A 56,602-nucleotide genomic window follows, 5' to 3' on the forward strand; every position below is an offset into this window, starting at 1 on the left:
GGCTCCCACCCGCCGGCGGCGGCGACGCCGGAACCGACCATGCCGACGCCGCCGACCACGGCGGCCACGACGGCAGCTTCGCGAAGCATGCGCATGTCTTTTCCTTTTCGGTGGAGGCTCGAGCGCGATCCATTAGGTGATCGCCTGTAGCAGTGAGAGACGATATTGCCGTTATGGCTGATTTCATCTGCAACACGCCGTTTTATTTCTGTTTGATGCTGGCGGCGCATCTGTGTGTCTCGCCAAGCGGTGGCGGTGCGTGGTCGCACAGGTCGGGACCCGCCTGGTGGCCGGACCGGACAGGCAGGCGACCTGGCAGCCCGAGGCACCCCCGACCGTCTCCTGGTCGCTCAACCGACAGGCGCAACAGTCGTGTCGGGCCCGGAGGCGCGGTGATCCTCTGGCAGGACCGCAAAGAAGATGACGGGCCGTCGGGGTTGGGTCACCGGTCCTGTGCGGTGACCCGGTGTCACATGGTTCAGGGACCGAGCCCCGAGGGCTCGGTCCCTGAATGTGTACCGAAGAGGTCGGTCTCAGGCGCCGAGGAGGCCTGTTGATCCGCCGGTGGCGTCGCCGGACTCCTGGTCGTTGCCGATGATGCCGAGGCCGCAGTTGTTCTGCTGGTTGCGGGCGTCGGCGCTGCCGGCGCCGGGGGTGATGGTGGTGAGGAGGGGGAGGGAGACGTCCCCGGTCTCGATGGTGTCGCCGTTCGTCTGGGCGCAGTTGATGGTCGGGGGCTGCGAGTGTCCCCAGCCGCCGGCGGAGGCGACGCCGGCACCGACCATGCCGACGCTGCCGATCGTGGCGGCTACGACAGCAGCTTCGCGAAGCATGCGCATGTCTTTTCCTTTTCGGTGGTGGCTCGAGCGCGATCTGTAGCTGATCGCATCTATACGGTGACGAACCATATGGGTGTGCTGGGAATCTGGGCTGGAAACACGCCGATTGTCCTGAATAGGCGTAAGAAATGGGATGGATCTGCCGGGTGGTCACAGCTTTGGACGGGGCTGCGCCCCGGCCGAACGGCGCTGCGGCTCACGGAAGTTGAGGACGGCGCGTCAACCGGGGGCCGTCTCCCCGTCCTGGGCCTTGGCATGGGCAACTGTGTGAACGGAGCCCGGACGGTCTTGTCGTTCCTTCGGGCGGCTGACATCAGCGATTGACGTCGGCTCGTCGCCGGCGGCAGCCGGATCGCCGGGCCCGACCCGGAACGGAGACCGACGTGCCCTCCGGGCCGACGTCCGCTGGGCCGGCGAGCCGTTCAACTGCACCCGCCGGCTGGGCTCTTCGTAGCGCACGGAGGCGGCCCCGACCGCCGGCCCGGCTCCTCGCGGGCGCTCAGCGCAGTGACCGGGGCGCCACGTCGTGGACGTAGCCCGGGTAGGGGTCGTCGCCGGCTTCGGCGAGGCGGGTGCCGATGCTGCGGGCGGCGGTGAGGACGGGCGGGGCCAGGCGGTCGAGGTCGAGGTGGCTGGAGCGGACCACCACGCCGACCGCCGCGACCGGTTCGCCGTCCACGAGGAGGGGGCTCGCTACCGAACAGCTTCCCAGCGTCATCTCCTCGCGGGTGGTGGAGAATCCGCGCCGTCGCGTGCGCTGGAGGTCGCGCCGCAGGCGGCCCGGCTCGCGGATCGAATGCCTTGTCGGGCGGGCCAGCGGGCGGGCGAGGTGGTCGTCGATGTCGGCGGGCGGAGCCCAGGCCAGCAGCGCCTTGCCGACGCCGGTCGTGTGCAGGGGGAGACGTCCGCCGGTGCGGGAGATGATCGGCACCGACTGGTGGCCGGTGAGCTTCTCGACGTACAGGGCCTTGTCCCCGTCGCGGACGGCCAGATGGACGTTCTCGCGCGTGGCCTCGTAGAGCTCCTGCATGAACGGCATGGCGACGTCGCGCAGCCGCGTGTGCAGTCCGCTCAGCAACCCCAGCTCCAGCAGGCGCAGACCGACGCGGTAGGTGCCGTCGTCCTCCCGTTCGAGACCGCGCCAGAGGGTCAGTTCGCCGACGAGCCGGTGGGCGGTCGCCAGGCTCAGATCCGCACGCCGGGCGAGGTCGGTGAGGGTCAGCCGCGGGTGCTCGAAGTCGAACGCGTCCAGGATCGCCAGCATGCGCGAAGCCACGGTGCGGCCCGGCTGGCTGCTGTTTCCGGCCATGTGTTTCCGCTCAGTGAAAGGCAGCGCTGTGCCTGGAGTGTGCCACGCCTCACGATGTCGGTCACCCCGACAAGGAGAAACACCATGTCGTCAACGTCCCCGAAGGTCCCGGCGTCCGCCGCCGGCGCGAACACGCAGCGCCCCGCCCGGGGCGGATTCTGGCCGGTTCTGCTCTGCTGGCTCGCGGTCGCGCTCGACGGGTTCGACCTCGTCGTGCTCGGAGCGGTCATCCCCACGCTCACCAAGACACAGGCACTCGGCTTCGACCCCGGTTCGCTCACCACCGCGGCCACCCTCGGGCTGGTCGGCGTCGGCATCGGCGCGGTCGTGATCGGCCCGCTCACTGACCGGTTCGGGCGCCGCGCAAGCCTGATGACCTGCATAGCGGTCTTCTCCGTACTGACGCTCGCGATCGCGTGGGCGCCGAACATCGCCACGTTCGTGGCACTGCGCTTCCTCAGCGGCCTCGGTCTGGGCGCCTGCCTGCCGACGGCGCTGGCGTACATGACCGAGTACGCGCGGCCCGGGCGCCGCGGCTCCGCCGTCACGCAGATGATGACCGGCTACCACGCGGGCGCGGTGCTCACGGCGGTGCTGGCGCTCGTCGTCATCCCGGAGTTCGGGTGGGAGGCGATGTTCGTCGTCGGCGGGGTGGCCGGACTGCTGACGCTGCCCGTGATGTGGGTGAAGCTGCCCGAGTCGCAGGCGTTCCTCGACGCCCGCGAGCAGGCCGGCAAGATCAGCAAGGCGGGCGGGACCGGCCCGGCCGGCAAGTCCGCCTCCGCGGACGGCGAGCCGGTGCGTCCCTCCGCGCTCGTGCGCGGCCGGCTGCTGCGCGTCAGCCTCGGAATCTGGATCGCCTCGTTCATGGGGCTGCTCCTCGTGTACGGGCTCAACACCTGGCTTCCGCAGATCATGGGCGCGGCCGGCTACTCGCTCGGTGACTCGCTGGGGCTGCTGCTCGCACTCAACCTCGGCGCCGTCGCGGGTCTGTTGCTCGCCGGACGCGTCTCGGACGCACGCGGCAACAAGCGGACCGTGCTGCTCTGGTTCGGTGTCTCGGCGGTCTTCCTGGCGTTGCTGTCGGTCAAGCTGGAGTCGACGGCGCTGGTGTACGCCGCGGTCTTCATGGCCGGTGTGTTCGTCTTCAGCGCACAGGTGCTCGTGTACGCGTTCGTCGGCCACCTGTTCGCCGCGGAGGTGCGCGGCACCGCGCTGGGTCTCGCCGCCGGAGTGGGCCGGCTCGGCGCGATCGTCGGCCCGTTCCTCGGCGGGCTGATGGTCAGCGCGGGAGTCGCCTACCCCTGGGGCTTCTACGCCTTCTCCGTCGCAGCGGTGCTCGCCGTCCTCGCCCTGCTGTTCGTGCCCGCGAACCTGCGGGAGGGAGACGCGTGACGACGACACGGACCCAGGTGGTGATCGTCGGGGCGGGTCCGGCGGGACTGCTGCTGTCCCATCTGCTGGACCTGGAGGGCGTCGAGTCGGTCCTGCTGGAGAACCGCAGCCCCGAATACGTGAGCGGCCGCATCCGTGCCGGGATGCTGGAGCACTCGACCGTCGAACTGCTCAGCGAGGCAGGCGTGGGCGACCGGCTCAGGCACGAGGGCATGGAACACCGGGGGATATACCTCCAGTTCCCGAACGAGCGCCACCACATCGACTTCCGGTCCCTCGTGGACCGGTCGGTGTGGGTGTACGGGCAGACCGAGGTCACCCGCGATCTGATGGAGGCGCGCGCCGCCGCAGGTCAGCACTCCTATTACGAGGTCGGCGACGTCGCCCTGCACGACCTCGACGGTGAGAGGCCTTCGGTGACCTTCGTCGACGCGGAGGGCCGTGCGCACCGCATCGACTGCGACGTCGTCGCGGGCTGCGACGGCTTCCACGGCCCCTCCCGCCGGAGCATCCCCGACGAGGCGCGACGCTCCTTCGGGCGGGACTATCCGTACGCGTGGCTCGGTGTCCTGGCCGACGTCGCTCCGTCGACGGACGAGCTCATCTACGCATGGCATCCCGAGGGATTCGCCATGCACTCCATGCGCTCGCACTCCGTCAGCCGGCTCTACCTCCAGGTCGACCCGTCCGAGGACGTGGCCGAATGGCCGGACGACCGGATCTGGGACGCCCTGGCCCGGCGGCTCGGCCACGGGCAGGACGGCTGGCAGCTGCAACCCGGGCCGATCACCGACAAGTCGGTTCTGCCGATGCGCAGCTTCGTCTCGACGCCGATGCGGTACGGACGGCTGTTCCTTGCGGGCGACGCCGCGCACATCGTTCCGCCGACCGGAGCCAAGGGGCTGAACCTCGCCGTGGCCGACGTGGCGCTGCTCTCCCGCGCGCTGGCGGCCCTGCTGCGCGACGGAGACCCGCGTCCGGCCGACGAGTACTCGGACACGGCGCTGCGGCGGGTCTGGCGGTGCACCCACTTCTCGTGGTGGATGACCAGCATGCTGCACGTCACCGGCGACCCCTTCGACGCTCAGCTGCAACGCTCGCAGCTGGAGTGGGTCGTGAGCTCCGGAAGAGCCGCGGGTGGCCTGGCGGAGAACTACGCCGGGCTTCCCATCGGCTACTGAGAACCGTCTTCCCCCGGCCGGCTTCTGGCAGCGGGGAAGTCCGGCGGCGCGAAATCGATGCGGCCCCTGCCGGCATCACCGTGAGCCGGCAGCGGGCAGCATCGAGGAGGGCGAGACCGGGGGCGGGATCAACAGGGGCGGGATCGAGGGGGAGGTGAACATGCGATGCGGGTTTCCTTCCATGATGTTCACCACCTCGCGCCCGGGTGGAATCCGGAAGTGATCCGTTTACCCCCGGCGGATCTTCGCGGCGATTCCGTGGCCGATGAAGAGGTAAACAACAGCGGGCAGGCCGTAGTTGAGCGCGAAGCGTACGTGTTCGTTCTCCATGGTGAAGATGTCCTGCGACCAGCCGGCGAGCAGGTTGGCCATGCCCTCGACGAACTGGACGAAGACATTCGCCTGGTTGGCCTGGAGAAGGTGGAGCAGGATCCACAGGCCGAGGAACGCGGCGGCCACGTCGGCGATCGTGTGGACGATCAGGGCTGTCCGGCTCGATGCCGGCTCTCCACGGGTGCCGGAGTTCCCGGTGGCCGGCGACTGGTGAATGTGACTCATTGACGGTCCGATCTTCGGGTGCAATTCCTGACGGGCAGGCCGGGCGGGAGGAATTCGGCCTCCGCCTGGGAGCCGCCGTCCCGTCCGTGACGGAACGGGTGTTGCGTCCTTTCCGCACGCCACTCTGCGGGGAAAGCCGTGAATGCGTTACGGGGTGATCCACGCGTTTCATCACGCGTAGTTTCGAGATTTCCACAACTGGTTCACGGACGCGGCGTAAAGGGCCCGGCAAGAAGGACGCGGAGAAGCCGCAGGAGCGGCGAGCGGTGAGCCTCTGGGCCGTGACCGTGAGCCGTGACCGTGAGCCGTGACCGTGAGCCGGTCCGGTCGGCGACTGCCGTGTCGCTGACTTCCGATGCGAGCCGCTCGGTCCCCGGTGGCTGACAGCGGGCGCCTGCGCCGCGACCCTCTGTTGCGGGTTGCGGGTTGCGGGTTGCGGGTTGCGGGTTGCGGCGAGGGCGGTGGTGGGCTGTTCGTCTCCCCGGCAGCACCCCTGGCGCCTTCGTCGAAGAGGGCGCGGCCTCTGAACACGAGGAACGGTGGTTCTCCGGGGCGGCAGACCCGTGGCAGCGCGGAGGTGCAGCCGCCCTCGTCGCTCCCTACGGTGGACACGGGGGACTCGCCGGCCGGCGGCCTGCCGGCGGGCGCAGCGATGTGGAGTCCGCGATGACCACACCACGGGACCTGATGATCACCGCCATCGACGTGGCGCCGAACCGGCCCGCTGAGCAGGGCGAACTGTCGCTGGCACTCGCGGGGGCCGAGTTGGTCGACCTCCTGGCCGCCGACGCCGTCACGCTGGAAGGCGACCGGATCGTGCCCGGCCTTCGGACGGGCATGGATGATCCGCTGCTGGAGCAGGCCGCGGCGTCGCTGGTTCGGGAGGCGCCGTACGAGTCGGTCGGCGACTGGCTGTGGCGCAGGGGACGCGGCCTGTCGACGGACTACGCGACCGCCCTGGAGAAGGACGGGCAACTCACACGCGGACGTCGCGGTCTGCTGCCGTTCCGCAGAGGGCGGCCGGAGCCGGCCGACTCGGTCGACCGCCGCCTGGCAGCGGAACGCTGGGCTTCGGACGAGCCCGTCCTGGCGGCCCTCGGGACGGCCGTCGGAATCCGCGGCGAGGGAACCCCTGACGGTCCGGGCACGGGCGACGACGCCGTGGACACCGTGCTCGCCGCCGTCGATCACGCGACCGTGGAACTGGCAGCGGAGCGGCAGCGGCGAACCATCGAACGGGAGGCGTTCGACAACATCTGGCGCGGGGACTGACGAGGAGCCGACGGGCGGCCGGGCGACGGCCTGGCGACGGCCGGGCGACGGCCGGCGTCAACTGGCGGACTTCTGGCGGACTGCTGGCGGACTTCTGACGGGCTACGACGGACGCAGCGGGCAAGGGCCCCTCGCCCGCTGCCCCGCATCGGCGAGCGCGAGCGCCTGCTGCCCGCTGCCCGCTGCCCGCAACACCGGGGGAGCGCCCGGTGCGCGCCCCGCACCCGCCCCGCCCCCCGCCCGGGTGCGCACCCGTGACCGGGCGTGGCCGCAGGCGTGGATCAACTGCCGCCGCGGGCCCCGTGGATGTCCTGGAACAGTTCGAGTGCCGCGTGGTCCAGCGCCCTGCACACGGCGCCGGTCACGACGACGTGGTCGCCGAGGGCGGAGTTCTTGATTTCCGGCGGGTCCGGGACCAGTTCGCCGACGGCGCGCCTCAACGGTTCGAGGAGCACGTCGCCGGCCTGTGCGACCGCGCCGCCGATGACGACGAGTTCGGGGTTCAGCAGGGTGTGGAGCAGGGCGATGACCCGGCCGATCCGGGCCGTGACTTCGTCCACGACGGCGAGGGCCGACGGGTCGCCGTCCCGTGCCGCGGCGAAGACGAGCTTGGCGGTCATCCGCCGGGGGTCGCCGCCGACGGCGTCGGCCAGCGACGGCGAAGCGGCCGACGCGACGACCGCTTCCGCGCCGAGTGTGCGGGCGAGCAGGGCGATGCCGTCCGTGTTCCCGACCCCGTCCACCATGCTGAGGAACTTCAGCTCTCCGGCGGCGCCGCGGCTGCCCTGGATCAGCCGGCCGCCGAAGTACAGCCCGGACCCGAGCCGCTCGCCGGCCAGCAACTCCACGACGTTGTCGGCGCCCTGGGCGCAGCCCCGCCAGCGCTCGGCGAGCACCGCGAGGTTCGCGTCGTTCTCGACGAGGACCGGTGCGTCGAACCCCTCGCCGGCCGCCTTCCTCAGGTCGATCCTGGCCAGGCCGGGCAAGTAGTCCTCTTCGGCGACGACGTGGCCGCCCTCGTCCACGGGGCCCGGAACGGCGAGGGCGATGGCGAGCACCGCGGACTTGTCCAAGCCGGCATCGCCGAGGGTGGTTTCGACCGCGCGGTGCATCTGGTTGAGCCGGGCCCGTGCCCCGATGCCGCCGGCGCGGAAGGTGCGGGTGTGCTCTGCGAGCGAGTCGCCGCGCAGGTCGGCGACGACGGAGGTCACCTTGTTCTGCCCGAGGTCGATGCCGAGGACGTACCCCGCGGCGGCGTTGAACTCGTACTGGCGCGCGCGGCGGCCCGGGCCCGAACCGCGCTGGGGCGGGCGCTGCTCGATCTCGTGGACCCATCCCCTGCTGATCAGGTGGTCGCAGACCGTGTGCACCGTCGGACGCGACAGGCCTGTGATCTCCATGAGTTCGGTGCCCGTGGCGGGACCTGTGGCTCGCAGCGCGTCCAGGACGGCACCGGCGTTGAGCCGGCGCAGCAGGGGTGAGGTCGCCGTCGGTTCGCGGTCGCTCAACTTGTCCCCCCTCTTGACTCCGTGCGGTTCCGCAAGCATGCTCCAGAAAACCATTTAATAAACGTCGCTCATCAATAGCAAGTCGGACCCGTGCAGCACGGGCTCACAGGTCGCAGGGCAGCTGAGTTCAAGGAGGACGGCCCATGAAACGAACGCGTGCACTGACGGTGGTCACTGCCTTGATGCTCGGCGCGGCCGGGTGCGGCACCGGCGGTGCGGGCGGCGGGGCGTCGAAGGACGCCGCGGAGAAGCTGCCCCCCGGAGAGAAGGTCTCCGGAGAGATCACCTTCTGGCACGCGTACGGCGCCGACGGCAACGAGGTGAAACAGCTGGAGAAGAAGGTCATACCTGCCTTCGAGAAGGAGCACCCCGGCACAAAGGTCAAGCCTGTCACCATCCAGTACGACAAGCTGCACCAGAAGCTTGTCACCTCCGCCGCCGGCCAGTCCCTGCCGGACGTCGTGCGCTCCGACGTCGTCTGGGTGCCCGAACTGGCCGAGCTCGGTGTGCTGGTGCCGCTCAGCGACGCGCTCCCGGACTTCAGGAAGCTGAGCGACCAGGTCTACGAGGCGGCGCTGGAGACCAACGCCCACAAGGGCAAGCACTACGGACTGCCGCTGGATACCAACACCAAAGTGATGCTCTACAACGAGCAGGCCCTCGAGAAGGCCGGCGTCAAGAGCCCGCCCAGGACTTTCGACGACCTGCGTGCCGCCGCACCCAAGCTCGCCGCCCGCAAGACCTTCGCGCTCGCCGAGGCCGACGCCGCGGGATGGAACGTACTGCCGTACATCTGGTCCAACGGCGGCGAGATGATGAACAAGGCCAAGACGAAGACCGACGGCCACCTCAACGGAAAGAAGTCGGTCGAGGCCGTGCAGCTCCTGGTCGACCTGTACAAGGACAAGGCCCTGCCGAAGCTCGTGCTGGGCAAGGGCGGCGCGCTCCCGGCCCCCGAGGGCCTCGCCAAGGGCAAGTACGCGACCACCCCCGACGGCCCGTGGACGTACCCGCCCATCGAGAAGCAGTACCCGGACTTCGAGATGAAGGCCGCACCCATGCCCAGCAGCGACGCGGGCAGCATCAGCGTGGTCGGGGGCGAGAACGTCGTCGTCACCTCGTCGTCGAAGAACAAGAAGCTCGCCGCGGAGTTCACCCGGTTCCTGGTCTCGCCGAAGGCGCAGATGATGATGGCCGAGACGGGACAGCTCTCGGTTCTCAAGTCCCTCAGCGACGACATGGCCGAGCTCAAGCCCTACTACGGGCCGTACATGAAGCAGCTGAAGACCGCACGGCCCCGCCCCGCGACGCCGTCCTGGACGAAGATCGACGACATCCTGCGCAAGCAGGTCCAGTTGGCCGTACGCGGCGACGTGCCTGTGCAGAAGGCGCTCGACGACGCCGTCGAGAAGATCGACCCGCTGCTGGCCCGGGACTGAACCGGTGGCGGTACCGACAGCACCGACCGCGGGCCCGGCCGGGAACACATCGCGCAAGGCCGGCCTGCTGCGCCGCGCCGTCCCCCGCGGCGCACCGCCGAGGGGGACGGCGCGCAGGCGGACCGATCTCACGCCGTACGCCTTCCTGCTGCCCGGCTTCGCGCTCTTCTGCCTGATAGTCGCCTACCCGCTCGGCCGGGCACTGCAGATCAGCTTCTACGACTGGGCCGTCGTGCCCACGCAGGTCAGTCAGTTCGTCGGCTTCGACAACTATGTACGGGGCCTGCAGGACGGCCACTTCTGGCTGAGCCTCGCCAACGTCGGCGTGTACCTGGTGGTCACCGTGCCAGGCCAGATCGTGATCGGGATGTTCCTGGCGGTCCTGCTGGACGCCCGGCTGCCCGCCCGCGGTCTGTTCCGGGTGCTGTTCTACATCCCGGTGGTCACGAGCTGGGTGGTCGTGGCCCTGCTCTTCAAGTACCTGTTCACCACCGACGGCGGAGCCGTGAACTGGCTGCTCCACGATGTGCTGGGCCTGGTCGACCACAACGTCCCCTGGTTGCAGGAGCGTTGGACGGGCCTGCTCGCGGTGTGCGTGCTCGGGGTCTGGAAGGGGGTCGGCTGGGCGATGGTCATCTTCCTCGCCGCCCTCACCGGCGTCAGCTCCGAACTCAAGGACGCCGCAGCCATCGACGGCGCCAACGCCTGGCAGCGGTTCATGAACGTGTCGCTGCCGGCGATACGCAGAACGCTGCTGTTCGTGATCGTGATGCTGATCATCGGCGGCTTCAACGTCTTCATCTCGATCCTGCTGATGACGGACGGCGGACCGGCGGGCAGCACCGAAGTGCCGCTCACCTACATGTACAAGCAGGCCTTCGAATTCCTCGACTTCGGTTACGCCTCGGCGCTGTCGTTCCTGCTCGCCGTCGCGATCGCCGTCGTCTCCTTCGTCCAGTTCCACCTGTTCCGCGACGACGGCACCGGAGCCCCCCGATGACAGTCCCACTGCGCGCACCGCGCTCGTCCAGTGCTCCGCGCTCCGTGCGCCACCGGCCGCACTCGCGGGAGCGGGTCTCGAAAGTGCTGCGCCTCGCGGTGCTCTCGGCCGGTGCCCTCGTGCTGATCGCCCCGTTCCTCTACATGGCCGGCACGTCGTTCAAGCCGCATGCGTACCTGCTCGAGGTCCCGCCGCGGCTGATCCCCGAGGACCCGACCACCGCGAACTACTCGACGGCACTGAGCAGCAACAACTTCGGGCGCTACTTCCTCAACTCGATGTATGTCGCCGCGTCCACCACGTTCGCGGTGCTGGTGCTCGCGTCGACGATGGCGTACGCCTTCGCCCGGTTCGACTTCCGCGGCAAGCGCATCCTGTTCGCGGCGCTGCTCGGGGGGCTGATGATCCCGGGCATCGTCACGATCGTCCCGCAGTTCGTCCTCGCATCGAGCCTCGGCCTGCTGAACTCGCTGAACGGGCTGGTCCTGTTCTACTCCGGCAGCGCCGTCGCCTTCATCACGTTCCTGCTCCGCGCGTTCTTCGAACGGGTCCCACAGGCCCTGGACGACGCCATGACGGTCGACGGCGCCGGGCCCGTACGCAAGTTCGTCAGCCTCTACCTGCCGATGGTGCGCCCTGCCCTCGCCACGGCGGCGATCTTCGCGTTCCTCGGCGCCTGGGACGAGTTCGTCTGGGCGCTGACCGTCATCGACGACCCCGACAAGCGCACGCTGCCCATCGCGATCGCCGCCTTCCAGGGGCAGCACGCCACCCAGTGGGGGCTGGTCTTCGCGGCGTCCGTGATCGCGATCCTGCCCGTCCTCGCCGTCTACGTCGTCGGGCAGCGGCAGTTCATCGCCGGCATCGCTTCGGGGGCCGTGAAGGACTGACGGGCTGACTCCGAAGGACCGACACCGGCACCCGGCCGAACCGTACGTACGACTGAAAGATCACCCGTGACTTCGAGCCTCATCGCCTCCGCCGACGACCGGGACGACGCCACCGCCGAGCGCGAGTGGTGGAAGACCGCCGTCGTCTACCAGATCTATCCGCGCAGCTTCGCCGACAGCGACGGCGACGGCATCGGGGACATCCCCGGCATCACCTCCCGGCTCGACCACCTCGCCCGCCTGGGCGTCGACGTGCTGTGGCTGTCCCCGGTCTACCCCTCGCCGCAGGACGACAACGGCTACGACATCAGCGACTACTGCGGCATCGACCCGGTCTTCGGCACCCTCGCCGACTTCGACGAACTGCTGGCGGCCGTGCACGAGCGCGGCATGAAGCTCGTCATGGACCTCGTGGTCAACCACACCTCCGACCAGCACCCGTGGTTCGCCGAATCCCGGTCCTCGCCGGACTCCCCCAAGCGCGACTGGTACTGGTGGCGGCCGGCCCGCGAGGGCACGGCCCCGGGCGCTCCGGGCGCCGAACCGAACAACTGGCGGTCGTTCTTCTCGGGCTCCGCATGGCAGTTCGACGAGGCGACGGGCGAGTACTACCTGCATCTCTTCTCGCGCACGCAGCCCGACCTCAACTGGGAGAACCCCCAAGTGCGCGCCGCCATACACGAGATGATGCGCTGGTGGCTCGACCGCGGCGTCGACGGCTTCCGGATGGACGTCATCAACATGATCTCGAAGGACCCCGAACTGCCGGACGGGCCCGTCGGCGAGGACGGCGCCTACGGTGACGGCGGACCCTTCTACCTGTCCGGGCCGCGCATCCACGAATACCTTCAGGAGATGCACCGCGAAGTCTTCGCGGGCCGCGACCGCCGGCTCCTCAACGTGGGCGAGATGCCCGGCGTCACCGTGGACGACGCCGTGCTGTTCACGGACCCGGAGCGCCGCGAGCTCGACATGGTCTTCCAGTTCGAGCACGTCGGACTCGACCACGGGACCGGCAAATGGGACCACCGCGAGCTTCGTCTCCGCGACCTCAAGGAGTCGATGGGGCGCTGGCAGCAGGGCCTCGCCCGAACCGGCTGGAACAGCCTCTACTGGAACAACCACGACCAGCCGCGGATCGTCTCCCGGTTCGGCGACGACGGCGAACACCGGGTCCGGTCGGCGACGATGCTGGCCACCGTGCTCCACCTGCACCGCGGAACCCCGTACATCTACCAGGGCGAGGAGCTCGGCATGACCAACGCCCCGCTCCGCACCATCGACGACTTCCGCGACATCGAGTCCCTGAACCACCACACCGAGGCGGTCGCCGCCGGTGCCGCGTCGGCCGACGTGGTGGCCGCGATGCGGCCGATGGCCCGCGACAACAGCCGCACACCCATGCACTGGGACAGCTCGCCGAACGCGGGCTTCACGACCGGAACTCCCTGGATCGCCGTCAACCCGAACCACACCGAGATCAACGCGGCGGCCCAACTCGACGACCCCGACTCCGTCTTCCACCACTACCGGCGGCTCATCGCGCTGCGCCACACCGAACCGGCCGTCGCCCACGGGGACTTCACGATGCTGCTCCCGGACGACGACCGGGTGTACGCGTTCACGCGGCGGCTGGGTGAGACCGAGTTGCTCGTGCTCGCCAACTTCACCGGCGCTCCGGTCGTCACGGAACCGGACGACGGCGCCGGCCGGACGGACCGGACAGGCGCCGAAGTCCTCCTCACGAACGTCGGCACGCCCTCGGAACGCATCGGCGAACTCGCCCCGTGGGAGGCGACCGTCTACCGCCGCAGCGCCGGCGGGTGAGCGCCGCTCAGTCGGTGAACAGCCCTCAGAGGTGAGCCGGTGGGTGTGACGGCGCGTTCGTCCCAGTCCGGGGGCCGGTGTGAGCCCGCTGCGAGCCCGGTGCGAGCCCGGCGCGGAAGCCTCTTCGCGGCCCGACTCGGCCGCTGCGCCGGGCGCGTCAGGACGTGCAGGAGGAACGAGGAAACGAGGAACGAGGAACGGCGAACACGAAGGGTCGCGTGGTCAGCCCGTGGTCAGCCCGCCCCGCCGGGACGCGGGGCGCCCTGGAAGACCTGCCGGGTGTGCCAGGTCCGGTGGGAGGCGGCGACCGGGCGGGTGCCCGGCTGCGGGCCGATGACCGGGCGGTACGCGAGCGCCACCACATGCTCGCGGGCCGCCGCGCTGTGCCCCGCGAAGCGCTGGGAGACGAGTATGCGGTGGCCCTCTCCGATGCCGAGAACGCCCTTGTCGAACAGCTTGTGGTGCAGCGTGCACAGGCACAGACCGTTCTCGACGTCGTCCGGTCCGTCGAACGCCCACCAGCGCACATGCGCGGCCTCCAGCCCGACCGGCACCGCCCCGATCCGCCCGTCATAGCCGCAGAAGGCACAGCGGTACTCGTACGCGGTCAGCACCGACTCCCGCATCCGCCGGTCCCGTTGCCGCCGCCCGGGCACCATCGGCCGGAGCTCGGACGGCTCCGGCTCCGGCTCCAGAGCGACGGCCTCGCACAACTCGGCGTGCAGAGACGGCGGGAAGTGCCGGTCGAGCAACATCCGCGCCATCCGGTGCAGAAGCGACGGCTCGCGCCGCAGCGCGTCCCTCAACTCCGGGGCGAGCCGCCCCGTCGCACCCGTGGCCCGCAGCTCCCGGACGCCGCTCCCGGGACTGCCGGGCCCGCGGTCGGTACGCACCTCCCACACCCCGTCGCTGACGAGATGGTGGAAGGGATAGGCGGGCGTCGTCCTGTGGGCCGGGCCGTACTCGGTCAGCAGCCGCTGCAGATCCGACTCCACCGCGCTGTACCGCAGTTCACCCTGGGCATCGTCCTGGAACCGGCCGAGCGCGTACAGAAGCAGCAGAGGCTTGTGGGGCGCGCGCGTACCGTTCCCCGACCACTGCCTCAGCTTCGCGGTGCGCTCCAGCCAGTCCATGACGGGTGATCATAATTCTGCATCCAGCCCCATGTGAGGGCGAGATGGCGGCAGAAGACCGGGCGGCCGCGATCGAGGGCGATGCGGTACCGCTCTTCGTGCGCCGCGTCCCGGCACGCACAGGGGCTTCTTCCGTCCAAGGTTTTCGAGAGCTTCGCCTCAGCGCCCGCACACCGACACCCTGGACCGCTTCCCGCATCTCGGCGATCCGCACCCGGCGGCCGTCTCCTGAGAGAAGACGCCGACCCGGACGCGGGCCACGCAGGCATCCGCAGGAGCAGGCGCCGTGCGAAGTGCGCGCACGATTGCGGTGGTTCGGGCCTGTCCAACGAATCTCTGACTCAGGTCACTAGCTGGTGCCGGCGACGGTGGCGCCCACGGCCGCGGCGCCCACGATGGCGACGATTTCGTACTGCATTGCCTCCAGGGCCCTGCGTACCGCGGGAGCGGCCCAGTTTTCATGCGCCAGCTTCGCCGTTCGCCGTTCGACGTCCCGGGCCGGGACCCCGGGGAAGGCGCACTCGTACAAACCGGCAGCACTCAGTACAACCGCCAAGCCGACGGTGCGTTCATCCGGTGTCTCGCCCCGTAGCACCACACCGGCCAACCGATCGCGGAGCGCGACCTCCACGGAGCTGTCGAGCGTGGGATAGCGACGTGTGGTGAACAGCCCCAGCGTCCTGCTCACCTCCTCGCGCACCGTCCCCCTCTCCCGAAGCCGGTCCAGTGCCTTGCCGCGAGCGTTCTTACGGAGCTCACGCACCCAGCTCTGCGCGGTGGCCGGCTTCTCGCGTGCGGCCATCACCGCAAGCACGTCGTCCAGTACGGCAGAACCCACAGGTGTCCGGTCGGCTACGACGACCTTGTGGTGGTCCACGTCGAGCCGCCCTGCCAAGGCCAGTTCAAGGAGGACAGCTCCGGCGGCGGCGCAATCTGTCCGCCACGGCTCCGGAAAGCGCCCCCGAGCGTCAATGGAGAGCAGAACTGCCTGCTCATCGAGTGTCATTTGCATACCCACAACACTCCCATACGGTCGGCGGCCTGATAGAGGCCTGATGCTGCCGCATGAGAGGCAGCAAGATGACACCAAAACCCCTTCGTTCGGAGATTGACGCATGCCATTGTTTGTGATGCCGGAAGCGAGCAGCCGAGGAATTCAATCACCATCCTGGTGACGGGATTCCAGGTCGCGATTCCGCGCACTCGGCTCCCGAGACCGGTGCCAAAAGAGAAACCACGAAAGCACGAGAAAGAAGGAGACACACTCATGTTGCTTGAGAAGGTCAACAACAGTCACCTGCTCGAGGCCGTACCGATGGACGCCGCGAACGTGGAGGACCTGTCGTCGGCCGAGCCCGTCCTGTCCACCCCGGCTGCCGCTGCCGGCGGAGCCCTGGTCACCGCGGGCGCGTTCGGAGCCGGCGTCGGGCTCGGGGTCACCCAGGCCCAGGCTGACGGCTGACAACCGCCACATCAGCGCCCCCAAGCAGAATCAAACCGTCGCTCAAGGAGTGAACGTGACTGCAATATCCACCAAGGTCAACGCTAGCCAGGAACTCGACGGCGTCTCGATCCACGCCGGCGAGAACGAGTGGAACGGCCGGATGTCTCCGGTCCTCGCCACCCCTGCCGCGGTCGGCGCCGGGCTGGCCGGCGCAGCCGCCGTCGCCGGTGCGGGAGCTGCCGGCATCGCGGTCGGAAACGCCGCCGGGCAGGCCGCGGGCGGCTGACCCACGCCGCGCGATGCCGCCTCTCGATAACCACGTGCCACCCACGCCGGTGAGAGGCGGCGCATAACTCCTATGACCGGGGAAGGGAAAGGGAAAAGTGAAAATGAACATCTCCTCTGCGGCACGGAGATTGATCTCCTCCCCGGTCATAGGCCGGGAGCGCGCACTGACCACCGCGGAACAGCTCAGCGCGACCGCATATCTCATGAGCAGCCTGGAGATACTGGCAGCCGAACGCGACCGCCAGAAAGGCGGTTTGAACAACTGGGATCTGGCCCGCGACAATTACACGTGGGCACCGCCGAAGGTGCGCGAATCGCTCGACTTCCTCGCCAGGCCGGACGTGACCCGGTGGATCCACGGGGCCCGCGCACTTGCCGGCGCCTCGCTGCTCGTACCGGGCACCAGTCGGCACCACCGCGCTGCCGCCAACGGCTTCCTCGCCCTCACCTCGGTCGCCATCTACCCGAGGCACCACTACGGCACCGACGGATCGGACCAGCTCTCCTTCCTCGTGCAGTCCGCGGCCATGATCGCCCGATTCGGCCAGCGGCAGCCGGCACTCGTCGACAGCTGCCTGTGGTACGTGGCGCTCCAGGCCACTCTCTCGTACGCAACATCGGGCTATGTGAAGCTCGTCAGCCCCATCTGGCGCTCGGGCGAGGCCCTGCCGGGCATCATGCGCACCGAGACCTACGGGGACCGCAAGGTCTACGACCTGATGAAGCGCTATCCCAGGACATCCCGGAAGCTGGCGCACGCGGTACTCGCCATGGAGTGCGCCTTCCCCGCGGTATTCCTCGCCAAGGGACGGCTCGCCCCGGCAATGCTTGCCGGACTCGGCTCGTTCCACGTGGTCAACGCCCGGGTGATGGGTCTGAGCCGTTTCGTGTGGGCCTTCCTGGCGACCTACCCCGCGATCCTCTACGTCACCCGGAGCCGCGAGTCCACGAAGCCCGGCGGAGGCAGCCGATGACCGCAACCACGACGATCACGATGCACCCCGTACGCAACGACGCGCTCCCTCGCATCGCCGGCGGCCTGCTGAGCGCCGTCGTCGCGACCGGGCTGACCGTCCAGCAGCTTCGCCACCGCAGGGTGCTGCGCGGTCAGGGCGACGAGTCGTTCTTCGAGACGTCCACGGGCAACGTGCTCGCCTATCAGCTCACCGAGGCCGAAGGACCGGATTCGTCGCCGGTTCTGGTCTGCGAGACCGGCCTGTGCTCCACCATGGAGCACTGGACCTGGCTACGCCGCATGCTCGGCCGCGACCACCCGGTTCTGGCGTACAACCGGGCCGGGTACGGACGAAGCGAGTACCGGCTGCGGGAGCCCTTCTCCCTTGCCGCGGCCGTCGCCGACCTGCGCGACCTGGTCCGTGAGGTCTGCCCCTCCAGGCCGGTGGTACTCATCGGACACTCGCTCGGCGGCCATCTCACGCTGCGGGCGGTCGAGCCGCTGCGCGATCTTGTGACCGGCGTTGTGCTGCTGGACCCCAGCCACCCCGCTGAGCTGCTGCGGTCGCGCATACAGGCCGACGGCGCCAACGTGCTGACCTCCGCTCTGGCGCTCATGCCGGAGTCCGCCCGGCTCGGTCTGGGAAGCCTGCTCGCCTCGCCTCCCTGGCTGCGGTGGCTGCCTGAGGACATGCGGCCGCTGATTCTGGACCAGTTCCGCGACTGGAAGCTGTGGAAGGCCACCGTTCGTGAATGGCGCGCGGCCCACACCGAGTTCCTCAACCACGACGGCGTGCTGCCGAAGGTCGGTGTACCGCTCCGGCTGGTGGCCGCGGCCACCACGCACGCCAGGGACCCGATCCACGCCGAGCTGCACCGGGAACTCGTCGGCACGTCGCCCGATGGCGACCTCTGCCTGATCGAGGACGCCAGGCACGACGAGCTCGTGATGAACGAACAGCCCGCGGCCCAGGTGGCAGAGCTGATCCGGGAGTTCACCGTCGGACTCCGCACCAGTGGGCTCTGCACGAGCGGGCTCCGCCCGACACCCGATGCGCCGGAGGTGCGCTGATGTTGCTGCCCAGGACCAGGACCAGGACCAGGACCAGGACCAAGACCGAAGTGATGAGGCGGGCGGTGGAGCTCGGCTTCGCGAGCTGGCTGACGATCACGATACTGAGCCAGCACCCGAACACCACCTTCGACCGGCTTCGGACAGGCGACAAGGTCGGGCTGCTCATACCCAACTGGCGGTTCTTCGCCCCGACCCCCGCCCAGCACGACTACCACCTGCTGTACCGGACGCTGGACACCGACGGCGAGCAGTCCGCCTGGCGGTCCGCATCACAGATCAACAAACGGAAGTGGGCGCACGCCGTCTGGTTCCCCGGACGCCGTCAGGAGAAGGCCGTCTTCGACGTGTGCGGCGAACTGGGCCGGTTGACCGTCCGTAAGGACGTGAAGGTCACCGACAGCGCGGCGTACCGGCTGCTTCGCGACTTCGTCACCCGGCACCTCGACGAGTCCGACCCGCGACGGGGCTCGCTCACCGGCTTCCAGTTCCTGGTGGTGCTCTACAGCGGGCACGACGACTCCGAGGACCCGCAGTACTCCTTCATCTCTCCCTTCATCCGGCTGCCCGAGCCAGACCCCACGGACCGCGCCGACGACGCCGATCCCACCGGTCACGTGGACCAATTGGAGCCCGCAGCATGACGAAGAGCGAGGCCGCGCCGCAGGTCGACGACCCCGGCTACGGCCGCAGGTTCGCGGACTTCTACGACAAGCTCTTCCCCAAGAACGCCGGTGCGGAGGGCACTGCCGAGGCTCTGGCGGCCATGGCCGGTGGCGGTCCCGCCCTGGAACTGGGCGTGGGCACCGGGCGGATCGCCATACCGCTCGCCGAACGCATCGGCGCTGTCGTCGGCGTCGACTCCTCCCCGGAGATGCTCGGGGAACTGCGCCGCGACGTGGCACGCGCCGGCGCTCCGGTCCAGGCCGTCCACGGTGACCTGCGCACATACGAGGACGAGTTCAGCTATCCCCTCGTCTACATGGTGTGCGGGACCCTCTCGCTGGTGCTCGACCCCGAGCAGCAGCGGCAGGCGGTCGCCAGGGCCGCACACCGCGTCGCACCGGGCGGCCGCCTGGTGATCGAGAACTTCAACCCCCCGGGGATCCTCGCCATGAGCCAGGACAACGGGCACTTCACCTCCTTCGCTCCTTACCCCGACCCCGACACCGGGCTGCTCACCTCCTGGTCGGTCGAGAAGGAAACGGGTCTGTGGCAGTCGTCCCACGTCTGGTTCGAGGACAACAGCTTCCGCATCGCCTCCGACGTCAACCGGCTCATCCCGCCGGAGGAGGTCGACCGCTGCGCCACCGTGTGCGGGCTGGAACCGGTTCACCGCTGGTCGGACTGGCAGGGCACGGCATACGACGAGCGCGGCGCGATGTACATCGCCGTCTACGAGATGCCCTGACGGGCTGGTGAGACGGGCCGGCGAGCCCGGCGCGGTACCCAGCAGCCACCGAGGTACGACCCACCAACTCCGGGAGGAGCCCGCAATGACAGCCACGCGGTACACCGATCGTCGGCGGGGCCGCGGACGGCACAGCCGCAAGACCGACCGCACCAGCTGGGAGGCGACCTGCGGCAAGCCGGAATCAGTCTGGACCGTATCTCTCCAGCACCGGGCGCTGCTGATCACGGGCATGCTGCTGGGACTGCTCGGTGTGGTCGCCTCGCTCGCCCAGCCCTACGCCATCGGCAGGCTGATCCGGACCGCCGAGCTGGACCAGTCGCTCGCCGGGCCGATCGCTCTGCTCGTCGTACTCTTCTGCGCGGACGCGGCCTTCTCCTCACTCCAGGCCTACACCATCGGACGAACCGGGGAGAACATCGTCTTCGACGTCCGCCGGATCCTGATCGAACGGCTGCTGCGGGCCAAACTGCCGTCGGTCGACAAGCAGCCACAGGGCGACATCCTCACCCGGACGGTGACCGACACCTCCCTGGTGAAGATCGCGCTTTCGCAGAGCCTGGCGCAGCTCGTCATCAACGGGGCGACGATCATCGGCGGTGTCGCCCTGATGTTCGCCATCGACATCTGGCTCATGCTGATCACAGTGGCCTGCCTGGGAGTGGCCAGCCTGGTGTCCGTCGGCCTCGCCCGCAAACTCCGGCAGGTAGCCGTGCAGAACCGCGAGGACACCGGTGCGTTCGGCACCGATGTGCAGCGGGTGCTCTCGGCGCTGCCCACGGTCAAGGCATCCCGTGCGGAGGACCGGGAGTTGCTGCGGATCGGCCGGCAGGCCCACCTCGCACGTACGTCGGGAATCCGGGTCAACGCGTTCAACGCGCTGCTGATGCCGTCCATGAACGTCGGTACCCAGGCGGCGCTGGCCGTCGTGGTCGGCGTCGGGATGACCCGCGTGGCCGGCGGAGCGATGTCGATCGCCGACCTGACCGCCTTTGTGATGTACCTCTTCCACCTTGTGTCGCCGCTGGTGCTGTTCTTCATGGCGATCGGCCAGTTCGTACAGGGGCGCGCCGCGGTACAGCGGGTGGACGGACTGGCCGTACTGCCCCAGGAGGGCCAGGAGGAACGGGTCCAGCAGCAGCCCGCCCTCGTCGGGTCGCTGATCCAGGACCGGGGCGCGATCGAGTTCCACAACGTCCGGTTCGGGTACGCCGGGCAGGGTGCGGAGGCGAACGCGCTGGCGGGCGTGTCCTTCCACGTACCGACGCGCGGGCTGACCGCGATCGTCGGCCCGTCCGGAGCGGGCAAGACGACCCTGTTCCAGCTCATCGAGCGCTTCTACCGGCTGGACGGCGGCAGGATCCTGCTCGGCGGCCAGAACATCGAAGCACTGCCCCTGGACACCGTCCGCGGACTGGTGGGCTACGTACAGCAGGACAGCGCGACGATGCGCGGCACCATCCGGGAGAACCTCACCTACGCCAACCCGGAGGCCGCAGAGGACGACATCCGCGAGGCCGTGGAGATGGCCGGTCTCTCGGATGTCGTCCAAGGTCTGCCGAACGGACTCGACACCGATCTGGGCGATCAGGGCAGCGGGCTCTCCGGCGGTCAGCGGCAGCGGCTGTGCATCGCCCGCACGCTGCTGCAGAAGCCCGCGATCATGCTTTTGGACGAGGCCACCTCCCATCTGGACTCCGACTCGGAGCGGGACTTCCGGCATGTGCTCCAGCGGGTCTCCCGGCACTGTGCGGTCATCGCGATCGCGCACCGCATCTCCACGGTGATCGACGCGGACCAGATCGTCGTGCTGGAGAACGGCAGGGTCCGTGCCACCGGAGTCCACGACGAACTGATGGAGCGGGACGATCTCTACCGTCGTCTCGCCGGCTCCCAGCTCCACGCCGAGTCGGGGCTCGTGGGCGAGGCGGTCATTCCGCGACTGGAGCATCAGCACCCGGCCTACGAGGCGTTCGAGCACCCGCCGCAGCAACTCGGGTTGGATGCGGACGCGTTCCAGCCGCAGAGCGCCGAGGGCACCTCGGACGTCCAGGCCGGTCGGCAGTTCCCCGAACCGGTGGGCGGCACCGTATGACGTCCGCCGACGTGGCCGTTGTGGGGACCGGACCCAACGGGTTGGCGGCGGGGGTGACTCTGGCCCGGGCGGGTCTGAAGGTGGAGCTGTACGAGGCGGCCGACACCATCGGCGGCGGACTGCGCACCCAGCCGCTCTTCGAGCAGGACGTGGACCACGACATCTGCGCCGCCGTCCACCCCATGGCCGCCGCCTCCCGCTTCTTCCGCGAGTTCGACCTCGCCACCCGCGGCGTGGAACTCCTGCACCCGGAGATCTCCTACGCCCACCCGCTGGAAGGCGGCCGGGCCGGACTCGCCCACCACGACCTGACCGCCACCTGCACGGGACTCGGTCCGGACGGCGAACGCTGGCGGACACTGATGCAGCCGCTGCTGGACCACAGCCAGGGCGTGGTGGATTTGATCCTCTCCGGCCAGCGCGCCCTGCCCCACGACCCGGCCGCCGCACTGGCACTGGCCACCCGGATACCGGTGCACGCCGGCCGTCTCGGCGCCGCCCGCTTCGCCACCGAAGAAGCGGCCGCCCTGCTCACCGGCGTCGCCGCACACGCCATGGGCAGACTCCCCAGCCTCGCCTCCGCAGCCGTCGCGATGCTGCTGGGCCACCTCGCCCACGGCACCGGCTGGCCACTGCCGCGCGGCGGCAGCGCCCGCATCGCCCGGGCCATGGCCGCCGACATCACCGCACACGGCGGCACCTTCCACACCACCTGCCCGATCACCAGCCTGGACCAACTCACCGGCGCCCACACGATCCTGCTGGACACCAGCGTCAAAGGACTACTGGCCCTCGCCGAGGACAGACTGCCACCGCGCTACACCCGCCGCCTCAAGCGATACCGCTACGGCCCGGCTGCCGCGAAGGTCGACTTTCTGGTCACCGAACCCATCCCCTGGGCCAACCCCACCGTCGGGAGAGCCGGAACCGTGCATCTGGGCGGCACCCACGCCCGGATGACCCACCAGGAGACCCTGACCGCCCGCGGCATACCCACCGAGGAACCCTTCGTGCTGCTGGTCGACCCGGCCGTCACCGACCCCGGCCGCGCACGCCCCGGCAAACGCCCGGTGTGGGCCTACGCCCACGTCCCCAACGGCGACCTCAGAGACCCCGCAGAACTCGTGCGCTCCCGCGTCGAGCACTACGCCCCCGGCTTCACCGACACCATCCTCGCCCACCGCTCCATCACCGGCGCCGGCTACGAGACCTACAACCCCAACTACGTCGGCGGCGATATCGGCTGCGGCGCCATGACCCTGACCCAGTCCTTCGCCCGCCCCACCGCCGGCATCGACCCCTACCGCACTCCTCTACCGGGCCTCTTCCTGTGCTCCGCCGCAACCCCGCCGGGACCCAGCGTCCACGGCATGTCCGGCTACCTGGCCGCACAATCCGCGCTACGCACCCGCTTCGGCATTACCACCACCCCCTCACTGGCACCCGAGCCGACTGTGGCGGAGGGCATGGGCTGACCCGGGTTCAGATCCAGCCCCGCTCGCGGGCCAGCAGTGCCGCCTGTGCCCTGTTGTCAGCCCCCAGATGCTTCATCACGGCTGCGACTTTGCGCCGGAACGTACGCACCGATACGCCGATGCTCCGTGCGGCGGCCTCGTCCTTCTCGCCCGAACACATCGCCAGGAGCACCTCCCGCTTGGTCTCGGAGGTCAGCGTTCCGTGCGCTGACTCCTCGTCCCTGGCCGGGAGTTCCTCGGCCTGTTTCCAGATCCGCCAGAAGAGGGCGACGATGCTGGAGACCAACCCGCTCTCGTGGGCGATCAACGCTCCGCGTGACGTTTCCGCGGGATCCACGGGTACCACGGCAACGGCCCGGTCGTAGACGAGAATGCGGTCCGTGGTCTCGTCGACGACCCGGATCTGTGCTCCTTGGTCCGCCAGTTCGCGCAGATAGGCCGCTGTGGGGGGATGATCGAGCGCGGCGCGCAGCACGATGCTGTGCAGCCGGATTCCCCTGCGCAGACAGCGCAGGTCCAGGCGGCGGGCGTACTCGATGCTCTCCGGCTGCAACTCCTCGTAAGGTTCGACGGAGAGCACTTCCTCCCGCGCGAAGAAGGAGAGGTCGTCTATCCGGTTGCGCATCTCCGCCAGATCCGTGACCTGTTCGACGTCACACGAGGCGGTAGTCCGTGAACTCTGCTCGGTACGCAGCGAATCGGCGATCTGCCGGCACCCGGTGACCTGCTGGAGTTCGCTGTGCAACTCTCCCAGCCGCTGATCCGCGAGCCGCGCGACGGCGGTGTCCGGATCGGTAGGGATCATGCGGCACCCGTCGATGATGCGCAGCATGCCCAGGTCCAGCAACCTGTCAACACAGTCCGGTACTGATTCCCTTTCGAGGTTCAGCTCCGCGTGGACCTCCTCAACGGCGATGTCGGGATTGCGGAGGAAGTACCGGTAGACCTTCTCTTCGGCCGCGCTCACACCGAGCACCGCCATCGCATTGGTATCCGGCCCGCGCCCACGTTGCTCGTGGGCCGGCTGGGGGAGACGACCTGCTCTGATGCGCGACGGACGACGCGGCGGCGTGGGAGCAGGGACACTGAGAAGCAGATCACGCATGGGAGTTGGACTCAGAGCTCCTCATTCAGGGGCAAGTTCACGTGGCCGGGCCGCACCGCTCACCGGTGTCGGCTGAGCGTGAACTCTTGTGGCAGTCGGTGAGTGACCCCGGCGGTCTTGGTGGATGGCGCACTGCTCGCACTGCTTGTGCGCCCGCGCGTCGGGTACTGCCCGACGCGACCGGCCCGGTCGATATCGGAGGTTCACAGAATCCGTGGCAGCGATTCAGGCGGGCTGTCTTCGGCATCTGGAGGTCTGCCCCCAGTCCGTTGACGCCGACCGCCTTCGACCCGCTTGCCGCGCTTGTGTGTCCTCTACGCCGTGGATATGAATGGTGGTCTGGCTCATCGCAGTCATCTCTGGGTTCTACAGTCATCTTCTTCGGCCCGAAGTGTGTGGACTCCGCGCCAAAGTGATCTGCCTGCCCCAGTCACCTGTCCTTTCGATCCTCACCGGCTGCCGGCTGAGTGTGCATCGGCAGATCGTGCAGCGATGAGGGGGAGGCAATCCGCACCCGCACGAGCTGACCAGCCGCTGCCGGACGCCGGGGGCGACAGAAGTCCACGGGGGTGACCGGAGGACGCCCGGCGGCGTACCGATCTGGTTCAAACACCACTCGACTTCTCACACACATCCCATCCTGGTTCTTGTCATACAAGCACCATGAACTCCGCGCACTTCGCGGCCACATGCATGATGCGACGGTGAGCCATGAGCAGGATGCTTCTGCTTCCCTCCACGCTCTTGTGAGCAACCTGGTGCGCCTGGAAGTAATGGCGCGGACGTCTCCGAACGGCGTAAGCGGGAAGGATCAGGCCTCGGTACTGGCGGAGCTGCAGAGGACCAGTGGCTGGGCCCTGCGAGCCGCTGTGGCACGTGCCCGGCAGCGGGGAGCGAGCTGGCGTCAGCTCGCCGTCACACTCAACATGCCGGCGATGACGCTGCACCGGCAGTTCCACTCCGGACGCGGCGTCTTCGCGATCGCAGAGCACCGCGGCGGCCCGGCGCCCACGGAGACGAACACGGAGACGGGAGAACGACCGGCGGACGCAGCCGGACAGCCCACGTTCGACGGCGCCCCGGCCACCTCCCCAGGAGCGCCGCCACGCCAGCAGGACGGCGATCCCCCGGCCGCACTGGACCAGCTCGTCGGGCGGGAACGCGAACTCGCGGACCTGCGTCCGCTACTGGCCAAGAGCCGCCTGATCACCCTGACCGGCCCGGGTGGCGTGGGCAAGACTCGGCTGGCGCTGGAATGCCTCGCGAAGATCCGCGCTTCCTACGGTGGTGGTGTGCGGTGGGTGAACCTCGCGCCCCTGTCGGACGGTTCGCTGATCGCGCCCACGGTCGCATCGGCCGTCCTCGGCGGATCCGTTCCGACCGGTTCCGTCGAGGATGCCGTCGCGGACGGCTGCGGCTCCCGGTCCGTCCTCATCGTGCTGGACAACTGCGAGCATGTGATCGAGAGCTGCGCGGAACTCGTCGAACCGTTACTGGAGCGATGTCCCCGGCTCAGCGTGCTGGCGACCAGCCGCGAGGCTCTGCAGATCACCGGTGAGACCGTCTTCCCGGTCACACCCCTGCCCGTACCCGGATCCGGCAGGGGCACCGCGGCCCGCTCCGGCGCCGCCGTCCAACTGTTCGTACACCGGGCGCGCTCGGTGCAACCGTCCTTCACCCTCACGGACACGATGGCCGAAACCGTGGCGGAGGTGTGCATGCGTCTCGACGGCATCCCACTCGCCATCGAACTGGCCGCGCGGCAGACCGCCTTCCTCTCTCCCACCCGTCTGCTGGAGGACGCCGACCGGCGGCTCGACCTGCTGGTGGGCGGTCTGCGCACCGCTCCGCACCGCCACCAGAGCCTGCGATCGGCCATCAGCTGGAGCTACGACCTGCTCGACGCGGAGCAGCAGCAGGTGTTCCGCCGGCTGTCAGTGCTCCCGGGCGGCTTCGAGGAGCCGTTGGCGACGGCGCTGTGCGCCGGTCTCGGACTGTCCGGACACCGTGTGTGGTCACTGCTGACCGCCCTGGCCGACAAGTCGCTGCTGGTGAGCGACCAGGCGGCCACGGGCCGATTCCGCATGCTGGAGTCACTGCGGGTCTTCGGCAAGGAATGCCTCGACGCGGCAGCCGAGTCCGAAGAAGTGCACGAGCGCTTGCTGGCCTGGATGACGGATTTCTCGGAGAGGCTGTTGCTGTGGACCGGCGATCCCGCCGTCGACCTCGCCGGACAACTCGACCGGGAACGCCACAACCTGCACTACGCCGTCAACACCGCTGAACGTCTCGGTGATCCGCGAACACCTCTCCTCGGCGCCGCGCTCACGTCCTGCTGGAACAGGCGCGGCGTTCCCCGCCAGGCCGAGAGACTCGCGGAGAGGCTGCTCGCAGCCCACCCGTCCCCCTCGGTAGGACGTGCCTGCCTGTCCACCACGCTGTCGGACGCACTCTGCCGACGAGGGCACCTCGCGGACGCCGTCGCCCCCGCGGAGGAAGCTCTCGGCATCGCCCGGACCCGAGAGCATCCCACCCTCATGGTCCGCGCGCTCGGTGCGCTCAGCAGAGTACGCAGCTGCCTGGGCGAGCACGACGTGGCGCTCGGGATATATCAGCGCCAGGTGGAGCTGCTGCGCACACTGGAGCAGCCCACACTCCTCGCGATGATCCTGAACCGCCACGCCTGGAAGCTGCTGATGATCGGCCGGGCCGACGAGGCGACCGGGCACATCGAAGAGGCGCTGTCGCTCCTTGACGGCGACAACGCGCCCGAAGCACTCAGCGCCACCCTGCACACCGCGGCCGGCGTCTCCATCACCCGGCAGCGGTTCGAAGAGGCCGCCCAGTACTTCACGATGGCGCTCACCATGCAGTCCGTCGACGCCGAGGGCAAGCTGTACAACCTCGAAGGCCTGGCGCTCGTCGCCATGATCGACGGCCAGCCCGAACGCGGACTGCGCCTGCTCTCCACCGCGAGAACGATCCGGGAGAAATCACATCTGGTCGCTGACGCGTGGTGGAAGGACATGGTGCAGACGGCCACGGAGCGAGCCCGCCAGGACCTGCCCCCGGCCCGTGCCGCCGCCGCGCTGGCGGACGGGGCGGAACTCAGCCATGACGAGGCCATCCGCTACGCCCTGCACAACGCCTGGCCGCCCGGCCGCTGCGACCACCCCGATCCGGTTCTCACCTCCCGTCAGTGGCAGGTGGCCGAACTCGTCGCACAGGGCCTGACGAACCAGCAGATCGCCGCGCGTCTGCACATCTCCCCACGCACCGCAGCGAGCCATCTGGAAGCCGTGAAGACCAGACTGAACCTGCAGACCCGAGCACACGTGGCCACCTGGGTCGCCGGCACCGAACACACTCGCAAGGAATAGTCACCGTCGAGGACGGTCAGTTGACCGTGTGGGTCCTGGCCGTTGGCAACCGTCGCGACACCTACCGCCAGGTTCCGTAGCTCGGAGTGCAGTTCGGTGCCGACTGTCCGCTGCGAGTCGCGGAGGTGTGCGCCTGCCTGCTTGTCGAAGGTTCCCGAATGTCTCCTGTAAGCGCAGCCCGAACTGCAACCGTGCAACGACGAAGGCCCCGACCGGCGTGCTGTCGGGACGTGCTGTCGGGGCGTTCGCGACAGCCCGGTGGCGCTGGGCGGAAAATCAACTGCCCCTCGACGGCGGTGGGTCGGCCCTGGTGGACATCCCCTCGCTGAGCACGGCGGGTGCAGCAGCCCGCCTTCGCCGGTCAGTTGCAGTCCCTTGCTACGGGCCTGCTCGACGAGCTGGTCGATCAGTCTCGCGTGCGCGGCCGGCTACGGCGGCGCAGCTCGGGGTCAGGGCATCCCACGGCGGTCACGCCCGGGTGGCGCGGAGATCTCCGCCTGAGGCCAGGTTGTCTCGCAGGCCGGCTTCTATGGTGGCTGGATGGACGACGAACCGAATCAGCAGACGAGTGACGGTGGCACCGACGAGGCTCGCGACTGGAACTGGGGCCCAGGAGCCGCTCTCGGAATCTCTCTCGGCGTGGCGCTGGGCGCCGCGTTCGGCAACGTCGCCGTGGGAGTCGCGCTTGGCGTTGCGTTCTTCCCCGTATTCGCCATGGCCTTCCGCCTGAACGGTGGCGACCGTCGGCGAACTGGACAAGAACCAGGACGATGAGAGGCGCGCTGACGACGTGCCTGCTCGTATACGCCCCAGCGAGCTACAGGTAGCCCTCACTCGGTGGAGGCTCGATCGGGGGAGGCTCCGCTGCAAGGGCGGCCTCCCCGGCAGCGCTTCTGCTGACACGGAACTGGTAAACGCTGACGCACACGGCCATCGCGCCGGCGACGCCGCCGATCACTGATCCAAAAGCGCCGAGGTTGTCCGCGGAGAGCAGCGGCACGCCGTCGTTCTCTGCCCCGGGCCCACTCCCTGTATCCGTTTCGCCTTCGCTGTCGTGGGTGCCGCCCCCCGTGCCGCCGCCCGTCAGTAACCCTTCGCTTGGACTGGGCTCGGCGTTGGCCGGTGGACGGTTGGCATGTGAAGCGGTCAGGTTCTCGGCGACGAGCAGGACACTGCCGGCCGATATCACGGTGAACAGCACCGGCAGTAGCCATCGACGGCGGCGCTGCGAGGCCGGCCAGGCCCCAGACGACCTGGCCGGTGGTCGTCGGGAGTGGCTACGAGCATGGCCGGCGCCCCTGGTGAGGTCGTTCCCACCGTGGATCGACCCCCGCATCGGCTGGGTGCGAAATGATGCGAACCAGCCCCGCGAGCTGTCGGGCGAGTCAATGTCGGATGTCTTCGCCCGACCTGAGGGAACCCGGCGGTGTAAACGGCGGTTGAGGACGTACCACGCCACGGGCGTGGTCAGCGCGAAGCTGACCAGTGCGGTGATCGCGTATTGCACCTATCCCCCTGCGGACTCGCCCGTTGTCGGCATCGTACCCGGGGCAAAGGCCATCAACGGGAGGGGATCAGCCACTACATGGGCATTCCGTGCCAGGTTTTCCCCCGCCTTCGTCGGCATCGCCGCAGCCCTCGTCAACTACCGCCGACTCACTTCATGACCACACTAGGATCAGCGGTGACATCGCGTGCCGGTCACTGGCTGGGTGAGGCATGGAGGTGTCAGGAGGTGCCTTCGGAGGCATTTCGTGACAGTCGAGTTGAACCACACGATCGTCCACGCCCGGGACAACCGGGAGTCCGCGGAGTTCTTCACGGACCTGCTGGGCCTTGAGATCACTGCGGAGTGGGGCCCGTTCATCGCGGTCGAGCTGAGCAACGGCGTCACGCTGGACTTCGCCACGATCCCCGCGGACCACATCGCCATGCAGCACTACGCCTTCCTCGTCTCCGAGGAGGAGTTCGACGCGGCGTACGCGCGGATCAGCGAGCGAGGCATCGAGCACTACGCCGACCCGCACCGGCAACAGCCCGGCGCGGTGAACCACAACGACGGCGGCCGCGGCGTGTACTTCATGGACCCGGCGGGCCATGCCATGGAGCTGATCACCGTGCCATACGGCGGCTGGACCTCGTAAGCACATGCGCCGAGGGCCGCACCCCGGACCGGGAGCCCGGACCGGGAGCCCGGACCGGAGTGCGGCCCTCAATCGCCGTTTGTGCCCGTTGTGCTCGCGGCCGGCGCCCCGCGATCACCTGAGCCGCCCCGGGCGGAGAGTTCGCCCTCCGTGATTGGCGCCGAACGCCGGCAGAGGACCCATAAGCCATCACCGGCACCGAAGGAAACAGTGTCTTATTGGCCGGCCCGTGTTCCCAGGCGACGAGTCGTGCACGGATCTCATCGGGTGTGCCGGTCAGGCCGCGCCTGCGCCGGGTTTCAAAGGGCACTGCGTCCAGGTGGCCAGCGGGTACCAGTGCCGCCGAGCTGGCCAAGCCGCTCGGTGGACCACTGAGCGCGAACACGGACTACCACGACTGCAAGCGGCTGTTGGACGACGCCGGGGTGCGGGACGCGCGTCTGCACGCTGCCCGGCACACGGCCGCGACCGTGCTCATGCTGCTCGGTGTCCCGGACCGCGTCATCGATCAGATCATGGGGTGGGAGCCGGGAACCTCTGCCCGGATGCGCGCTCGGTATCTGCACGTGCCCGACGCCATGCTCAAGGACGTGGCGCGGAAGCTCGCGGAAGCGATCCGGGGGCCACAGGACAACGGCCTGGTGGACAAGAACCAGGACAACGAGCGCTGAGAGAACGACGAAAGCCCCGACCGGCGTGCGGTCGGGGCCTTCGTTCAGCCCGGTGAGGCTGGGCGGAGGATACGAGATTCGAACTCGTGAGGGGTTGCCCCCAACACGCTTTCCAAATGTTCGCCTCGGGGTTCGGGGGCGGGCGGGGGTGTCTCAACCTGCGACGGGGCATCGTCGGGTGGCTCGGGCGGACGGTCCTGTACGGAGCTGAATGCAACCAGAACTGCAACCACGCCGCAGCCGTGTTCTGCCTGCTCGCCCGCCCGATTGCCATCGAGATCGCGAACGCCACCGTCGCCGCGTGCAGCACGGAGTTGTGCGGGCAGGGCTCGACCGCGGTGGCCTCCGACTCCACGCACGTGCGGGCCTACGACCAGAATCCGTTCACCGGCGAGGTCAACCTCGACATGGACACTCGTCTGAACCTCGCTGCGCCCACCGTGCCACCGCCTCGGGGCGACGGCCGACGCCTGCCACCCCGCGGCCGACCGAGCCGTGTGAGCCGGCGGGAAGCGGTTGCCCCGACGCTGGGGTCTCGATGGTGTTCAGAGACCACGCAGTGGACCGCGGTGAACGTTGTCAGCTCCAAGTTGGCGAGGGTTCGCCCTCCGGTCGGTACGGCACGGGTAGGCCGGTTTTTGCGTCCAAGAGCACGCGGTCGTCCACCGGACGGTCCAGCTTCACCGTCACTTGCTGCAGCTTCGCCTGCTTCGTACAGAGGCCACCGTCTTTCCGGTTCATCACGGAAGCCGACAGCACGACGCTGCCGCGTGTCTCGAATACATCCACTGAGGAAGACTCCTCGCAGACGCCATGCATGGTGACCAGGCTTACCGACCGACTCTCAGGTTTCATTCGCACCAGATGGTGGAGTCGGTACGCCGGGAGGTCGCCGGTCCTCCCGATCGGTGATTTAGGTGGCTTTGACGGAATGGCGGCTGCCCGCTTGAGGGGCGAGTCGTATCCCTCCAAGGTGAAAGTCCAGGCGGGAACCGTCGCAGGGCCGCGGCTGGTTGAAATGGTCATCTCGCCCAGTCGTACGCCCGTGACCGTCAGGTACGGCTTCCCGTCCGTGTTGCCACTGGACAGGGCCTTGTACGCCTCGTCCGCACTCAACAGGGGGCGCGAGAGTGACCTGCCCCCGGACCAGACCACCTGGCCGTTCTTGGGCCGGGTGGCGGGCAACTCCGCTCGCAGAACGAGATTCCTGTTGCGGTAGGCCTCCTTATCGGCCTGACTGCGCAGTCCGCCCTGCGGTGGCTGGGTCACGTCGCTCATGGGGTGGTACCCCGCTCGCCAAGTTGCAGCTGCGGCCGAGTCGTCCCATGCTTCAGCGACCTTCTGGGCGCGATCCCCCACCGCTTCTGCGGTGGCGTGTGCCTCCTGCTGGTCGCCGCTGGTCCGACTGCCGCACCCGGAGGTGGCGCCCAGACCGAGGGCGGCCAGGACCGCCATGGCAATGAGGCGGGCGGAGTTCGATCGTCCGATCCGCATGTAACCCCCCGGTGTGAGGCAGGAAGCTGGACTGTGCGACGAAGCCGGCACAGGGCGGGTTTCACGGGAAGCCGGACTCGCGAGGTCAGTAGACGTGAAGTCCGCGCTCGTCCAGTCCTGGCTATTGACGCCGATCCGGTCGATCGCCTGCCCTCAATGAGACCGGGCGGGCATTCACTTACCGGCGGCGGGGCCGTACCACTGCATGGCTTGGCCGGTGACGGCGGCGATGCAGTCGAAGTCGTGATCGCGGTGCAGGAGGGTCAGGCCCTGGAGCTCCGCGGAGGCGGCAACGACGAGGTCCACCGCTCCCGCGCTGCGGTGCTGACCGCGCTGGGTCAGCAGTTCCTGGACCTCCCACGCGCGGCCGTAGGCGCGGTCGTCGACGGGCGCCCAGCCGAAGAGCAGCCGCATGTCCTCGATGCCACGCGCTCGGTCCGCGGCAGACCGGGCGCTGTAGAAGAACTCCAGCTCGGTCACGGGACAGGTTGCGATGAGACCGGCCGTAGCGGCCTGGTCCCATCCGTACTGGTCGGCGTCGGTACGGAGAAAGCGGGCGAGCGCACTGGTGTCGATCAGGAACTGCGCCGCGCTCACCGCCGGTAGTCCCTCTTGTCTTCGAACAGGTCCAGATCGAAGTCACCCTCGTCCGCTGAAGCCCGCAGCCGCGTGAGAGCGAGTGCTCGGCGGCGGTTCTCGAGCACCTCACGCAGAGCGGTGTTGACCGTCTCCTTCTTGTTGCCGGTGCCCAGGGCCTGAGCCACGTCGGCCAAGAGCTCGTCATCCAGGTCGATCACTGTTCGACTCATACTCGCACCTCCATGGATATCAATGATGGCAGCAAGTATATCTCGATGGATGTCGGGCGAGCTGATCAAACGCGGGATCTGAGGAGCCGATGAGCGTCCTGCCGTCCTGATGCAGACCCGGCGGGCCTGCGACCGGGCCGATTCCCGGGTTGCCCAGTTCCGGCCTGGCGACGCCCGGGCCGGTGGATTGCCCGGAACCTCTACGAGCGATGACCAGTGGTCCCGCCTCGGTGAACTGCGCGAGATCCAAGCCGGGCCCTCTCCGCCCCCGCTGGCGGAGGAGACCGACGAAAGAGACCTACGTACCAGCGGGTGAGGTACCGGTTGTGCAACCCGAGCATCTGCGTGATCGCCGGGTCGCCGATGCGCGCGACACGGCCGTTCGCCACGACACGGCGCAGAGGATGCGGCGCTTCGCCCCGGAGGAGGAAGACATCCTGTCCGCCCGGATGGGCACAGTCGGGCCCGTGGCCCCCCGAACACACGATGCCCTTGCCGGGGCGTTGCTCGGATCGACGCACTTCCCGGCGCCGATCCGCCCACCCCGGCCGACACCTTCCCCGCGAGACCTCCCGATGAGCGTATTGCGCCTTGCTGCCAGGTTCGCCTGGCTCTTGGTGGCCGTTCTGTTCTCCGTCGTTCTCGCGCCGGCCGCTTTCATCTTGCAGACACGCACCGGAACGAGAGCGGCCGGGGCCGCTCTCGTGGCAGGTTGAGCGTTCGCCGTTGCGGTGCTCCTGAGCCCTGCCGATCATTACGGCATCGGTGTGCGAGACGCACCAACGACGAAGGCCCCGACCGCAGTTGGGTCGGGGCCTTCGTTCAGCCCGGTGAGGCTGGGCGGAGGATACGAGATTCGAACTCGTGAGGGGTTGCCCCCAACACGCTTTCCAAGCGTGCGCCCTAGGCCACTAGGCGAATCCTCCGCCGCAAACACTACAAGACGCCGAGGCGTGCTCGCGAACTCGATCCCCGGTACGGCCATCGGGTACTGTTGGCCGCAGCCCCTCACGTGGCGCTATCTCTCTGAACTCCCCCAGGGCCGGAAGGCAGCAAGGGTAGGAGGGCTCTGGCGGGTGCGTGAGGGGCGTTCGCGTGGGTGAGGGAGCGCGCGGGCCCTTCGGGCCCGGTGTGCGGGCTCGTTCCGGATCCCTTCCGGGCCCTGTTCGGCCCTTGATCCGCCCGTCGTTCCGGGCGCTGGTCCCGTGCTGGTGTACGGGTGGCCGGTGGGTGGGGTGAGCGCGGCGCGGGTTGTCGGTCCGCACCGATATCGTCGGGGGTGTGTCGTCCCTCGCCCTGTACCGCCGGTATCGCCCCGAGACCTTCGCCGAGGTCATCGGGCAAGAGCATGTGACGGAGCCGCTTCAGCAGGCTCTGCGCAACAACCGCGTCAATCACGCGTATCTCTTCAGCGGGCCGCGCGGCTGCGGCAAGACGACCAGTGCGCGCATCCTGGCCCGCTGCCTCAACTGCGAGCAGGGGCCGACGCCTTCGCCGTGCGGTGAGTGCCGTTCGTGCCAGGACCTCGCGCGCAACGGTCCCGGTTCGATCGACGTGATCGAGATCGACGCGGCGTCGCACGGGGGCGTGGACGACGCACGTGAGTTGAGGGAGAAGGCGTTCTTCGGGCCGGCGTCGAGCCGTTACAAGATCTATATCGTCGACGAGGCGCACATGGTCACCTCGGCGGGTTTCAACGCCCTGCTGAAGGTGGTCGAAGAGCCGCCCGAGCACCTGAAGTTCATCTTCGCGACGACCGAGCCGGAGAAGGTCATCGGCACGATCCGCTCGCGTACGCACCACTATCCGTTCCGGCTCGTGCCGCCCGGAACTCTGCGTGACCATCTGGCCGAGGTGTGTGAGCAGGAGTCGATCCCCGTCGAGGAGTCCGTGCTGCCGCTCGCCGTACGGGCGGGCGCCGGGTCGGTGCGGGACGCGATGTCGGTCATGGACCAGCTGCTGGCGGGCGCCGGTGAGAACGGTGTGACGTACGCGATGGCCACTGCCCTGCTCGGATACACCGACAGCGCGCTGCTGGACGGCGTAGTGGAGGCGTTCGCGGCGGGCGACGGGGCCAAGGCGTTCGAGATCGTCGACCGCGTCATCGAGGGCGGTCATGATCCGCGGCGCTTCGTGACGGATCTCCTGGAGCGGCTGCGGGACTTGGTGATCATCGCCGCTGTCCCGGAGGCGGTGGAGAAGGGGCTGATCGACGCCCCGGTCGAGGTGGTCGAGGGGATGAGGGCACAGGCCGTGTCCTTCGGAGCCGCCGAACTCAGCCGCGCGGCCGACGTCGTCAACACGGGCCTGACCGAGATGCGCGGAGCGACATCGCCGCGGCTGCAGCTGGAGTTGATCTGCGCGCGGGTGCTGTTGCCGGCGGCGTACGGGGACGAGCGTTCGGTGCAGGCGCGCCTCGACCGGCTGGAGCGGGGTGCGGCCTTCGCGAGCGCCGCGGGGGGCTCCGCCGCGCCCGCGCAGGCGGCGCCGCCGGAAGGGCCTCCGGCGCCGCGGGCCGCTGCGGCTGCTCCGGCGCCGCAGGCTGCTCCCGCCGCGAACGTGAGGGCCGGTGAGCAGGCACAGCATGCGGATGTGGGGCCCGCGGCGGACCGGTCCGCGGCGACGGCGCCCTCCGGCGAGCCGGCCGGCGGCGACGCGGGTGCTGCGGCTTCCCCGCCTCCGTCGGGCGGCGGCGGCAGGCGGCCGGGTGCGTGGCCCTCGTCGACGGGAGCCGGTGCGGGGACTGGCGCAGGGGCCGGTGCCGCTGCCGGGCCGGGGCCCGGGCCCGGGTCGGGGTCCGCCGACGGCTCCGGGGGCGAGGGTGCCGGCGCGTCCGCGCAGGACGAGGCGCCCCCTCGGGAGCCGTCCCGTCCGCCCGGTGCCTGGCCGGGCAGCGGCGGCGCCGCCCAGCAGGGCCCGGGCGCGCAGCCGGAGCCCGCCGAGCCCGCGCCGGCTCCGGCCGCGTCGGCTCCGGCCGCGCGGGAAACGTCTCGGGAAGCGTCTCCGGAAACGTCTCGGGACGCGTCTCCGGAGTCGTCCAGGGACGCTCCCCGGGAGGCGTCCCAGGACCCGTCGCAGGGCGCTGCCCAGGTGCGGCAGATGTGGCCGCAGATCCTGGAGGCGGTGAAGAACCGGCGCCGCTTCACCTGGATTCTGCTGAGCCAGAACGCGCAGGTCGTCGGCTTCGACGGGGCCACGCTCCAGCTCGGTTTCTCCAACTCCGGCGCTCGCGACAGCTTCGTCGGCGGCGGCAGCGAGGACGTGCTGCTCCAGGCGCTGAACGATGCGCTGGGCGTGCAGTGGAAGGTCGAGGCGATCGTCGACCCCTCCGGGGGCGGCGGTGCGGGCGCGAGAGGCCCGGGCGGCCCGCCGGGAGGCGGGGGCGCGGCGCCGGGCGGCGGCTTCGGCGGCAGCGGTGGCGGCGGCTTCGGCGGCGGTGCGGGCGGCGGATCATCGGCGCCCTCCGCCTCTCCGGCCGGGCCGTCCGCGCAGTTCTCCCCGTCGGGGCAGCGGGCTCCCGGCTCGTCCTCGGGGCCGGGTACGGGCGGTGCCGGGCCGTCGCCCCAGGGCCAGGGCTCCGGAGGGGGCGCCGCGGGCGCCCGTCAGGCACTCGCCTCGGCGCAGGTCGCCCCCGGAGCCGCGCAGTCCGCCGGGATGTCCGGTTCGGGCGGCGCGCCGAACGGGGCGGTTCCGGGCCCCTCGGGGCCGCAGGGTGCCGCGGCGCCGGCGGCTTCCGCGCCGGCGGTTTCCGCGTACCGCGGTGCGCTCGAGGACGACGTGCCCGCGGAGGACGATCCCGATCTCGACGAATCAGCCCTCTCCGGCCATGACTTGATCATGCGCGAGCTGGGGGCCACGGTGATCGAGGAATTCGATCACGAATGACGTTTTCGTTGCGTTCCGTCCCGTTCCAGGTGGTCGAGGGGCGGGTTGGGTGCAGGTTCAGCGGGGTCGGCGCAGAGCACGTAGGCTCGACTACAAGATGAACAACCGCGCGTACGGCATCTGTCCGAGGCAGGTGAAGCAGCCGTACGGCGTGGACCGCGCGAAGGACACGCGCCGCGCGTGCAGCGTGCACAGCGGCCCGGCGCGCGGTGTGGACAAGACGTCGTCGACGAGCCAGGAGCCAAGTCGTGATTCCCGGTGATGGTGGGGGCCAGCCCGACATGCAGCAGCTGTTGCAGCAGGCCCAGAAGATGCAGCAGGACCTCGCCGCGGCTCAGCAGGAGCTGGCCGAGACGATGGTCGAGGGTTCCTCCGGCGGTGGCCTGGTCAGGGCGAGCGTGAACGGAACGGGAGAGCTCGAGGGCCTCGTCATCGATCCGAAGGCGGTGGACCCGGAGGACACCGAGACCCTCGCCGACCTCGTGCTCGCGGCCGTGCGCGACGCGACTGCGAGCGCCGAACAACTCCAGCAGCAGAAGCTCGGCCCGCTCGCTCAGGGCATGGGCGGAGGCGGCGGCACGCCGGGGCTTCCGTTCTGACGCCGGTGCCCCGCTGACGGAACGGTCGCGGGGTCCCGGCTCGTTCACCTGGTGAGTGCCGTCACGGGAGAGTCGCCCGACGGCCTGTGGTGAGCGTGCGGGGCTCCGCCACCGGTGGTGCGCGGGGCGGGAGCAGCGGGACAACTCACCGTTCCGCGGCGGTCGTTCGCCGACGGGCGGATGCGGAAGCAGGCGGAAGGACCGGCGGGACGAGTCCGGCGGCAGAATCGGGAGAATCCGTGTACGAAGGCGTGGTGCAGGACCTCATCGACGAACTCGGCAGGCTGCCGGGCGTCGGTCCCAAGAGCGCGCAGCGGATCGCTTTCCACATCCTCCAGGCCGAGCCCGCCGACGTACGCCGCCTCGCGCACGCCCTGACCGAGGTCAAGGAGAAGGTGCGGTTCTGCGAGGTGTGCGGCAACGTCGCGCAGGAGGAGAAGTGCCGCGTCTGCCTGGACACACGCCGTGACGGCAGCGTCATCTGCGTGGTCGAGGAGCCGAAGGACGTCGTCGCGATCGAGCGGACGCGCGAGTTCCGCGGCCGCTATCACGTGCTCGGCGGTGCCATCAGCCCCATCGAGGGTGTGGGGCCCGACGATCTGCGCATCCGCGAGCTGATGGCGAGGCTGGCGGACGGCGCCGTAACGGAGTTGATCCTGGCCACCGATCCGAATCTCGAGGGGGAGGCGACGGCCACGTACCTCGCGCGTATGGTCTCCAGCATGGGGCTGAAAGTGACGCGCCTGGCAAGCGGACTCCCCGTCGGGGGAGACTTGGAGTACGCGGACGAGGTCACGCTGGGGCGGGCCTTCGAGGGAAGAAGGTTGCTCGATGTCTGAGGCCACACTGAACGCGATCGAGGACAACCCGGACGACTTCGCCGTCCAGATCTCCGACCAGATCGAGAGCTTCATCGTGTCGGTGACCGAGGTGGCGAAGGGCGACGACCCCGACAGCGCGGTCCCGTATCTGCTGCTGGAGCTGTCCCAACTCCTGCTCGCGGGTGGCCGGCTGGGAGCGCACGAGGACTTCGTGCCCGTCGAGCGGTACGAGCCGGACATCGGTCCCGAGTCGGACGTCGACGAGCTGCGCCTCAAGCTTGCCGCGCTGCTCGACCCGGTCGACGTCTACTCCGAGGTCTTCGACCCGTACGAGCCGCGCACCGCGCCCGTACCCTGCCGCATCTCCGACGACCTCGCCGACGTGATCACCGACCTGCGGCACGGCATGGCGCACTACACCGAGGGCAGGGTCAGCGAGGCCCTGTGGTGGTGGCAGTTCTCGTACCTGTCGAACTGGGGCACCACCGCCTCCGCCGCTCTGCGGGCCCTGCAGTCCCTCGTCGCGCACGTGCGGCTCGACACGCCCCTGCGCGAACTGGACGGCCTGGACACGGACAGCGGCCTCACCGATGACGACGACGGCGCGCTGGAGAAGGAGGCGGGCGCCGTGATGGCAGCCGAGATCGGAGTCCCGCTGGGCCTGCGCCCGGAGGGCGGCAGGCGCTGACACCCACCGGCGCGCAGCGCCCGTTTTCTCCGGCTGAACGGCGATGAGTTTCCGCGCCGTCCGCGGTCGCCACTTGCAGGACCCGCGAAGCCGAGAACGAGGAAGGCGTGCCGGCCATGGACAAACAGTTCACCGCGATGCTGCGCAAGGGCCCGGATGTGGGCGGGTGGACGTACGTCCTGTGGCCCGACTCCGTCGAGTACTTCGGCACCCGGGGCCTGGTGAAGGTCCGCGGCACCATCGACGGGCATCCCTTCCAGAGTTCGTTCATGGCGCTGGGCGACGGCACGCACAAGCTCCCCGTGAAGGCCGAGGTGCGGAAGGCGATCGGCAAGGAGGCGGGGGCGACGGTGACCGTCCACCTGGAGGAGCGGATCCACGGACGGCAGTGACGTGTGGCCGGGACCCTGCCTCGGCTCGGCGGATCGTGGCCTGTTGTCGCATTGCGGTGCGTGATCGGTCCTCTTACACTCCGTGACGACTGGTCGTCGTGTCGGCGGAGGTGCGGACGTGGCTCGCGCGTGGGAAGCGGATCCGTCCGCGTTATTCAAGCGGCGGCTGGGGAAATCGGCCGCGGAACTGGGCAACACCGACGGCAGGGACGGCTGCCCGGACATCTGGGAGTTGGACAACGGCGACATCGCTGTCATCGGCAGGGACCTCACCGCTGATTACGAGTCGCGCCTTCCCGCGGACGCTTCCATCGCCGCCGACGAACGGCTGGTCGTCATCCCCGGCGTCACTCTGCGCGCCGCCAAGCCGGACATCGGCGATGGCTGACCGCGACCTCCTCGCCCTCGACCGATCGCAGGGCGACCGGCTCGAACTCGAAGAGTACAGGCGTGACTTCCGGCACCGGGACGAGGCGGTCACCGGCCGGGACAGCTGGAAGTTCGAACGGCGGCAGCACTTCCAGGAGTTGTCCTCGCCCAGCTGGGAGGCCTTCCGGTCACTGGACCGAGTGCCTGCGACTCGTTACCGGCTACGACGACGCGCGTGCGCGCCGCCTGCGGGCGGACGTCGAGGCCCGGCTGACGGCTGCCGAGCAGGAGGGCACGCGGGGAACTCCCGGGCCCAGGGGGGTGTCTGACAAATCCCTCCCCCAGCTGCCGCTGGGAGGTGCCCCCAGGCGCGCGGTGGCTGGCACGCACTCCCCCAGCCTTCGGTCGGGGGTGCCCCCACGCTGCGTTGTCGGTCGTCGGCGCAGCCCGCTGCGCTCTCTCCCCCTGGGCCTGGCGGCCCGGGAGGTACCCCCACCCTCCGCCTTGCGATCGCACGCACCAGCCACCGCGCGCCCCTCCCCGCCTGGGCCCGCCCCGGCCGCCAGCCGATTGGAGGACGACGCTATTTGTCAGACACCCCCCTAGGCGGATGACTCGACGGCTGCGGCGACGTCTTCGAGGTCCTTCGTCACCGCCTTCGCCACGGCCTTGGAACCGATCCCGCCGAGGAACTTCCCCATCGCGCCCTCCAGGCTCTTCTTCTCCGTCTCCGAGTCGATGACCAGCCGTACGGTGGTGGCGCCGTCCGGCTCGGCGGTGAGCGTGAACTCCGAGGTGTGGTGGACGCCGCGCGAATCGGACTCGACGACGTACCGCGCAGGGGCCTCGACGGCCGTCACGTACATCTCCTCGGTGACTTCCTTGCCGAAGATGCGGCGGGTCTCGCGCCAGCGCGTGCCGACGGCGAAGGACCCTTCGCTGAGGACCTCCACGCGCTCGATGCCGGCGATCCTCCCGGGGGAGCCCTCGATGTCGGTCAGTGCTTCCCACACGCGCTCCATGGGAGCCGCGATGCGGAGCTCCGCCGTCACCTGCCACGCGGTCATCGAACGAGCCCTTCCGTCGGGAATCGGGGTCCGATTCCAGCCCCTTGGCCGGAATCAGACCAGTAGTTTCCGGCAACGGAGCGCGGGCGTCGAGAGGTCGGGCCCCGCGACTCGGGCCCCGACCCCGGCACAGGGCGTGCGTCCGCGCCGCTGCATCCCCTGCGAGCGCAGCAGTTGGCGTGCGTCGGCGGCCACGGATTCCGGAGCACTTCCGGCAACCGCCGTACACGGTGCGTGAGCGGTGCATAGCCTCCTGTTACGGGACGGGCGCGCAGGGTGTCAGCGGAGGTGGGGAGTGGCGGAGAAGGACAACTCGTCGGCGACCATGCGGATGTTCGGCAGCCAGCTGCGGCTGTGGCGTACGCGGGCGCGCTGCAGCCGCGAGCAGCTCGCCGACGAGGCGGGCTACGCGCTGGAGACCGTGGCGTCGGTGGAGAAGGGGCGGCGGATGCCCGCGCCCGACCTGGTCGAGACGGCGGAGACGCTGTTCGACGCCGGCGGCATGCTGCGGGACGCGGCGAGCAAGATCGTACGGTCCAAGTACCCCGACTGGTTCGAGGAGTACGCGCAGTACGAGGCGGAGGCGGCGAGTCTGGACGTTTACGAGAACCGGGTCTTCCCGGGACTTCTGCAGACTGAGGCATACGCGCGCGCGGTGTTTGAGAGCAATTGGCCACCTCTGGACGACGAGGAGATCGAACGCCGCATCGAGGCAAGGTTGGAGCGGCAGGCAGTTCTGGCACGGAAGCCGCCGCTGGCGATGAGCGTCATTGTGGAACAGGCATTGCTTCAGCGGTGCTTCGGTGGCGTCGAGACGATGAGGGGGCAGATTCAGCGCCTCTTGGAGTGTTCGGAAAGGCGCACGCTCACGCTTCAGGTCATGCCCACGGAGCGGGTTCCCACGGGAGCCACAGCCGGTCCCATGTACCTGCTTGAGACGGCGGAGTGCCAGAGAGTCGCGTACTTCGAAGGTCCCCGAGGCAGCTTCCTGATCACAAACCCGTCAGACGTCAGTGAGTTGAACCAGGCGTATGGGATTCTGCGAGCGCAGGCCCTCTCCCCCGAGGAGTCTGCGGGGCTGCTCAAGCAGAGGCTAGGAGACCTATGAGTGCTGAACAGGCAGCAATCGTCCCCGACTTGACCTGGTTCAAGTCCAGTTACAGCAGCTCGCAAGGGGACAACTGCGTCGAAGTCGCCGTCGGATGGCGCAAGTCCAGCTACAGCGGTGGTGAGGGCGGCGCCTGTGTCGAGTTCGCCGCGTGCCCGAGCGCCGTGCATGTGCGGGACTCGAAGGACGCGGACGGGCCGCAGCTCACCGTGGCGCTCGGCGCTTGGGCGGCGTTCGTCGGGCTGGCCGCCGGGGAGACGGTCGCGTAACGCATCACCGATCACCACCCGCCACACGATCGGCTGACGACGCCGCCCGCGTCAGCGCCGGACCCCGAGCGCCGAGCATCGAGCGCCGGGGTCCGAGCCGTTTTTGTAAGGAATGGGTGGTAGGTCTCTCCCCGCCCACCCGCCCCAAGTTGCGCCAATACCAGCGGCGATGACCGCGCGTGACGCGTTTGCGGCAGATCGTCATGTGTGGTTAGCGTTCTTCACAACAAAACAACCCCGGCAGGTGCGGGAACACCGACCGGGGTCTGACCTACAAGATCGGCGAACCCCGACCTCATGGCTTCCACAGACTTTATCTCCGCCCCGCCCGTCTCCGCACATCCCATGGCCAGGCCGGGGTTCGGCAAGCGGCTCGCCTCGAAGCAACGGGGTCTCGCCACAGGCGACTTCGTGCATCTGCCCGTGCGGGAGGCGTACCTGGCGGCGTTCATCGACTCGCTCCCCGAGGGCGCCGCGATCGACGTGAAGACCCTCGCCAAGAGCCAGCCGCACTACGGCCAGCAGGCGTGCCGCTCAGCGCTGCGCGAGCTGTCGCGGGTGGGTCATCTCCGGCGCGTGGGTGGCTTGTTGGGCGTAGGGCGCCCGCAGCATGTGACGCGCACGTACTTCTCGCGCGTCGCCCGCACCGAGGACTGGTGGACGGAGTTTCTCGACGGGTGTGCGGACGTGCGCGAAGTCGTCCACGGCGACCGTGATGTCCACGGTGACCGTGATTGCTTGCCGATCCCGGCTGCACCGCCGCCCCCGGTTGCTCCGCCGCCCCCTGCTGCTCCGCCGACCTCGACCGCTCCGCCGACCCCGTCGGTGCAGCAGCCACCCCCCGCTCCGGTTTCCGCGCCCGTACGCCCCCAACGTTCCGAGGTGTACGCGGCGTTGGCGGGCCTCGCCCGGCACGACCCCCGCCTGGTGCTCTCGGCGGCCGACTGCGCCGCCCTGGAGACCTTGGCCGCGGAGTGGCTGCGGCGCGGTGTGCGAGGTGCGCGCTTCGTGTACGCCATGACCGGCGGCCTGCCCCCGACCGTGCACAGCCCCGCGGGGCTGCTCCGCAGACGTCTGCTCGACAAGCTCCCGCCCGAGCCCGTGTCCACAGCTGTGGATGAACCAGGCGGGCCGACGGAGCCACGGCAACGAGAACCCCGCCTGCGGCTGGAGTGCACCGACTGCGGAGTCCCCGGCACGGCAGCGGCGTTGCCGGGCGGCCTGTGCCGCCGTTGCCGGGGCGAGCCCGAACCGGAACGGAGCGGTCTCGACCCGGACCGGGTCCGCCGCCTCGCGGCGGGGGTCCGCGAGGCCATACGCGCGGCTACAGGCCCGCGCTCCGCCGTCTCTTGTCAGCCGACAGCCGCGTGACTTCGCGTCCCGCCGCAGCCGAAAGGAATCACGGATGACGTTGCAGGACATAGCGCCACCCGCCGGGGCAGCATGGAGGGGAGGAGGCGACACCATGACCCCCACTGCCGACCGGCCCCAGATGCTCGTCGAGGACTTCGAGGAGCTCGCCCGAACAGCGCCGGACACCGTGACGCTGGAGTTCATTGACGGAAAGCTTGAGGTCAAGCCGGTGCCGGACGGGGACCACGGAGCCATCGTGATGTGGCTCCTGGAGCGTTGTATGCAGCAGAGGCCGGAACTGCGTGTGTATCCGGAACAGGGGCTGAGGGTCGATGGATACAGAAAGGGCAGGGCCCGCCCGGATGGCGCTCTGGCACCCCTGGACCATTTCGTCGGACAGGGAGAGTGGGCCGATCCCGACGGGGTTCTGATGGTGCTGGAAGTCACCTCGCCTGACCCTGACACCGATCGCCGTGACCGCAGGGAGAAGAGGGACGGGTACGCCGCAGCCGACATCCCCGTCTACCTCCTTGTCGACCGCGAGACGTGCAGTGTGGTGGTCTACAGCGAGCCGGACGGCGGTACGTACCGGATCCGTGCAACGCATCCCTTCGGTGCGGTGGTGGAGTTGCCGGACCCGGTTGGGATCACGCTGGAGACGGAGAAGCTGAAGGACTACGTCCGCTGAGCGTTGTCGTGCCCGCCACCGTCGAGGGTGCGGTGGCGCGGACCGGGTTGATGAGTCACCGGAGAGCCGGGCAAGACACTGCTCCGAGCGGCTCGTTGCCGCTCTTGCGGGCCGAGGGCGATGACCTGCCCATGCCGGACCCGGCTCCGATCCCCGGTCAGTCCCCGGTCAGCCCTCGCCGCCCTCGCCGTCCTCGCCGTCCTCGCGCGGCGGCACGTAGAAGGCCGTCGTACCGCGAACCGCCGCCGCGACCACGTCGGCCGGTGCGCCGGAGGCTTCGTACGCCGCCCCCCACGCTTCGCTGCTGCGGGTCATCAACTCCCGCCCCTCGTCGCTTGTTTCGAACTTCTCGTGGTCGCCGACCGACTCGCCGCGCAGATGCATCCCGAGGCCGAGCAGCGTGAGATCCCAGCCGACGCCGACGGCTCCGGGGCCGAACTGGTCCCAGAACTCGGGCGGTACGACCGCGACGTGCTCCAGTTCGAAGTGGGTCTTCTCGGCGCCCTCGGGCCCCTCCGGTGTCAGCCGCACCTCGACCTCGCTGAGAGCGGTGCTGTCACCCATCACCCAGCTCACCTTGAGGAGCCGGGGCGGCTCGCAGCGCAGGATCTCGCCGCCCGCGTTGCCTTCGAGCTGGTAGTGGCCGCCAAGCTTCAGGTCGCCGCTGACGGGGAGGAACCACCGGGAGATGCGTTCGGGGTCCGTGCAGGCGTCCCAGACGTCCTCGGCGGTGGCGTCGTACGTCCGCCGCAGCAGGACGGTGCGGGCCTCCTCCTCGCCCACGCGCCGGCTGCCCACCTTCCGGTGGATGGTGTTGATCTGCTCGACCATGTCGTCGCTCATCGGTGCTCCTTGCCGCTGTCCGTGCCGCCGTCTCTCGTGCGGCGTTCGCGCTTGCCGCGCGCCAGTTCCGTGCCGAGCGCGTCCAGCCGCTGTTCCCAGAAGCCGCGGAAGCGCTCGAGCCATGTGTCGACCTCGCGCAGGGGAGCGGCTTCGACGGCGTAGAGCCGCCGGGTGCCCTCGGCCCGAACGGAGGCGAAGCCCGTCTCGCGCAGCACCCGCAGGTGCTGGGAGACGGCGGGCTGGGAGATGCCGAACTCGGCCTGGATCACGGCGCCGACGGCACCCGAGGTCTGCTCGCCGTCGGCGAGGAGTTCGAGTATCCGGCGGCGCACCGGGTCTCCCAGGACATCCAATGCGTGCACGGGAGCACTATATGCAGGCGTCGCTTATATAAGCCATAGCTGAAACATGGTCGCCTTCCCCGGATCGCCGGGCGCGCACGGTACTCACCCGTGCCGTCGCACCGTGTGACGTCCCCCGGCGGCCGCGTTCGAAGGCCGCACCGTCACGGCAGACGGGACGCGGCGTCGCGACGGCCCGCCCGGGGGGAGCGGGGCCGGCGGGGGCGCCACGGGTCGCCGGGCGCTCCTGGCGGGCTCTTCGCCCCGTCCGTGCCTGTCCGTCCGTGTGTGACCTGGCTTACGTTCCCGTGTGGACGCCCTGTGAGCGGGCAGGGTTGCTCGCTGGACGAGAGGGCGCCACGCCTTCTCGGTAAAATGAGCCGACCCGAGGATTTCCGTACGGAAGTCGCCCCGGCCGCTCAGGCAGCCAGGGGAAGGGCGCGAGGACTTGAGAATCGAGGAGCGAGCACACGTGGGCCTTGTCGTGCAGAAGTACGGCGGCTCCTCCGTTGCCGATGCCGAGGGCATCAAGCGCGTTGCCAAGCGGATCGTCGAGGCCAAGAAGAACGGCAACCAGGTTGTCGTCGTGGTCTCGGCGATGGGTGACACGACGGACGAGCTGATCGATCTCGCGAAGGAAGTCTCCCCCGTCCAGACGGGGCGCGAGTTCGACATGCTGCTGACCGCCGGAGAACGTATCTCCATGGCACTGCTGGCGATGGCGATCAAATCCCTCGGCCACGAGGCACAGTCGTTCACCGGCAGCCAGGCCGGCCTGATCACCGACTCCGCGCACAACAAGGCGCGGATCATCGACGTCACGCCGGGCCGGATCCAGACGTCCGTCGACGAGGGCAACATCGCCATCGTCGCCGGGTTCCAGGGCGTCTCGCAGGACAGCAAGGACATCACCACCCTGGGCCGCGGTGGCTCCGACACCACCGCCGTCGCGCTGGCCGCCGCGCTGGAGGCCGACGTCTGCGAGATCTACACCGACGTCGACGGTGTGTTCACCGCCGACCCGCGGGTCGTGAAGAAGGCCCGCAAGATCGACTGGATCTCCTTCGAGGACATGCTGGAGCTGGCGAGCTCGGGTTCGAAGGTCCTCCTGCACCGCTGTGTCGAGTACGCCCGTCGCTACAACATCCCGATCCACGTCCGGTCGTCCTTCTCGGGACTGCAGGGCACATGGGTCAGCAGCGAGCCGCCGGGCGGGTACGAAGGACACGGCGAGGGCACCCCGGGTGCACAGGCCGCGCTGAAGAGCGGGCAGAGCAAGGACAGCGGGCAAGGGGAACAGTCGATGGAGCAGGCCATGATCTCGGGTGTCGCGCACGACACCTCCGAGGCGAAGATCACGGTTGTCGGAGTGCCGGACAAGCCCGGTGTGGCCGCGGTGATCTTCCGGGCCATCGCGGACGCCGAGGTCAACATCGACATGGTCGTGCAGAACGTCTCCGCCGCGTCGACCGGTCTGACGGACATCTCCTTCACCCTCCCCAAGAGTGAGGGACGCAAGGCGATCGGCGCGCTGGAGAAGGCGCAGGGCGCCATCGGATTCGACTCGCTGCGCTACGACGACCAGATCGCGAAGATCTCGCTCGTCGGCGCCGGGATGAAGACGAACCCGGGCGTGACGGCGACCTTCTTCGAGGCGCTCTCGCAGGCCGAGGTCAACATCGAGCTGATCTCCACCTCCGAGATCCGCATCTCCGTCGTCACGCGTGAGGACGACGTCAACGAGTCGGTTCGCGCGGTGCACTCCGCGTTCGGGCTCGACAGCGAGAGTGACGAGGCAGTCGTCTACGGAGGCACAGGGCGGTGACGCCCGCCGCCCGTGCGGTTGGGGTGCGTCGTTTGGATCTCCACGGGCTCGCGACGCCTGGCACGCCCATCTGCTGCGTTGTCGGAGTCGTCCGAGTACGCCCAGTACGAGGACGATCCTCCGCCTTGCAGCTGCACGCACCAGACGCCGCTCGCTGACCATGAAGATCCAAACGACGCACCCCCGCCCCCAAGGCGGGCGCGCGGGCAAGCCCGTCCTGGCGGTCGTCGGTGCGACCGGGGCCGTCGGGACGGTACTGCTCGGCCTGCTGACGGAACGGGCCGACGTCTGGGGCGAGATCCGCCTGATCGCCTCGCCGCGCTTCTCCGGGCGAGTACGCGACGTACGCGGCGAGGGCACCGCTGTGCGCGCGCTGAACGAGGAGGCGCTCAAGGGCGCCGACGTCGCGGTTTTCGCCGTTCCGGAACAGGTCGCAGCGCGCTGGGTGCCCGTCGCCGCGGACCTCGGCGCGGTCGTCGTGGACGGTTCGAGAGCCTTCCGGATGGCGGAGGACGTGCCGCTGGTCGTGCCCGAACTCAACGGTGAGGCCGTGGGCAGGAGACCGCGCGGCGTCATCGCCAGCCCCGGCTGCACGACCCTCTCGATGATCGTCGCGCTCGGCGCCCTGCACGGCGAGTGGGGGCTGCTCGACCTGGTCCTCTCCTCGTACGAGGCCGTCTCCGGCGCGGGCCGCTCCGGAGTGGAGGCGCTGCGCGGCGAGCTGGCGGCCGTCACGTCCGCGGAGGCCGCCGGTGCCGAGCTGGGCAGGCATCCCGGCGACGTCCGGCGGGTCGTGGCGGAGGGGCGCGGAGCTGCCGTGGCTTCCGGGGCCGCGTCCCCGGGCGACCCGTACGGAACGCCCGTGGCGCTCAACGTGGTGCCGTTCACGGGCGAGATGGACGAGGGCGGGTGGACGTCCGAGGAGCTGACCGTCCGCGCCGAGACGCGGAAGCTGCTCGGGCTGCCGGGACTTCCGGTGGCGGCGACCTGTGTGCGGGTGCCGGTGTTCACGGCTCACTCGACGTCCCTGCACGCCCGGTTCAAGCGCGAGGTGTCCGTCCGCAGGGCGCGCGAGATCCTGGCGAACGCGCCGGGCGTCGTGCTGTGCGACGACCCGGCCCAGGGCGACTTCCCGACTCCCGCCGACGTGGCGGGCACGGACCCCACATGGGCGGGGCGGGTGCGGCGGTCGCTGGACGACCCGCACTCGCTGGAGCTGTTCGTCTGCGCGGACAACCTGCGCAAGGGCGCGGCGCTCAACATGGTGCAGATCGCGGAGCTGGTCGCGGCGGAGCGGAACGCGGGCGGCGGCCCTCGGGAGCGGTAGCGCCGCAACCCGCCGCTGCCGCAGGGGACTTCGCGTCGTTCCGGGCGGTGGAGACCGGCTGCCGCGTTCACCCTCGTTCACCGCGTCAGCCGAGTCCGCCGCGTCAGCCGCGGAAGCCGGAGCAGCGGAGCAGTGGCCGGAATCCGGAGCCGGAGGCAACCCCGCCTGGCGTGCGGCCGTCCTACCGGGCGTCGCTTTCGGGGGACGGGCCTTGGCACGCGCGGCGCCGGCTCGTCCCGTCGACCGATGGGAGGGCGCAGCCCATGGAGTTCGATACCGGTCTCTGCCTGGAGGTTCCGGAGGGGTTCGACGACTCGGACGCCGAGACCCAGGTGCATGCCATGGCGAGGAAACTGTTCCCCGGCGTGACCGCCGCCGACGCGTTCAGGAAGGCCGGCGAGTGGGTGGCGGAACACGATGTCTTCCTGACCGACGTCTCCTGGGACTTCATGCACGACGAGGACGAACCCTTCGTGCTGAGCGCCTACTTCACCTTCGAACCGGAACCCGGGGACGTCTGACGCGGCGGGCCGTCCGCTCGGACGGCCGTGGGTCCACGGGGTGCGGCAGGGCACGCCTGACGGGGCCGGCCGGACGGGCACGCCGGACCCGGACCGGGCACGCCGGACCCGGACGCCACGGGGACCGGCCGGCTCTACCGGGCGATGCGCTCCTCCTCGTACTCGCTCAGCACCGCGTCCAGGACGGCGGCCGCGTCGCTGTCGGCACCGTCACCCATGAACCCCGCCAGTGAGATGAGGGCCTTCCACAGCGCCCATCCCCGCCCCCGCGCCCAGGTGGCGGCGTCGACGTGACCGCCGGCGGACATCGCCTCGCGGAAGGCCTCCCGGCTCTCGCCCGACAGGAGCGTCCACGCGATCGTCAGGTCGCAGGAGGGATCGCCGACGCCCGAGCATCCGAAGTCGATCACGGCGGAGAGACGTCCGTCCGCGACGAGCAGGTTGCCGTGTGCGACGTCGCCGTGGAACCAGACGGGCGGGCCGTCCCACGACGCGTTCAGGGCCGTCTCCCACACCGCCGTGGCTCTCGCGGCCGGGATGTGGCCCCGCCCCGCCAGTGCCTCGATGGCGCGGCGCGTCTCGGCGTCGTACGTCGTGAGCGGGGAGCCGCGGTAGAAGCTGTGCTCCCCGGCGAGTGGCCCTCCGGCCGTGTCGACGGCCTGAAGTGCGGTGAGGAATCCGGCGAGGTCCGTCGCGAACTCCGCGAGGTCGCCGATGCGTTCCGGGCTCGCGGTCTCGCCGTCGATCCACCGGTTGACGGTCCAGCGGAACGGATAGCCCTCAGCCGGCTCGCCCTTGGCGAGCGGGACCGGCACGGGCAGCGGAAGGCGCGGTGCGAGCACCGGCAGCCACGTCTGCTCCTTCTCGGCCTGGGGCGCGTACCCCTCGGCGCTCGGCAGGCGGACGGTCATCGCGTCGCCGAGGCGGAACGTGCGGTTGTCGTTGCCGCCCGCGGCCACGGGCGTCACCGGCAGGTGCGCCCATCGCGGGAACTGCGAGGCGATCAACTTCCGTACGAGGGCCGCGTCGATCGGCGGAGGTGATGAGATTGCGCTCACCCGGCACAGGCTGGCTGGCCGGCGGCCCGCGGACAAGCGGATTTCCCGGACGGGACCGCCGCACGGATGCGGCGCCGACGCCGCTGTGGACCGTCGACCGTCTGCGGTATCCCGCGGGACAGCGCGAAGTTCTGCGTCAAGGAAGGCTCTTGGCACTGGCCAGCACACGGCGCCTGGACGAGAATTTCCCTTCCGGCCGCTGCAACCGGCGCCGGGGGCGAGGCGTCCTTCTGTCCACTGCCTGGATTGGGGAGGCGCTGGGACGATGAGGGCAATCCGGGAAGAGCTGGTACGCATGAGCGCGTTCGAAAGGCCGTCCCCGACGATGGCAAACGCGTACAACCCTGCAGGGGGAGTGTGTGTCCAACAAGCGTGGCGGAAGCATTCGGATCTGTACTCGCGACGGCGCCCGGCGCCCCCGGCATCACTACCGGGAGCATGCCGGTGATCTCGCCGTGGTCCGCCCCCCGTCCCACGCGTGTCCCCGGTCAGGCCGCGGAATCTGACGACGCGATGACAGCGGGCACGACAGTCGACCAACTGACCGAGACCTACAGAGTCCACTACAAGTCGCTGCTCGGGCTCGCGGCCCTGCTCCTGGACGACACCGCTTCCTGCGAGGACGTCGTGCAGGAGGCCTTCATCCGTGTCCACTCGGCGCGCAAGCGTGTCCGCGAACCGGAGAAGACCCTCGCCTACCTGCGCCAGACCGTCGTCAACCTCTCGCGTTCCGCGCTGCGCAGGCGGATCGTCGGTCTGAAGCTGCTGTCCAAGCCGATGCCGGACATGGCCAGCGCCGAGGAGGGCGCGTACGAACAACTGGAGCGCGACGAGCTGATCCGGGCCATGCGCGGCCTGCAACGCCGCCAGCGCGAGGTGCTGGTGCTCCGCTACTTCGCGGACATGACCGAAGCGCAGGTCGCCGAGGTGCTCGGGCTGTCGCTCGGCTCGGTGAAGGCATACGGCTCGCGGGGCATCGCCGCGCTCAGGGTCGCGATGGAGGCGGCCTCATGAGTGCGTACCACGACCAGGACCTGCTCCTGAGCAGGCGCCTGCGCGAGCTTGCACAGTTGACCGGAGCCGGCCATCTGCAGGAGGTGCCGGACGAGCCCGGCGGCTCCCGCGAGCAGGGGCCGCACGGCAGCGCTCGCAGTACGGTCCGCACCACGGTCCGCAGCGAAGTCCGCCCGGGCGCCGCGCCCTTGGCCGCCCACGAGCAGGACGGCCCGGAGACCGGCCCCGCGGAGCCCGACCTGCCCGGCGGGCCGCACGCGCCGGAGACACCGCACGCGCCGGACGCGCCCCAGATGCCCGACAGCCCCGAACTCCCGCCGCACGAGGCGCCCCACGCCCCCGACCTGCCGGACCTTCCCGGTGTCCCGGCGGTTCCGGACGTCGACGGCCCGGGGGAGATGCCGCAGATCGAAGACGCACCGGACGTGCTGCGGAGCCCGCGGATCCCGCCGACGCCGGACATCCCGCCGCCGCCCCGGGCCCCCGACATGCCCGAAATCCCTGATGCCCCCGAGATCCCCGAGACTCCCGGCATCTACGACGAGCCCGAGATCCCGGAGCCGCCCCGGATCGACGATCCGGAACTGCCCGAACTGGAGCCCGTCCAACTCCCCGACCCTCCCGAGGATTTGCCGGCAATGCCCGGCGAACCCTCGGCTCCGGACGCGCCCGACGTGCCGCGTCCCCCGGACCTCCCCGACCCGCCGCGCCCTGCCCCCGGTGGCCCGGACGCGGCCCTCGACGCGGTAACAGCCATGCATTCCGACGACACACACAACATGCCCTCCCCGGACGATTCCGGGCCCCTCGGCCGGCAGCGGCAGCCGGAGCAGCCCCAGAACTCCACGCACCCGGCGCCCCCGCCGCACGGCGGAGCACACGGCCGGCAGTGGACGGAAGATGCCACCGCGCCTCTGCCGCCCACGGGCGGCCACGGCGGTCGCGGCGGCTCCGGCGACGGTCCCCGCGGCACGGGCGGCGGGGGCACCGGCGGCGACGGCGGACACGGTCCCCTCGGCGGCGGTGAAGGCGGTCACGACGGCGACGACAGCGAAGTCGAGGCGGCTCTCCGCCGGATGCTGCACCAGAGCGTGCACCGCATCGAGCCGTCCCCCGACGCCCTCGCGCATCTGCGGCAGGCGGTACCGGCCCGCCGTGCGCACCGCCGCCGCGCCCTGGCCGGCGCCGCGGCCGCCGTCGTACTGGCGGGCGTGGGCTTCCCGGGTCTGGTGAGCGCGGGCCTCATCCCCGGCGTCCACGGCGACTCGTCCATCGACTCGGGCGCCACCGACGACCGGGCGCGCGGCGCCGACGGCGGGGGCGGTGCGGACCACAGCCAGGGCGCGGGCAGCGGCACGGCGGGTGGTGGCGCCGACGACGGCAAGTCGGCCGGCGGTGACGGTGCGGCGTCGCATTCGCCGACGCAGGGCGGGGGCTCCGAGGGGACCGACCCGAACGACTCGCTCGCCACGAGCGCCCCCAGTTGCGGCAGGCAGCAGCTCGGCGACGGCTCGGCGACGAGGGAGAGCCCCGACTCCGAGGGGAAGGTCTACGGCTCCTTCCGTGTCGCCAACACCTCCTCCGAGGCGTGCACCGTCGAAGGGGCGGGCCTTGTCGGCGCATCCGCGCGCGGGAAGGCCGACATCGACCGCATAAACGTCGTGGACCACACACCGGGCGATGCCGCCACGGCGCTTCCCGACCCCGATCTCGCCGCGAGCGCGCTCGTGCTGAAGCCCGGCCAGGCGTACGAGGTCAAGTGGGCCTGGGTGCCCGGCGAATGCAACTCCCCAGCCCCCCCGGAGCCCAAGGCGCAGGAGGGCAACGGGCCCGAGGGCAGCCAGGGCGGCAACAACGGCAACTCCGGCGGCCCGGGCGATCCCGCGACCGGCGGCCAGGGCGGTACCGACGGCGGCCCGGGCGGCGGCCCCGGCGGCGGGGACGACACGGACGACAAGGCCAGCGTCGTCCTCAGCCACACGCCGGACGTGGGGGATCCGGCGGCGGCGAACACGGAACTCGAGGGAGCCTGCGCCGGCACGCTCTACCGCACCGGGGTGCTCGCGGCCCACTGACGGGGAGCGTGGGGAGCGCCGGGTGCTCACCGGCCGGAGGTCCGCGGACGGAGAGCGCGGGGGCGCACCCACACGCGACCGCCGCCCCCCGGCCCCTTACCGTTGGGGTGTGTACCGGTTCCTGCTGACCCCGCGGTGGTGGGGGATCAACCTCTTCTCCGTGCTGGCGATCCCGGTGTGCCTGTTCATGGGCAGCTGGCAGCTCTCCCGCTTCGAGGCGCGCGCCGAGAGCCACGAGGAGCAGCAGAGGACGGTCGCCCGGGCGGAGCACGCCAGGCCCGAGCCGCTGTCCCGGCTGCTGCCCGTCGACGTCGCGACCAGCGGCCGCACGGCGGAGGTCACCGGCCGCTACGACACGTCCCGCCCGCTGCTGGTGCCCGACCGGAAACTGGACGGCAGGCGCGGCTTCTACGTGCTGACAATGCTGCGCACCGATGCGGCGGCCGACGGCAAGGGCAAGGACCACGCGAAGGACCGCGCGAAGGACCGCGCGAACGACCACGCCGAGGACCGTGCCGAGGGGCACGGCAAGGCGCTCCCCGTCGTGCGGGGCTGGCTGCCCGGCGAGGCCGACCCCTCCCGTGTGCCCCCGCCTCCGCGCGGGGAGGTGCGGGTGACCGGCGCGCTCCAGGCGTCCGAGTCGCAGACCAGCCCGGGCGTGAGCGCGGACGGCGGTCTTCCGGAGGGGCAGCTCGGCATGATCAGCGCTGCCGCTCTCGTCAACGTCGTCCCGTACGACGTCCACGACGCGTGGATCACCGTGCAGCGCATTCCCGACGGTTCGAAGCTGAAGCCGGTGCCGCCGGTACGTCCCGACAACACCGGCCTCGACATGAAGGCGTTCCAGAACCTCGGCTACACCGCCGAGTGGTTCGTCTTCGCGGCCTTCGTGGTCTTCATGTGGTTCCGGCTCTTCCGCCGGGACGTCGAGCTGGCGAAGGACGCCGCGCTGGGCCTCATCCCCGGCCCCCAGGAGAGCCGGGCGAGTCAGGAGAGCCAGGAGCGGGAACAGGGGACGGAAGATGCCTCAGAGCAAAGTCGATCTCCAGCCTCAACTGCTTGATCCGTTCCTCCACCACGAGTGAGCCGTGCCCGGCGTCGTAGCGGTACACCTCGTGCGGTGCGCCGCGCCGCTCCAGCCGCTCCACGTAGTTCTCGACCTGCCGGATGGGGCAGCGAGGGTCGTTGACGCCGGCGGAGATGAAGACGGGCGCCCGCACGGCGTCCACGTACGTCAGCGGTGACGAGAGCTCGTAGCGCTTCGGCACCTCCTCGGGGGAACCGCCGAGCAGTGTGCGGTCCAGCGACTTCAGCGCCTCCATCTCGTCGTGGTACGCGGTCACGTAGTCGGCGACCGGCACGGCGGCGAGGCCCACCGCCCACGCCTCGGGCTGGGTGCCCAGGCCGAGCAGCGTCAGGTAGCCGCCCCACGATCCGCCGCCCAGGACCAGCCGCCGCGGATCGGCGAGACCCGAGGAGACGGCCCACTCGCGCGCGGCCGCGATGTCCTCCAGCTCGATGAGGCCCACGCGGTGCTTGAGGGCGTCCGTCCAGGCCCGTCCGTAACCGGTGGACCCGCGGTAGTTGACGCGCACGACCGCGAAGCCGTGGTCGACCCAGGCGGCGGGCTGGGCGGCGAAGGCGTCGCTGTCGTGATGGGTCGGGCCGCCGTGCACGTCGAAGACCGTGGGGAAGGGGCCCTCGCCCTCGGGCTTCTGCACGAGCGCGTGGACGGTGCCGCCGGGGCCCTCCACCCAGACGTCCTCGACGGCGACGGACGGGGGCGCCGCCATGCCGGGCGGGTCGAGGACGACGTCCCCCGCGAGGGAACGCACCTGCGGCGGCTGCGCCGCGGACGACCACAGATACTCCACGCTGACGCCCGCGGCGCCCGCTCCACCCGTGCCGCCGGGCCGGCCCGCTGCCTCCGCTCCCTCCGCGGCCTGCGCGACGGGCCGCACCGTCGCGTCCACGACCGAGCCCGCCGGGGTCTCGACCCGCGTCAGCGTGCGCGCCCCGAGGTCGTAGCGCCACAGGTCGCTGCGGGCCTGGTGGCTGTGGGACACCAGGAGCGCGGTACCGTCCGGGTACCAGTCGGCGCTCACGTCCCCCGGCAGGTCGATGGCGAGTTCGGTCGTGGTGCCGGTCAGCGGATCCCAGATCACCGGCTCCCAGCGTCCGGTGCGCTGGTGCGCGATGAGCAGCCGCGAGTCGTCCGGCACGGGCGCGAACCCGAGGGCGGACAGGCCGAGTTCCTTGGTGCCGCCCTCGCTGTCGTCGAGCTCGGCCACGGTCGTCCCGTCGAGGCGCATCACGCGCAGCGCGGAGTGCATCGCGTCGCCGTGCTCGGTGTGCTCGACGACGAGCAGCGTCCCGTCGTGGGAGAGGTCCGCCACACCGGCCGACTCACGGTGCCGGTAGATCTCGACGGGCTCCTTCCCGGGGCTGCAGAGGTGGATTGTGGTGCCGTCCTCGTCGGTCGAGCGGCCGATGACGGCGGTGCCGTCGCGTCCGATCGTCAGGCCCGCGGGGAAGGACGGGGCGAGGCCGGGGGCGGCCGGTTCGTCGTCGCCGCCCTTGAAGGGCTGCCGCATCCAGACGCCGAACTCGTCGCCGTCGGTGTCGGAGAACCACCAGATCTCCTCGCCGTCGGGCGTGAGAACGCCGTCGGTCGTCCCGTTGGGGCGGTCGGTCACCTGGCGGTGCTCGCCGGTGGCCCGGTCCCACGCGTACAGCTCGAAGGTGCCTGTCGCGTTGGAGACGTACAGCGAGCGGTCGGGAGCGTCCTCGGCCCAGTCGGGCAACGAGACACGCGGTGCCCGGAAGCGCTTCTCCCACTCCGGCATGGCATCGGTCTTCTGCGTCATGTGCCCATTCTGCGCCGGAAGCGGAGGCCGTGCGGGCCGGGGACGGCGGGACGTGGCGCGATCAACATCGTTTCGGGACCGGGGCGACGGGACAAGCGGACGGGACGGGGACGTACGTACGCGCACGCAGGACGGACCAACCGGCGGACGGAGGCGACGTGGCTGGCGGGACGAACGGTGAGCCGACGGCACAGCACGGGACGGACGGACCGGACGGGACCGGCGCAACCGGAAGCAACAGCCTTGCGAAAGGGGGGAGTCGGGGAGAGCGACCCGCGCCGCCCGGCGGCCCGGCGGCCGGCCCGCCGAGCCGAAGGGGGCTGCTCGCGGTCTCGGCGGCCGCGGGCGTGGCGGCACTGACGGGGTGCGGGACCTCCTCGTCGCGGGCCGACGACGCGAAGGGCGGGGGGAGTTCGGCGAGCAGCGGTTCGCCCTCCCGCTCACCGAAGCCCCGCCGGACCAGGAAGCGACCCCAACTGCCGCGCGGCGGCCGGGAGTTGTTCCCGAAGTACCGGCTCGTCGGCTACTGCGGGCTGCCCGGTGCCGCAGCGCTGGGCCGCCTCGGCGACGGCGACCCGGGAAAGCGGGCCTCCGAGATCGAGAAGACCGCACGCAAGTACGCCGGGGGCCGTGAGCCGCTCCCCGTGCTGGAACTCCTCGCCGCCGTCGCCAACCCGGACCCGGGACCGGACGGCGAGTACCGCACGCGGACACCGGAGAAGACGATCCGCCGCTTCCACGAAGTCGCCCGCGAACACGACGCGTTGCTGCTGCTGAACATCCAGCCGGGACGCGCGGA

At 70.0% G+C, this 56,602-nt stretch carries 51 protein-coding genes, 1 tRNA gene, 1 other RNA gene and 1 pseudogene (1 of these 54 cut by a window edge); 37 read left to right on the forward strand and 17 right to left on the reverse strand.

Annotated features, from left to right (window positions below):
- Positions 1-533 precede the first annotated feature (533 nt).
- A complete protein-coding gene (locus tag H180DRAFT_RS20510; RefSeq protein ID WP_055487581.1) occupies positions 534-839 on the reverse strand; it encodes a hypothetical protein in 306 nt (101 codons plus the stop codon).
- Between the two features lie 499 nt (positions 840-1,338).
- Positions 1,339-2,148 (reverse strand): IclR family transcriptional regulator, encoded by an 810-nt coding sequence (locus H180DRAFT_RS20515; RefSeq protein WP_055487582.1) that lies wholly within the window; start codon positions 2,146-2,148, stop codon positions 1,339-1,341.
- A gap of 84 nt (positions 2,149-2,232) precedes the next feature.
- Between H180DRAFT_RS20515 and H180DRAFT_RS20520 the strand changes: the two genes are divergently transcribed.
- Together H180DRAFT_RS20520 and H180DRAFT_RS20525 are read left to right on the forward strand one after the other, a co-directional pair.
- Positions 2,233-3,543: an MFS transporter gene (locus H180DRAFT_RS20520; RefSeq protein ID WP_055487583.1), complete on the forward strand. Its 1,311-nt coding sequence runs from the start codon at positions 2,233-2,235 to the stop codon at positions 3,541-3,543.
- On the forward strand, positions 3,540-4,724 hold the full coding sequence (locus tag H180DRAFT_RS20525) for a 4-hydroxybenzoate 3-monooxygenase (protein WP_055487584.1): 1,185 nt from the start codon (positions 3,540-3,542) through the stop codon (positions 4,722-4,724). The genes H180DRAFT_RS20520 and H180DRAFT_RS20525 overlap by 4 nt, the downstream gene beginning before the upstream one ends.
- Before the next feature lie 228 nt (positions 4,725-4,952).
- Here the strand turns inward: H180DRAFT_RS20525 and H180DRAFT_RS20530 are convergent, their stop codons facing one another.
- A complete protein-coding gene (locus tag H180DRAFT_RS20530) occupies positions 4,953-5,282 on the reverse strand; it encodes a hypothetical protein (protein WP_055487585.1) in 330 nt (109 codons plus the stop codon).
- A gap of 666 nt (positions 5,283-5,948) precedes the next feature.
- Between H180DRAFT_RS20530 and H180DRAFT_RS20535 the strand changes: the two genes are divergently transcribed.
- Positions 5,949-6,554, forward strand: coding sequence for a GOLPH3/VPS74 family protein (locus H180DRAFT_RS20535; RefSeq protein ID WP_055487586.1), 606 nt, complete (start codon positions 5,949-5,951; stop codon positions 6,552-6,554).
- A gap of 281 nt (positions 6,555-6,835) precedes the next feature.
- Here H180DRAFT_RS20535 and H180DRAFT_RS20540 read toward each other — a convergent pair whose 3' ends face one another.
- Complete coding sequence (locus H180DRAFT_RS20540) at positions 6,836-8,062, reverse strand: ROK family protein (protein WP_159033592.1); 1,227 nt, start codon at positions 8,060-8,062, stop codon at positions 6,836-6,838.
- Positions 8,063-8,205: 143 nt separating this feature from the next.
- Between H180DRAFT_RS20540 and H180DRAFT_RS20545 the strand changes: the two genes are divergently transcribed.
- The 4 genes from H180DRAFT_RS20545 (at position 8,206) to H180DRAFT_RS20560 (ending at position 13,218) form a co-directional block, all read left to right on the forward strand.
- On the forward strand, positions 8,206-9,501 hold the full coding sequence (locus H180DRAFT_RS20545) for an extracellular solute-binding protein (protein ID WP_055487588.1): 1,296 nt from the start codon (positions 8,206-8,208) through the stop codon (positions 9,499-9,501).
- Between the two features lie 4 nt (positions 9,502-9,505).
- Entirely contained in the window at positions 9,506-10,501 is a 996-nt protein-coding gene (locus H180DRAFT_RS20550; RefSeq protein ID WP_254666101.1) for a carbohydrate ABC transporter permease, read from the forward strand.
- Positions 10,498-11,391, forward strand: a complete 894-nt coding sequence (locus H180DRAFT_RS20555) for a carbohydrate ABC transporter permease (protein ID WP_079100272.1) — start codon at positions 10,498-10,500, stop codon at positions 11,389-11,391. The genes H180DRAFT_RS20550 and H180DRAFT_RS20555 overlap by 4 nt, the downstream gene beginning before the upstream one ends.
- 66 nt (positions 11,392-11,457) lie before the next feature.
- Complete coding sequence (locus H180DRAFT_RS20560) at positions 11,458-13,218, forward strand: glycoside hydrolase family 13 protein (RefSeq protein ID WP_254666102.1); 1,761 nt, start codon at positions 11,458-11,460, stop codon at positions 13,216-13,218.
- Positions 13,219-13,451: 233 nt separating this feature from the next.
- On the opposite strand, the gene H180DRAFT_RS20565 is transcribed toward H180DRAFT_RS20560, so the two are convergent.
- The gene (locus tag H180DRAFT_RS20565) at positions 13,452-14,351 is read right to left on the reverse strand and encodes a phosphorothioated DNA-binding restriction endonuclease (protein WP_055487589.1); all 900 of its coding nucleotides are present in this window, start codon (positions 14,349-14,351) and stop codon (positions 13,452-13,454) included.
- Positions 14,352-14,700: 349 nt separating this feature from the next.
- Entirely contained in the window at positions 14,701-15,468 is a 768-nt protein-coding gene (locus H180DRAFT_RS20570) for a GOLPH3/VPS74 family protein (protein ID WP_079100273.1), read from the reverse strand.
- A gap of 150 nt (positions 15,469-15,618) precedes the next feature.
- Between H180DRAFT_RS20570 and H180DRAFT_RS20575 the strand changes: the two genes are divergently transcribed.
- From H180DRAFT_RS20575 to H180DRAFT_RS20610, 8 genes are all read left to right on the forward strand, one after another.
- Positions 15,619-15,813 carry a hypothetical protein gene (locus tag H180DRAFT_RS20575; protein ID WP_055487591.1) on the forward strand — a complete coding sequence of 65 codons (195 nt, stop codon included), beginning with the start codon at positions 15,619-15,621 and terminating at the stop codon, positions 15,811-15,813.
- Positions 15,814-15,868: 55 nt separating this feature from the next.
- Complete coding sequence (locus H180DRAFT_RS29915) at positions 15,869-16,081, forward strand: hypothetical protein (protein WP_055487592.1); 213 nt, start codon at positions 15,869-15,871, stop codon at positions 16,079-16,081.
- A 103-nt stretch (positions 16,082-16,184) separates the two neighbouring features.
- Positions 16,185-17,057 carry a hypothetical protein gene (locus tag H180DRAFT_RS29920; protein WP_159033594.1) on the forward strand — a complete coding sequence of 291 codons (873 nt, stop codon included), beginning with the start codon at positions 16,185-16,187 and terminating at the stop codon, positions 17,055-17,057.
- Positions 17,054-18,109, forward strand: coding sequence for an alpha/beta hydrolase (locus tag H180DRAFT_RS29925; protein WP_055487594.1), 1,056 nt, complete (start codon positions 17,054-17,056; stop codon positions 18,107-18,109). Before H180DRAFT_RS29920 ends, H180DRAFT_RS29925 begins: the two co-directional genes overlap by 4 nt.
- Entirely contained in the window at positions 18,109-18,753 is a 645-nt protein-coding gene (locus H180DRAFT_RS20595) for a hypothetical protein (protein WP_139151414.1), read from the forward strand. Before H180DRAFT_RS29925 ends, H180DRAFT_RS20595 begins: the two co-directional genes overlap by 1 nt.
- On the forward strand, positions 18,750-19,520 hold the full coding sequence (locus tag H180DRAFT_RS20600; protein WP_055487596.1) for a class I SAM-dependent methyltransferase: 771 nt from the start codon (positions 18,750-18,752) through the stop codon (positions 19,518-19,520). Before H180DRAFT_RS20595 ends, H180DRAFT_RS20600 begins: the two co-directional genes overlap by 4 nt.
- A gap of 85 nt (positions 19,521-19,605) precedes the next feature.
- Complete coding sequence (locus tag H180DRAFT_RS20605; protein WP_254666103.1) at positions 19,606-21,615, forward strand: ABC transporter ATP-binding protein; 2,010 nt, start codon at positions 19,606-19,608, stop codon at positions 21,613-21,615.
- Complete coding sequence (locus H180DRAFT_RS20610) at positions 21,612-23,090, forward strand: phytoene desaturase family protein (RefSeq protein WP_055487597.1); 1,479 nt, start codon at positions 21,612-21,614, stop codon at positions 23,088-23,090. Before H180DRAFT_RS20605 ends, H180DRAFT_RS20610 begins: the two co-directional genes overlap by 4 nt.
- A 7-nt stretch (positions 23,091-23,097) precedes the next feature.
- Here H180DRAFT_RS20610 and H180DRAFT_RS20615 read toward each other — a convergent pair whose 3' ends face one another.
- Positions 23,098-24,072, reverse strand: coding sequence for a LuxR C-terminal-related transcriptional regulator (locus H180DRAFT_RS20615; RefSeq protein WP_055487598.1), 975 nt, complete (start codon positions 24,070-24,072; stop codon positions 23,098-23,100).
- Between the two features lie 827 nt (positions 24,073-24,899).
- Between H180DRAFT_RS20615 and H180DRAFT_RS20620 the strand changes: the two genes are divergently transcribed.
- Entirely contained in the window at positions 24,900-27,575 is a 2,676-nt protein-coding gene (locus H180DRAFT_RS20620) for an ATP-binding protein (RefSeq protein WP_159033595.1), read from the forward strand.
- Between the two features lie 540 nt (positions 27,576-28,115).
- A complete protein-coding gene (locus H180DRAFT_RS29240) occupies positions 28,116-28,349 on the forward strand; it encodes a glycine zipper domain-containing protein (protein WP_107097715.1) in 234 nt (77 codons plus the stop codon).
- 43 nt (positions 28,350-28,392) lie between these two features.
- Here the strand turns inward: H180DRAFT_RS29240 and H180DRAFT_RS29540 are convergent, their stop codons facing one another.
- Positions 28,393-28,776, reverse strand: a complete 384-nt coding sequence (locus tag H180DRAFT_RS29540; RefSeq protein WP_139151416.1) for a hypothetical protein — start codon at positions 28,774-28,776, stop codon at positions 28,393-28,395.
- Between the two features lie 553 nt (positions 28,777-29,329).
- Here H180DRAFT_RS29540 and H180DRAFT_RS20625 point away from each other — a divergent pair.
- On the forward strand, positions 29,330-29,719 hold the full coding sequence (locus tag H180DRAFT_RS20625; RefSeq protein ID WP_055487600.1) for a VOC family protein: 390 nt from the start codon (positions 29,330-29,332) through the stop codon (positions 29,717-29,719).
- Between the two features lie 353 nt (positions 29,720-30,072).
- Positions 30,073-30,390: pseudogene (locus H180DRAFT_RS20630) on the forward strand (tyrosine-type recombinase/integrase); the annotation flags it as partial.
- Positions 30,391-30,969: 579 nt separating this feature from the next.
- Here H180DRAFT_RS20630 and H180DRAFT_RS20635 read toward each other — a convergent pair.
- The 4 genes from H180DRAFT_RS20635 to H180DRAFT_RS20655 form a co-directional block, all read right to left on the reverse strand.
- Positions 30,970-31,668: a hypothetical protein gene (locus tag H180DRAFT_RS20635; protein WP_254666104.1), complete on the reverse strand. Its 699-nt coding sequence runs from the start codon at positions 31,666-31,668 to the stop codon at positions 30,970-30,972.
- A 390-nt stretch (positions 31,669-32,058) separates the two neighbouring features.
- Positions 32,059-32,481, reverse strand: a complete 423-nt coding sequence (locus tag H180DRAFT_RS20640; protein WP_055487603.1) for a PIN domain nuclease — start codon at positions 32,479-32,481, stop codon at positions 32,059-32,061.
- Positions 32,478-32,693 carry a type II toxin-antitoxin system VapB family antitoxin gene (locus H180DRAFT_RS20645; RefSeq protein ID WP_055487604.1) on the reverse strand — a complete coding sequence of 72 codons (216 nt, stop codon included), beginning with the start codon at positions 32,691-32,693 and terminating at the stop codon, positions 32,478-32,480. The genes H180DRAFT_RS20640 and H180DRAFT_RS20645 overlap by 4 nt, the downstream gene beginning before the upstream one ends.
- A gap of 841 nt (positions 32,694-33,534) precedes the next feature.
- Positions 33,535-33,619, reverse strand: a tRNA-Ser gene (locus H180DRAFT_RS20655).
- 73 nt (positions 33,620-33,692) lie between these two features.
- Here H180DRAFT_RS20655 and ffs point away from each other — a divergent pair.
- The 7 genes from ffs to H180DRAFT_RS20690 all read left to right on the forward strand — a co-directional run bounded on the left by ffs (position 33,693) and on the right by H180DRAFT_RS20690 (position 39,466).
- Positions 33,693-33,789: signal recognition particle sRNA small type (ffs, locus tag H180DRAFT_RS20660), an RNA gene on the forward strand.
- A gap of 185 nt (positions 33,790-33,974) precedes the next feature.
- The gene (locus tag H180DRAFT_RS20665; protein WP_107097722.1) at positions 33,975-36,578 is read left to right on the forward strand and encodes a DNA polymerase III subunit gamma and tau; all 2,604 of its coding nucleotides are present in this window, start codon (positions 33,975-33,977) and stop codon (positions 36,576-36,578) included.
- Between the two features lie 248 nt (positions 36,579-36,826).
- The gene (locus tag H180DRAFT_RS20670; protein WP_055487607.1) at positions 36,827-37,177 is read left to right on the forward strand and encodes a YbaB/EbfC family nucleoid-associated protein; all 351 of its coding nucleotides are present in this window, start codon (positions 36,827-36,829) and stop codon (positions 37,175-37,177) included.
- Positions 37,178-37,416: 239 nt separating this feature from the next.
- Positions 37,417-38,016: a recombination mediator RecR gene (gene recR / locus H180DRAFT_RS20675; RefSeq protein WP_055487608.1), complete on the forward strand. Its 600-nt coding sequence runs from the start codon at positions 37,417-37,419 to the stop codon at positions 38,014-38,016.
- A complete protein-coding gene (locus H180DRAFT_RS20680) occupies positions 38,009-38,686 on the forward strand; it encodes a DUF5063 domain-containing protein (RefSeq protein WP_055487609.1) in 678 nt (225 codons plus the stop codon). The genes recR and H180DRAFT_RS20680 overlap by 8 nt, the downstream gene beginning before the upstream one ends.
- A gap of 116 nt (positions 38,687-38,802) precedes the next feature.
- Positions 38,803-39,078, forward strand: a complete 276-nt coding sequence (locus tag H180DRAFT_RS20685) for a DUF1905 domain-containing protein (protein ID WP_055487610.1) — start codon at positions 38,803-38,805, stop codon at positions 39,076-39,078.
- A gap of 118 nt (positions 39,079-39,196) precedes the next feature.
- Positions 39,197-39,466: a hypothetical protein gene (locus H180DRAFT_RS20690; RefSeq protein ID WP_055487611.1), complete on the forward strand. Its 270-nt coding sequence runs from the start codon at positions 39,197-39,199 to the stop codon at positions 39,464-39,466.
- A gap of 583 nt (positions 39,467-40,049) precedes the next feature.
- On the opposite strand, the gene H180DRAFT_RS20695 is transcribed toward H180DRAFT_RS20690, so the two are convergent.
- Positions 40,050-40,514 carry an SRPBCC family protein gene (locus H180DRAFT_RS20695; protein ID WP_055487612.1) on the reverse strand — a complete coding sequence of 155 codons (465 nt, stop codon included), beginning with the start codon at positions 40,512-40,514 and terminating at the stop codon, positions 40,050-40,052.
- A gap of 295 nt (positions 40,515-40,809) precedes the next feature.
- On the opposite strand from H180DRAFT_RS20695, the gene H180DRAFT_RS20700 reads away from it, so the two are divergent.
- From H180DRAFT_RS20700 to H180DRAFT_RS20715, 4 genes are all read left to right on the forward strand, one after another.
- Complete coding sequence (locus H180DRAFT_RS20700) at positions 40,810-41,622, forward strand: helix-turn-helix domain-containing protein (RefSeq protein WP_055487613.1); 813 nt, start codon at positions 40,810-40,812, stop codon at positions 41,620-41,622.
- The gene (locus H180DRAFT_RS20705; protein ID WP_055487614.1) at positions 41,619-41,891 is read left to right on the forward strand and encodes a DUF397 domain-containing protein; all 273 of its coding nucleotides are present in this window, start codon (positions 41,619-41,621) and stop codon (positions 41,889-41,891) included. The genes H180DRAFT_RS20700 and H180DRAFT_RS20705 overlap by 4 nt, the downstream gene beginning before the upstream one ends.
- Before the next feature lie 297 nt (positions 41,892-42,188).
- A complete protein-coding gene (locus H180DRAFT_RS20710; RefSeq protein WP_074466903.1) occupies positions 42,189-43,262 on the forward strand; it encodes a hypothetical protein in 1,074 nt (357 codons plus the stop codon).
- A 94-nt stretch (positions 43,263-43,356) separates the two neighbouring features.
- Positions 43,357-43,932 carry a Uma2 family endonuclease gene (locus H180DRAFT_RS20715; protein WP_055487616.1) on the forward strand — a complete coding sequence of 192 codons (576 nt, stop codon included), beginning with the start codon at positions 43,357-43,359 and terminating at the stop codon, positions 43,930-43,932.
- Positions 43,933-44,100: 168 nt separating this feature from the next.
- On the opposite strand, the gene H180DRAFT_RS20720 is transcribed toward H180DRAFT_RS20715, so the two are convergent.
- Both H180DRAFT_RS20720 and H180DRAFT_RS20725 read right to left on the reverse strand, forming a co-directional pair.
- Positions 44,101-44,775, reverse strand: a complete 675-nt coding sequence (locus tag H180DRAFT_RS20720) for an SRPBCC family protein (protein WP_055487617.1) — start codon at positions 44,773-44,775, stop codon at positions 44,101-44,103.
- The gene (locus H180DRAFT_RS20725; RefSeq protein ID WP_055487618.1) at positions 44,772-45,137 is read right to left on the reverse strand and encodes an ArsR/SmtB family transcription factor; all 366 of its coding nucleotides are present in this window, start codon (positions 45,135-45,137) and stop codon (positions 44,772-44,774) included. Before H180DRAFT_RS20725 ends, H180DRAFT_RS20720 begins: the two co-directional genes overlap by 4 nt.
- Before the next feature lie 451 nt (positions 45,138-45,588).
- Here H180DRAFT_RS20725 and H180DRAFT_RS20730 point away from each other — a divergent pair, with 451 nt between their 5' ends.
- From H180DRAFT_RS20730 to H180DRAFT_RS20740, 3 genes are all read left to right on the forward strand, one after another.
- Complete coding sequence (locus tag H180DRAFT_RS20730) at positions 45,589-46,941, forward strand: aspartate kinase (RefSeq protein ID WP_055487619.1); 1,353 nt, start codon at positions 45,589-45,591, stop codon at positions 46,939-46,941.
- Between the two features lie 160 nt (positions 46,942-47,101).
- A complete protein-coding gene (locus H180DRAFT_RS20735; protein WP_055487620.1) occupies positions 47,102-48,268 on the forward strand; it encodes an aspartate-semialdehyde dehydrogenase in 1,167 nt (388 codons plus the stop codon).
- Between the two features lie 263 nt (positions 48,269-48,531).
- Complete coding sequence (locus tag H180DRAFT_RS20740; RefSeq protein ID WP_055487621.1) at positions 48,532-48,789, forward strand: hypothetical protein; 258 nt, start codon at positions 48,532-48,534, stop codon at positions 48,787-48,789.
- A 134-nt stretch (positions 48,790-48,923) separates the two neighbouring features.
- Here H180DRAFT_RS20740 and H180DRAFT_RS20745 read toward each other — a convergent pair whose 3' ends face one another.
- Entirely contained in the window at positions 48,924-49,847 is a 924-nt protein-coding gene (locus H180DRAFT_RS20745; protein ID WP_254666105.1) for an aminoglycoside phosphotransferase family protein, read from the reverse strand.
- 438 nt (positions 49,848-50,285) lie between these two features.
- Between H180DRAFT_RS20745 and H180DRAFT_RS20750 the strand changes: the two genes are divergently transcribed.
- The 3 genes from H180DRAFT_RS20750 to H180DRAFT_RS20760 all read left to right on the forward strand — a co-directional run bounded on the left by H180DRAFT_RS20750 (position 50,286) and on the right by H180DRAFT_RS20760 (position 53,999).
- On the forward strand, positions 50,286-50,861 hold the full coding sequence (locus H180DRAFT_RS20750; protein WP_074466904.1) for a SigE family RNA polymerase sigma factor: 576 nt from the start codon (positions 50,286-50,288) through the stop codon (positions 50,859-50,861).
- Positions 50,858-52,936 (forward strand): hypothetical protein, encoded by a 2,079-nt coding sequence (locus tag H180DRAFT_RS28700; RefSeq protein WP_055487623.1) that lies wholly within the window; start codon positions 50,858-50,860, stop codon positions 52,934-52,936. Before H180DRAFT_RS20750 ends, H180DRAFT_RS28700 begins: the two co-directional genes overlap by 4 nt.
- A 109-nt stretch (positions 52,937-53,045) precedes the next feature.
- A complete protein-coding gene (locus tag H180DRAFT_RS20760) occupies positions 53,046-53,999 on the forward strand; it encodes an SURF1 family protein (RefSeq protein WP_074466914.1) in 954 nt (317 codons plus the stop codon).
- Here the strand turns inward: H180DRAFT_RS20760 and H180DRAFT_RS20765 are convergent.
- Positions 53,893-55,803, reverse strand: coding sequence for a S9 family peptidase (locus H180DRAFT_RS20765; protein ID WP_055487625.1), 1,911 nt, complete (start codon positions 55,801-55,803; stop codon positions 53,893-53,895). The genes H180DRAFT_RS20760 and H180DRAFT_RS20765 overlap by 107 nt on opposite strands.
- A 347-nt stretch (positions 55,804-56,150) precedes the next feature.
- Here H180DRAFT_RS20765 and H180DRAFT_RS20770 point away from each other — a divergent pair, with 347 nt between their 5' ends.
- A protein-coding gene (locus H180DRAFT_RS20770; protein WP_254666106.1) for a hypothetical protein crosses the window boundary here: on the forward strand, positions 56,151-56,602 show its beginning. Its footprint extends 466 nt past the window's final position; the window shows 452 of its 918 coding nt (coding positions 1-452); it begins with the start codon at positions 56,151-56,153; the stop codon falls past the right edge of the window.

It is taken from the genome of Streptomyces sp. WMMB 322, from assembly GCF_900090145.1.
Taxonomy (GTDB): Bacteria; Actinomycetota; Actinomycetes; order Streptomycetales; family Streptomycetaceae; genus Streptomyces.

Coding starts and splice junctions, on each gene's coding strand:
- H180DRAFT_RS20735 (WP_055487620.1), top strand. CDS start 47,102: ATGAAGATCCAAACGACGCACCCCCGCCCCCAAGGCGGGCGCGCGGGC.
- H180DRAFT_RS20600 (WP_055487596.1), top strand. CDS start 18,750: ATGACGAAGAGCGAGGCCGCGCCGCAGGTCGACGACCCCGGCTACGGC.
- H180DRAFT_RS20595 (WP_139151414.1), top strand. CDS start 18,109: ATGTTGCTGCCCAGGACCAGGACCAGGACCAGGACCAGGACCAAGACC.
- H180DRAFT_RS20555 (WP_079100272.1), top strand. CDS start 10,498: ATGACAGTCCCACTGCGCGCACCGCGCTCGTCCAGTGCTCCGCGCTCC.
- H180DRAFT_RS20750 (WP_074466904.1), top strand. CDS start 50,286: ATGCCGGTGATCTCGCCGTGGTCCGCCCCCCGTCCCACGCGTGTCCCC.
- H180DRAFT_RS28700 (WP_055487623.1), top strand. CDS start 50,858: ATGAGTGCGTACCACGACCAGGACCTGCTCCTGAGCAGGCGCCTGCGC.
- H180DRAFT_RS20705 (WP_055487614.1), top strand. CDS start 41,619: ATGAGTGCTGAACAGGCAGCAATCGTCCCCGACTTGACCTGGTTCAAG.
- H180DRAFT_RS20680 (WP_055487609.1), top strand. CDS start 38,009: ATGTCTGAGGCCACACTGAACGCGATCGAGGACAACCCGGACGACTTC.
- H180DRAFT_RS20510 (WP_055487581.1), bottom strand. CDS start 839: ATGCGCATGCTTCGCGAAGCTGCTGTCGTAGCCGCCACGATCGGCAGC.
- H180DRAFT_RS20545 (WP_055487588.1), top strand. CDS start 8,206: ATGAAACGAACGCGTGCACTGACGGTGGTCACTGCCTTGATGCTCGGC.
- H180DRAFT_RS20645 (WP_055487604.1), bottom strand. CDS start 32,693: ATGAGTCGAACAGTGATCGACCTGGATGACGAGCTCTTGGCCGACGTG.
- H180DRAFT_RS20515 (WP_055487582.1), bottom strand. CDS start 2,148: ATGGCCGGAAACAGCAGCCAGCCGGGCCGCACCGTGGCTTCGCGCATG.
- H180DRAFT_RS20575 (WP_055487591.1), top strand. CDS start 15,619: ATGTTGCTTGAGAAGGTCAACAACAGTCACCTGCTCGAGGCCGTACCG.
- H180DRAFT_RS20720 (WP_055487617.1), bottom strand. CDS start 44,775: ATGAGCGACGACATGGTCGAGCAGATCAACACCATCCACCGGAAGGTG.
- H180DRAFT_RS20605 (WP_254666103.1), top strand. CDS start 19,606: ATGACAGCCACGCGGTACACCGATCGTCGGCGGGGCCGCGGACGGCAC.
- H180DRAFT_RS20570 (WP_079100273.1), bottom strand. CDS start 15,468: ATGCGTCAATCTCCGAACGAAGGGGTTTTGGTGTCATCTTGCTGCCTC.
- H180DRAFT_RS20710 (WP_074466903.1), top strand. CDS start 42,189: ATGGCTTCCACAGACTTTATCTCCGCCCCGCCCGTCTCCGCACATCCC.
- H180DRAFT_RS20615 (WP_055487598.1), bottom strand. CDS start 24,072: ATGGCGGTGCTCGGTGTGAGCGCGGCCGAAGAGAAGGTCTACCGGTAC.
- H180DRAFT_RS29920 (WP_159033594.1), top strand. CDS start 16,185: ATGAACATCTCCTCTGCGGCACGGAGATTGATCTCCTCCCCGGTCATA.
- H180DRAFT_RS20535 (WP_055487586.1), top strand. CDS start 5,949: ATGACCACACCACGGGACCTGATGATCACCGCCATCGACGTGGCGCCG.
- H180DRAFT_RS20520 (WP_055487583.1), top strand. CDS start 2,233: ATGTCGTCAACGTCCCCGAAGGTCCCGGCGTCCGCCGCCGGCGCGAAC.
- H180DRAFT_RS20695 (WP_055487612.1), bottom strand. CDS start 40,514: ATGACCGCGTGGCAGGTGACGGCGGAGCTCCGCATCGCGGCTCCCATG.
- H180DRAFT_RS20740 (WP_055487621.1), top strand. CDS start 48,532: ATGGAGTTCGATACCGGTCTCTGCCTGGAGGTTCCGGAGGGGTTCGAC.
- H180DRAFT_RS20635 (WP_254666104.1), bottom strand. CDS start 31,668: ATGAGCGACGTGACCCAGCCACCGCAGGGCGGACTGCGCAGTCAGGCC.
- H180DRAFT_RS20685 (WP_055487610.1), top strand. CDS start 38,803: ATGGACAAACAGTTCACCGCGATGCTGCGCAAGGGCCCGGATGTGGGC.
- H180DRAFT_RS20765 (WP_055487625.1), bottom strand. CDS start 55,803: ATGACGCAGAAGACCGATGCCATGCCGGAGTGGGAGAAGCGCTTCCGG.
- H180DRAFT_RS29925 (WP_055487594.1), top strand. CDS start 17,054: ATGACCGCAACCACGACGATCACGATGCACCCCGTACGCAACGACGCG.
- H180DRAFT_RS20565 (WP_055487589.1), bottom strand. CDS start 14,351: ATGGACTGGCTGGAGCGCACCGCGAAGCTGAGGCAGTGGTCGGGGAAC.
- H180DRAFT_RS29240 (WP_107097715.1), top strand. CDS start 28,116: ATGGACGACGAACCGAATCAGCAGACGAGTGACGGTGGCACCGACGAG.
- H180DRAFT_RS20530 (WP_055487585.1), bottom strand. CDS start 5,282: ATGAGTCACATTCACCAGTCGCCGGCCACCGGGAACTCCGGCACCCGT.
- H180DRAFT_RS20610 (WP_055487597.1), top strand. CDS start 21,612: ATGACGTCCGCCGACGTGGCCGTTGTGGGGACCGGACCCAACGGGTTG.
- H180DRAFT_RS20715 (WP_055487616.1), top strand. CDS start 43,357: ATGACCCCCACTGCCGACCGGCCCCAGATGCTCGTCGAGGACTTCGAG.